Origin of the sequence: Paenarthrobacter sp. NPDC089322 (genome assembly GCF_040684895.1) — a bacterium.
Lineage (GTDB): Bacteria > Actinomycetota > Actinomycetes > Actinomycetales > Micrococcaceae > Arthrobacter.
Genome location: NZ_JBFBGW010000002.1, coordinates 1 through 57,671 on the forward strand (window position 1 = coordinate 1; position 57,671 = coordinate 57,671).

Genomic DNA, 57,671 nt, shown 5'->3' on the forward strand with positions numbered 1-57,671 from the left:
GCGCGCAGGAACTCTGCCGCGTTGCGGTACCCGTCATCCAGGACCGCGGCCGTGTCCGCCGTCAAAGGGACCGCCGTGGCCCCTGCACCCGCCCCACCCGCCAGCACCCCACCCGACGGGACCGCCCCCGAGGCCGGGACCCCACCCGCTGGACCCGCCGCACCCGGGATCGCACCCGCCGCCGCGAGGACTCCATTAGCTGTGTCTTCGGTGGTGGAAGGGGCTGCGGTGTGGGTTTCGGTCCGTCCTGTGCGCCAACTGGTGCCTGCCGTTGTTGCCCGTTGTGCGTGGCGGGCTTCGTTGCGGGTGCGTTCGACGGCGTGGGCGGCGATGATTTGCAGGTATTCCACGGTCCGGGAGATTTCCTCGACGGTTCCGGCGAAGTTAGCCGCTTCGAGGAAATCAAACCCCCGGGCCTGCCCGGCGGCGGACTCCCGTGCCTCATTCAACGCGGAAACGCCGTCCTGCAGCAGCTCAGCCAGCCCCTCCACAGCCAGTGGCGGCTCTACAAGCGCCGCGTCAGCAAGCTCCCGCCCAGCCAGCGCTTCCCCCTGCCTAGCCAGCGCCTCGGTAACCGTCGCCGGCGAGCCAACCGGTAACTCCTCTACAGACCAGACTTCCGGCCCTGCCGTCACCCCGGCGGCAGGGCCACTGCCCCGGGAGCCGGGTACCGGCGTCGTGCCCTTAACCCCAAAGCCCTGCGGAACCGCGGCAAACCGCCCAGGGACAGCACCGGATGAAGCCCTCCCTTGAGCCGGACTCTGCGCTACTACTCCCATGAATCAAGCCTGACACCGCGCCCACGCCAAGCAACCACGCCCATCCGCGTATGTGGAAAAGTCCACCAACTTTCCAGCGCCGTCCAGCACCGCCGCCCGGCACACCACTTTTCAGCGAGTCCGACCACGCACGGACGCCAATCCGGTACTTATTCTCGTCGGTCACTGGTTCACCCCTCGTGGCCTCCGAACCGTCCGGTCCGCCACGCCTCCCCACATGCCCAGATGGTATTTGAAGTCTTCCGGCGCCGCACCGTGCCAGTGCCATTCCACGGGCGGAGTGCGAATCGTGTCCCCGAGTCCGCTGCTGCCCAACCCGTCGGCCAAAACCGTCCGCCTTCCATTCACAAGGGTGGCCCTCCCAGTACCAGTTACAGCAGGAACTCCCAGTCCCTCAAGAAGGCACAGTTAGATGGAAGCATCCAACAACGTGCATCACGCAGGAGAAACATGCCTACCGCTTTCGCTTATGCTGCCCCTTCGGCTACGGGCGACCTTGCCCTGACCACCATCGAACGTCGTGAGCCCGGTGCCCACGACGTCCACATCGAGATCAAGTTCGCCGGTATCTGCCATTCAGACATTCACACCGTGCGCGGTGAGTGGGGCCCGCAGCAGTACCCGCTCGCCCCTGGCCACGAGATCGCGGGCATCGTCAGAGCGGTAGGCGCGGACGTAACCAAGCACAAGGTCGGCGACCGCGTTGGCGTCGGTTGCATGGTGAACTCGTGCAGGGAATGCTCCAACTGCCAGGCAGGCGAGGAGCAGTACTGCCTCAAGGGAAATGTAGGAACCTACGGTTCGGTTGACCGTGACGGGACCATTACGCAGGGCGGCTACTCCAGCGACGTCGTCGTGAACGAGGACTTTGTGGTGGGCATTCCCGAGGCCCTGGACCTCGACGTCGCTGCCCCGTTGCTGTGCGCCGGGATCACCACGTACTCGCCCTTGCGGCACTGGGGTGCCGGTCCGGGCAAGAAAGTCGCCGTGGTAGGTCTCGGTGGACTTGGCCACATGGCCGTAAAACTGGCACACGCCATGGGTGCCGAGGTCACGGTTCTTTCGCAGTCTCTGAAGAAGATGGAAGACGGCCTCAACCTCGGCGCTGACCACTACTTCGCCACGAGCGATCCTGCCACGTTCGAGCAATTGGCCGCCAGTTTCGACCTCATCGTCAACACCGTCAGCGCATCCATCGATATCAGCTCCTATATCCAGTTGCTGACTCTTGATGGCACGCTCGTCAATGTGGGAGCTCCGGCCGAACCCCTGCCGGTTAACGTCTTCTCGCTGATCATGGGGCGCCGTTCGTTTGCAGGATCCGCCATTGGCGGCATTCGCGAGACCCAGGAGATGCTCGACTTCTGCGCCGAGCACGGCTTGGGTGCCGAGATCGAGGTAATCCCGGCCCCGAAGATCAACGAAGCGTACGAGCGTGTCCTTGCCTCGGACGTCCGCTACCGCTTTGTCATTGACACCTCCACCATCGGCTAAACAGCGGATAAGGCCCACGCTTCAAGCCGCAGGCAAATGGCCGCAGGCAAGGGCGTGGCCTTTCGCGTCCGCCCGGCACGCCGGCAGCAGGGACAATAGTCTGGTGACTTTTGGACTGGACACCATCGGGGCGGGGCTGGTCTTTGCCGATTCCCTCGAGGCACTGCGGACCGCGCTGGAGAAACAGGGCGACGGCGGCACGGCAGTTGTGCAGGCACCGCCCGGCACGGGTAAGACCACTTTGGTGCCACCCTTGGTGGCCAATCTGGTTTCAGTTCGGCACCACGGTCAGTCACGTGTCGTCGTCACCCAGCCCCGCAGGGTGGCCGCAAGGTCGGCGGCGCGTCGGCTGTCGGTGCTGGACGGTAGCCGGTTGGGAGGCCGTGTCGGCTTTACCGTCCGCGGGGAGAGCCGGACCAGCAAGGACACTGTGGTGGAGTTCGTGACGCCAGGCATCCTCCTGCGGCGCCTGTTGTCTGATCCCGGGCTCGAAGGTGTCCATGGCGTGGTCCTGGACGAGGTCCACGAACGTGGCCTTGAGACGGATCTCCTGGTGGGCATGCTCGCCGAAGTCAGCGAACTCCGGGGCGATCTCACCCTTGTGGCCATGTCCGCGACGCTGGACGCCCAGCGCTTCGCGGCGTTGCTGGGCGCTAGCGCGTCCGACGGCGGCAGGCCTGCCCCCGTAGTCGACTGTCCTTCCGCTTTGCACCCCTTGGACGTCGAGTGGGTCCCGGCCCCGGCGCACCGGATGGATGAACGCGGCGTAGCCCGCAGCTTCCTGGATCACGTGGCCGCGACAGCGGCCACGGCTCATGCGGCCGCCCTCGCTGGTAACCCGGACGTCGACGCCCTGGTCTTCCTCCCGGGCGCCCGTGAAGTGTCCGACGTCGCTGCCCGGCTGCGCGGTAGGGTCAGGGGTGTTGAGGTTCTTGAGTTGCACGGGCAGATTGCGCCGGAGGCCCAGGACCGTGCTGTGTCAGGACGGAAACCGGGCGATCTTCCGCGCATCATCGTCTCCACTGCCTTGGCGGAATCGTCCCTCACCGTACCGGGCGTGCGGTTGGTCATCGATTCCGGTCTTTCCCGGGAACCGCGACGTGACGCGAGCCGTGGCATGTCCGGCCTCGTGACCGTGTCATGCTCCAAGGCTTCGGCAGAACAGCGGGCCGGCCGCGCCGCAAGGCAAGGGCCTGGCAAGGTTGTGCGCTGCTACGACCAGCAGGCCTTCGCCGCCGCCCCGGACCATCAGACAGCCGAAATATCCGTCGCCGACCTCACCGGCGCCGCCCTGCTTCTCGCATGTTGGGGTTCGCCGGCAGGCCAGGGGCTCAGCCTTCCATCCACACCGCCCCGTGCCGCCATGGATGACGCTGTGGAGGTGCTCCGTGAGCTGGGCGCCGTCTCCGCGGAGGGAACCATCACGGAATTGGGCAAGGCTTTGGCCCGTGTCCCCGCCGATCCCCGCCTTGCCCGCGCTTTGCTTGACGGCGCGGCTGTGGTGGGAACACGTGCCACCGCAGAAACAGTAGCTTTGGTCGCCGGTGACCTGCGCCCGGCGGGTGCCGATCTCAGCGCACTCCTGGCCAATCTGCGTCGGGGATCAGGCCCGGACGCCAGGCGGTTCGCCGAGGAAGCCGGACGCATGGAGGCCATCGCCCGACAGGTGGGTACCGCCGTCGTTCATCCATCGCCGGAATCCGCAGTTATGGCCGGGGAAGCGGCCGGCTTCGTCGTTGCCTTGGCGTTCCCTGACAGGATTGCGAGGCGCGTCCCCGAGGGCAACAGCTACCTCTTGACATCCGGAACCCGTGCCGGGCTGCCCGCGGGCAGTCCGCTGACGGGTCACGAATGGCTGGCCGTTGCCGAGGTCTCCCGCGCGCAGGGGCGTGACGCTGCAGGAACCGGCGCTGTGATCAGGTCCGCAGCTCCGCTGTCCGGGGACCTCGCAGTGGCGGCGGCTCCGGAGCTGCTGGTGGATGCGGTCCGGGCACAGTTTTCCGAGCGCCGAGTCACTGCGAAGCGGGAGAGAAAGTTGGGCGCAATAGTGTTGTCCTCCACTCCGGTCCGGCCAAGTGCGGGGGAAGGTCGCCACGCTGTCGCAGAGGCCTTGGCGAAGGCCGGGCTGGCGATGATTGGATGGACGGGGCCGGCGGATACACTGCGTCGGCGGCTCGCATTGTTGCATCGGGAGTTGGGACAGCCTTGGCCTGATGTTCGCGAAGCAGCGCTCCTCGCCGGCGTGGAAGAGTGGTTGGCTCCCGAGCTCGAGGCGCTGGCCGGCGTCACCGCCACGAACGGCATTGACCTGACTGACGCGCTTCGCAGGCTTTTGCCGTGGCCGGAGGCTGCACGTTTGGAGGCCTTGGCGCCGGAGCGGCTCGAGGTGCCGAGCGGCTCGCGAGTGCGCATCGATTACCCGGAAGTTCCGGATGGAGGAACGGATTCCGACGGCGGCAGGCCGGTTGTGGCGGTCAAGCTCCAGGAATGCTTTGGCTTGGACCGCACGCCCCGCCTTGTCGACGGCCGGGTGCCGGTCTTGTTTCACTTGTTGTCGCCGGCAGGCCGACCGCTGGCGGTGACGGATGATCTTGCCTCTTTCTGGTCCGGACCATACTCCCAGGTCCGGGCCGAGATGCGTGGGCGCTACCCCAAGCATCCCTGGCCCGAAGATCCCTGGACGGCCCCTGCCACAGCCAAGACAAAGAACCGGATGTAGGCCAGGATTAACCCAACCTGTCCAGGCTGAACTGGATCTCGCCATCCACGAACGTGCCTACTACGTTGCTTGAGGCGAGTTCGTCCGGAGCAGCGGCCAGCGGGTCGAGCTCAAACGCCGTGAAGTCTGCCCGTTTGCCCACCGTGATGGAACCGGACACCTCCCACAGCCCGGCAGCCTTGGCGGCGTGTGAGGTGTAACCCTCAAGGGCCTGAAGCGCAGTAAGGGCCTGGCTCGGCGCGATGGGCTGCTGCTCGGGGTGCCCTGAGCGCCGCCGCAACCGGGCATCGGCGATGATGGGAAGAGGTTCGTAGGGTGCAATCGGCCAATCGGAACCCATCGCAAGAGTGACGCCCGCGTCCCGGAGATCCCGGCAGCGCCACGCCCGGTCGGCGCGGTCCTTGCCGAGCCGGGTGGACCAGTTGTCACTGTGGTCTGCAAGTGAATAGTGGGTGCAATGCGTTGGCTGCATGCTGGCCACGACTCCGAGGGCCTTGAAACGCTCCACCAAATCGTCGGGGACGGTTTCGATGTGCTCGATTCTGTGGACGGCCCGGTGTCGTACCGCTTTTGGAAGGGACTCCAACGCGTCCAGCACATGGTCCACGCCGGCATCACCAATGGCGTGGGTTGCCGTGGGAATGCCCCGGGAAGCGAAGTACTCGATAGCGGCTGTGTACTCCTCCGGTCTGGGCCAGAACGGGGCGACTGACTGGCCGTAGACGTCAGGCTCGTAAAGCCACGCTGTGCCGTTGTCCACCGTTCCGTCAACAAACAACTTGATTGCCTCAATGGACCAGCGGCGCCCGCCCACGCCTACAGACCGGGCCAGTTCCGCCCAATCGTCGGCTCCGCTCCCGGGCATGCACCATGGCGCGGTCCGCAGTCGCAGGGGCAACCCGCCATCGTCCTCGAGCGCTTGGAAAAGTGCTGACGATTCGTCGCTGTGGTCCATGACGTGGCCACCTGTGAGGCCGGAGCGGGCGAAGTCCTGCAGCAGGGCGCCGAGCCGCACCTTCCGTTCGGCAAACGATTCCTTGGGAATATGCCGCTGCACGAGCTCCATGGCCGCGGCTTCGAGCAGCATGCCTGTCGTGACGCCTTCAGTATCGCAAACAACCTCGGCGGTCTGGTCGAACTTCCGGGGGCCATGGATCCCCGCGAGGTCCAGAGCGCGACTGTTGGCCAACGCCGAATGCCCGTCGAACAAACGGATCAGGGCAGGCTTGCCACCGGAAACTTCATCCAGCACATTCCGGTGCAGGGGCACGGAGCCAAAAGCGTTGGGGTTCAGGCCCCACCCACGCAACCAGCCGCCGTCGTTTGCCGCTTCGTCCGCCAGTAAGGCGCGTACTTCGTCAAGCGTCGCGGCCCTGGTCAGGTCACAGCCGACAGTCAGGTCCAGCCCGAAGACCGGATGGATGTGACCGTCCACAAGCCCCGGCGTGAGGGTGGCGCTGCCGAGGTCGACGACGTTGGTGTCGGCGCCTCGCCATTCCTGGGCGTCCTGCCGGCTGCCGACGGCGGCAATCACCCCGCCTCTGACGGCAACGGCTTCCACGGGACGGCTAACCCCGGTTCGGTGTTGGTCGAGGGTATGGACAGTATCGGCCAGGACGATCAGGTCAGGAGTCATGGGTTTCAAAGCTTCCAATCCGTGCGAAGACGTAGGGGCGGGCGGTGCGCAGGCTGCGTGCGATCAGCAGCCCTGCCAGGAAAACAACGGGTGCTACGAGCAGGAGGATGGTGTTGGTGAGGGCGTCGGCGAAGGTCAGGAGTTCGATGTTGATGGCAATCAGCGCCACGACTCCGAAGAGCAGGATGGCCGATGCCACACTCAGCGGGATGAGCAGACGGTTGGTCACGGCTGCCGGGTTTCGCCGCAGGTACATGAAGGCCGCCACGGAAACAAGCCCCTGCAGCGCGACAATGCCGAAGATCCCGGGAGTATTCACCCATATCAGCAACTGCTGGTAGGGGTCGGCCCCGGCGACCGCGCAGATGGTGATGACGATGGCGGCGAGCACGGTCTGGATTTGTCCTGCGCGGTGCGGGGACTTGTACTTGGGGTGCGTTTTGCCCAGGAATGAGGGAAGGACGCCGTCCTTGGCCAGCATGTACACGTAGCGGTTGATGGCGTTGTGGAAGGCCAATTGGGAGGCGTAGACGCTCGTGACGATGAGGATGTACATGACGACTTCGGCCCAGGGACCCACGTAGTGGTTGATCGTGGCGAAGAACATGCCGTCGGCGAGTTCGCCGGCGGCCGCCATGACGTCGCCCTCCCCGAAGGCCTGGATCACGGTCCACACTATGAAGGCGTAGAACACGGACATAAAGCCCACGGCGATGTACGTTGCCCGCGGGACGGACTTGTCCGGATTGCGGGCTTCCCGCCGGTAGAGAACCGTGGATTCGAAGCCCATGAACGCTGCGAAGCAGATGGCCAGGATAGCCAGGACGCCGGGGGTGAACGCATGTTGCGGCGCGAAGGAAGCAAAGCTGATGCTCGTGGCGCCGCCGCGGGCCAGGATACCGGCTCCCATGATGGCCAGGATGGCCGTCTCGGCAATCAGCAGCACGCCAAGGACTTTGGCACCGACGTCGATGCCGCGATATCCCAGGAGCCATACTGCGGCGATTGCGGACAGTGCGACGGCGGGCCAAGGCACGTCCCAGCCGAAAAGCGTCCTGAGCATCGCCTGGGTTTGGACTGCGAAGAGGCCGTAGACGCCGATTTGGAGGCAGTTGTAGGAGACGATCGCCAGGATGGCCGCTGCGAGTCCGACGGTTTTCCCCATGGCCAAAGTGATGTAGGTGTAGAAGCCGCCTGCTGCTTTGACGTGCTTGGTCATGGCCATGAACGAGACGGCGAAGATCAGCAGGACGATCCCGGCGGTGAGGTACCCCATGGGGGCGCCAATGCCCCCGATGCCGATGGCTACCGGGGCCACGCCGGCCATGACGGTCAGTGGAGCTGCCGCGGAAATCACCAGGAAGGCGATGCCGCCGGTGCCGATGGCATTTCGTTTGAGCCCATTGCCGGCGTCGGCGGCCGGTGGGCGGGTTTCGGTGTCAGACATAACGTCCTCAGGTCTTATGCAGGGAGTTTTCGGGGGGCCTCGAGTTAAGCGAAAGGCTTTCGTTTATAGTAGGGCTTTGTGATCGGAGGCACAATACCTTTCGGCCAAGTTCTGGTTAGAGTCGTATCTACACCATGATTGGAGACCCCCATGCCGCGCCCTCTGGTTCCCCTCATATCCATCGACGCCTTGGTAACTGCTGCTTTGGAGCTGGTGGATGAAGCCGGGGACTTCAGCCTTCCCAAACTGGCCAAGAGGATCGGCGTGAGCCAGTCGTCCATTTACAACCATGTGAGCGGGCGTGAAGAAATCCTTGAGCTCATGCGCGGGCGGATCATCGGCGAAAGCCCCTACACAATCGAAGAAGGACAGGATTGGGAGTCCGCGCTCAGGAGCATCGTCCGGAGTTACCGTGACGCCTTCGCCCGCCACCCCAGGCTCGCGCCGCTGATGGTGTTGCAAACAGTCCAGCACCCGCAAGTACTCGCCCTCTACGAAAACCTCGCGGTGGCATTGGAGAGTGCGGGTTTCCGGGGGCAGGACGTCGTCTCGGCGATATCAACCATCGATAGCTTCGCGCTGGGCTTTGCTTTGGACCTGGCCGCCCCGGATGTTGTGTGGGCTCCGCCCCCGCAGGGATATCCCGCCCTGACCCAGGCCCTCACCCATGCCGGCCCACCGGAGCGGCGAGGGTCAGCAGCCTTCGATTTCGGCTTGGAGATCCTCGTTGCGGGCATCCGTGCACGCCTGCAGCCGAGCGTGGTTTGACTCCCAGACTTCTTCCGTAGTATTCGACGGTGACAATCAGCGCAATCGATCCTGCCAAGCTGCCGGAAACCTGGTGGGGCTCCGTGGTCCGTGGCTTCACTGAAACGCACACCACCGCAGTGCCTCTCCCGGCGCTGTTGGGCATTGTGGCGTGCGCCGTGGTCCTGAGCGTCCCGCGTGTCACCTGGCGTTGGTTCGGGCTGTACGTCACGTTCGTCCATGAACTGGGCCACGCTTATGCCGCGTTGATGACGGGCCGCTTCGTTCATGGCCTCCGCATCGGGCTTGACCATTCCGGACGCCTTGTCAGCAGCGGCCGGAGTGCCTTCGGCGCCGCGTGGTCCGGCTTTTGGGGCTACCCGGCCCCGGCGGTCGTGGGATGTGCCCTCATTGCTGCCGTTTCCGCGGGGCGGTCCGGCGCCGCCATGTCCATCGGTGCCCTGACCCTCCTGTTGTCCTTGATTTTCCTGCGCAACCTCACAGGGATCCTGGTGGCCGTCATCAGTGCCGCGACCGCCCAGGCCATGCTGCTGTTTGCGACTCCCACGCTGGTCAACTACTTGGTCCTTGCGTTAGGGATTGCCCTCACAGTGGGTGCCGTGCGTGACCTTCTCAAGCTCGCCGGCGTCCATACCCGGCGCAGGGACCGGCTTGCTGCCTCTGACGCATACATCCTGGGCCGCACAACAGGCCTCCCGGCCTACGCATGGCTTGCCGGATTCACCGCAGTCATCACTGGTTGCACCGTCGCCTCCTTGTGGCTGCTGTGGGGAATGATTTCCACCTGAGCCGGCAGCATCCGGCCTATCGGCCACCCGCTTCTGCCGCGTACGACGGCGGTCGGTCGCCTTTTCAGCGCAACTGACCCTTGCCCTGTGGTCACTTGAGGGTGTCCAATCCTCTTACACGTTCGAACCTGTGGATCGGTCGAACTCCGAGCTTGGATAAGACACCCAGGAGGTGCCCATGTCCGTGAAGGGCGCACGCGAGGCTGCCAAGGCTGGACCCGGCACACCCGAAAGCCGCCGAAGCGACAACGGCACGTCGCTGGCTGCCAACGACCCCGCCAAGATACGCAACGTAGCGCTTGTGGGGCATTCCGGCGCCGGCAAATCGATGCTGGTTGAAGCATTGTTGGCTGCGACAGGAGCCATCACCAGGATGGGGTCGATCGCCGAAGGCACGACTGTCAGCGATTCGGACCCTTCCGCCATCCATCAACAACGGTCGGTCACACTCTCTGTGGCACCCATCATGGTGGGCGACGTCAAGGTCAACCTGATTGACACCCCCGGGTACACCGACTTCACGGGGGAGTTGCGTGCAGGACTAAGGGCCGCCGATGCGGCCCTTTTCGTCGTTTCCGCCGTCGACGGAATTGATGGCGCCACCATAGCCCTGTGGGCTGAATGCGAGAGAGTGCGCATGCCGCGGGCGGTGGTGGTCAGCCGCCTGGACCATCCGCGCGCGGACTTCAGTGCCGCCGTCGTACGCTGCCAGGAAGCCTTCGGTGAGTCCGTCCTTCCGCTGTACCTCCCGCACGGTGACCGGCTGATCGGGGTCCTCCATGATGCAGGCAACGAACCTGCCGGGGAGGAATCTGCGGTGGAGGAGGCCAGGGGTCCGCTGATCGAGGGCATCATCGCGGAGAGCGAAGACGAAACACTCATGGACCGCTACCTTGGTGGGGAAGAACTTCCCCTTAGCGACCTGGTGAAGGATCTCGAGACCGCAGTTGCCCGGGGGTCCTTCTTTCCCGTAATGCCAACCTCCGCCGAAACCGGCCTGGGGCTGCCCGAACTCATGTCGCTTCTCACGGACGCGCTGCCTTCACCGCTGGAACGGGTGGCACCCCCGGCCATGAAGCTCGATGGATCGTCCCTGAAGCCGCTTGAGTGCGACCCTGACGGACGCCTTGCCGCCGAAGTAGTGCGCACCACGGTGGATCCCTTTCTGGGCAGGGTGTGCCTGGTCAGGGTCTTTTCGGGGATGCTGCGTGAGGACTTGTCCATCCATGTTGGCGGGAGGGGACTGGCTGACAGGGGACATGAGGACCACGACAGCGATGAACGCGTCACCCATCTGTATTCGCCCGTCGGGTCCAGCCTCAAGTCCGTGCCCCAATGCATCGCCGGTGACATCTGCGCCATCAGCAAGCTGGCCACCGCCGAAACGGGAGACACTGTCTCCGACCGTGAGGCCCCGCTGCTCATCGAGACGTGGAACATGCCGGAACCGCTCATGCCTGTTGCCATCGAAGGAGCTTCCCGCAGCGATGAGGACGCCCTGGCAAAGAACATCGGAAAGATCGCGGCGGCGGATCCTACCCTCCGGGTGGAACGCAACCAGGACACGCACCAGCTCATTCTCTGGTGCATGGGCGAGGCGCACGCCGAGGTGGTGCTGGACCGGCTGCGCAGCCAGGGGGTAAAGCTGCAGACAGTTGACGTGATCACGCCGCTGCGCGAAACCTTCGCCGGCAAAGCTGCCGGACACGGCCGCCACGTCAAGCAATCCGGCGGACACGGGCAGTTCGCCATCTGCGACATCGAAGTGGAGCCCCTGCCGCGCGGTGAAGGGTTCGTCTTCGCCGACAAAATTGTGGGTGGCGTCATCCCCGGAACGTTCGTGGCGTCCGTGGAGAAAGGCGTCCGTTCGCAGATGCTCAAGGGCGTGTCCGCAGGGTTCCCGGTGGTGGACATCAAAGTGACGTTGGTTGGCGGAAAAACCCACAGCGTCGATTCCTCCGACGCCGCCTTCCAGGCCGCTGGTGCGCTGGCCCTGCGCGAAGCTGCGGCAACGGCCAAGATCCAGCTGCTGGAACCGGTCTCCGCCGTGGTCATCAGTGTCCCCGACGAATATGTAGGGGCGGTGATGAGCGATCTGTCGGGCAGGCGGGGCCGCGTCACCGGAACTGCGGCAGCAAACGGCGAAGGCACGGAGATCAGCGCGGAAGTGCCGGACCAGGAACTCCTGCGTTACGCCATTGAACTCCGGGCCCTGACAGCGGGGACAGGACGCTTCCGCCGTTCCTACCTGCGCCACGAACCCGTTCCCAGGTAGCCCCTAGCTGTTGGCACGCAGGAACTGCGCCACCGCCGGCGCCAACGACGCGCCCACTTCCGCAGCGCTGCGCTTGACTCCCTTGACCGCAAACGAATGGTCCGCATCCTCGCGCCACTGCAGTGTCGCCGTCGGGCCTATCTTCGCAATCACTGATTCCAACAGGTCCTTCGTGGCGAAAGTGTCACGGGTGCCTTGGAGGAACAACATGGGCACGGTTACACCGTAGAGGTGTTCGTCGCGCAGTTTTTCGGGCTTCCCCGGCGCGTGCAAGGGGTATCCGAGGTACACGAGGCCATGTGCGGGCATTCCCTCGGCGACTGCCATGGAGGCCATGCGCCCACCGAAGGACTTGCCCGCTGCCCACAATGGTTCGCCGGCGGAAAGCTCTGCGGCCCGTTCCATCACAGCGCGCCACGTGGCGATGGCTGCCGGCGGGCGGTCCGGGAAACGCCGCCCTGCCTCCCGGTAGGGGAAATTGAACCGTAGCGTGCTGACTCCTTCGTCAGCCATGGCAGCGGCGAAGCCCTGCAGGAAGGGGTGTTCCATTCCGGCGCCGGCTCCATGGGCCACCGCAAGCGTGGCAATTGGCTTCCCCGGACGGATCAGGAGCGCGGAGACCTCCGTATCTCCGACGGGAATGGTGAGCGCGGTTTCAGAGTTTGGCATGTATCCATCATGGTGCAGTGATGTCCAGGCCGCCGCCACGCCCTGCGCAAACACGCCCTGCAAAATCGGGCGGGGGTGCTGACGCGCAGGGCCTTCACAGGGTAGCTTGTGGCCATGGCGAGCGAATCAACCACAATCTCCGTGCCCGGACCGGACGGCCCCCGCGACGTTCGGATCTCGAGCCCCGGCCGCGTGGTCTGGCCCGATGCCGGTCTCACCAAACTGGACCTCGCCAACTATCTGGTGGACGTCGGAGAGGCTTTCGTTGCAGCCAACGGAAACCGGCCGGTGAGCCTCCAACGCTATTCAGGCACCATCGAGGGGGACATGTTCTTCTCGAAGAATCCGCCCAAAGGCGCACCCGAATACGTCCGCTCGGTCACGGTCACCTACCCGAGCGCGCGTTCACATCCGCAACTGGTGATCGACGAACCCGCGGCTGCTGTCTGGGCCGCGCAAATGAACACCATCGTGTTCCATCCATGGGCGTCCCGGGCGAACGATCCCGACAACCCCGACCAACTGCGCATCGACCTGGACCCCCAGCCCGGAACGGACTTCGACGACGCCATACCGGCCGCACTGGAGCTGCGCTCCGTGCTGGACGAGGCCGGGCTGACGGCCTTCATCAAAACGTCCGGCAACCGGGGCCTCCACGTCTACGCTCCCATCCACCCCAAGCATGAGTTCCTTCAAGTGCGGCACGCCGTCATTGCAGCGGGCCGGGAGCTGGAGCGCCGGATGCCGGAGAAGGTCACGACGGCCTGGTGGAAGGAGGAACGGGGTACCAGGATCTTCGTGGACTTCAACCAGGCCAACCGGGACCGGACCATTGCCGGTGCCTACAGCCCGCGGGCAGTTTCCCGGGCGCAGGTGTCCTGCCCGTTGACATGGGATGAGTTGGAGAACGCGGACCCCGCGAAGTACACCATCAAGACTGTCCCTGATCGCTTGAAGACGATCGGTGATCCCTGGGCAACCATGCACGACAAGCCGGGGGACATCGATGTCCTGCTGCAGTGGTGGGAGCGGGACGTCAAGAATGGCCAGGGCGAGATGCCGTTCCCTCCGGAGTTCCCCAAGATGCCGGGCGAGCCCATGCGGGTGCAGCCCAGCCGGGCCCGGAACCCCGAGGAGTAACCGGGGAGCCCGTGTGCAGCGAGGTTCGCCCGGAGGTTTGGTGGCCGCGGCTATCGCTTGCGGAGTGCTCTTCTGTGGCTCCACGGGGTTGACCGCTTGCACGGGGGAGCCATCGCCCGGCCCGTCATCGCCGACCACGGTGGCCCCACCACCAGCGACGAAACGTCCGACGGCGGATCCTCCGGCGGAGTCAACGCCCCCTGCGGCGCCCACGCCCTCTGCGACCGGGACGACGACGGCTGCCTTCCGTGAACTGCAGGCGAGCCTTGAGCTGTTCAGCCGGGAGATGATCCAACAGGGCGCGCCGTCGGTACTTATCGAAGCGAGGGCCGGCCGGCAGTCCTGGAGCCACGCGGCCGGAGCGCGGAGCCTGGACGGGCGGGTTCGGGTCCAGGCCGACGACGTTGTGCGCCTTGGTGGGCTTGCCCGGACCATGGTGGCTGTTTCCGTGTTGAAGCTCGTCGATGCGGGCAGGGTGCGCCTTGATGATCCCGTTGCCATCTACGTTCCGGAAGCCGGGGTCCCTGCGCAAGCCCCGCTCACCGTCCGGCAGGTGCTGGGCCGGGCACCTGGCACCTCGGGTGGCGGGCTGTCCGACGATGACATCCTCCGGATCCTGTTGGAGCGGACACGGGGGTTTCCGCTTGCAGATGTACTGCGGACGGACATCGTGGAACCCCTGAACCTGCGTTCCTTGGTGATGCCGGAAGGTGGCCCGGCTCCGGCGAACCTGGTCCACGGCTACGCCGTCGTGGACGGTAACACTGTGGATGTCACCGGTTCCTTGCCGTCCGGAGGCGTGGGCATCATCGCCAGCGCGGCGGATGTCTCTACCTTCTATGCCTCGCTGTTGGGAGGCAAATTGCTCTCGCAAGCGGGCCTGGTGGAGCTGAAAGGCCCGGTTTTTGCCGAGTACGGTCTGGGTCTGGACCACTGGCACGACAGGTGCACCAATGGCTCGTACTACGGCCATGCTGCGGACATGCCGGGTGGCGCCCTCATCTCGATGAGCAGCGCCGACGGCAATCGCCAACTGACCATCGCCGTCGCCTCTCCGCCGGCGCCGTTGTCGACGCGACCTTCAGCAATCGCCCTTGAGATCACGGGGCTCGCACAGGTTGCCTTGAACGGAAGTTGCCGTTTCCAGTTCCGCTGAGGTGCCGTCGGCGCGCCTACTCGAAGCGCGAAGGGTCACCTGTTCCCCGCCGGACGACTTCGGCGCTGCCGCTGGAGAAGTCGATCACGGTGGTTGGTTCAGAACCGGTGTCGCCGGAATCGATGACGGCATCAACCTCATGATCCAGCCGTTCCTTGATTTCCCATCCCTGTGTCAGCGGCTCATCCTGGTCCGGAAGCAACAGTGTGCTGGAAAGGAGTGGCTCGCCCAGTTCCGCCAGGAGCGCCTGGACCACTTTGTGGTCCGGAATACGCACGCCTACGGTCTTTTTCTTGGGGTGGAGCAGGCGTTTGGGTACGTCGCGGGTGGCGGGAAGGATGAAAGTGTAGCTCCCCGGAGTGACGGCCTTGATGCTCCTGAAGACGTCGTTGTCGATCATGACGAACTGTCCCATTTGGGCAAAGTCCTTGCAAACCAACGTGAAGTGGTGTTTGTCGTCCAGTTGCCGGATGGTCCTGATGCGATCCAGGGCCTCCCTGTTTCCAAGCTGGGCACCCAATGCGTAGCAGGAGTCTGTGGGGTAGGCGATCAATCCGCCGTCCTGCAGCATGTTTACCACTTGGCCGATGGCGCGCGGTTGGGGGTCTTCGGGGTGGACGTCAAAGAATCTGGCCATGTGACGAGCCTACGCCAAAGCTAGGACAGGACGTCCTTGTTGGAGAACTTGGCGTAGGCCAAGGCACCGCAGACTGCGATGTAGCCGGCCTGGAGGATGGCGTTGTCCCCGAACGACGTCCACGATACGGGTTGCCTCAGCAGGTCCGCGAAGCCAAGCCAGTGGTGGCTGAACAGCCACGGGTGCAGCCATTCAAGTTGGGGAAGGTTGTCCAGCACTTGCGATACCACCGAGAGGACGATGGTGGCCGCCATGGCGCCTACGGGCACGTCAGTAAAGGTGGAGATGAGCAGGCCGATCGCGGACAGGCCCAGGAGGGAAACCGTGATGTACGCAGCAATCAGGAGTGATCTCAGGATGGACTCTCCCACCCCTATCGTGTCACCGGACAGCAGCGTCACAGGACCGACGGGAAAGAAGACGACGCCGGCAAGGGCACCTGACGCTGCGACGGTTGCCGTCGCGGCGCAGCAGAAGGCCATGGCCCCTGCATACTTGACCATGAGCAGGCGGATCCGGCCGGCCGGGGCCAGCAGGAGGTACCTTAGGGTGCCGAGGTTCGCTTCACCGGCCAGGGTGTCCCCGGCGACCACCCCGATGGTCAGGGGAAGGAAGAGGGGAACACAAACCACCATCGCTGTCACCGCCACGAACAGGCCGTTCTGCGTGATGCGGTCCAAAAACAGCGGACCGCGGCCTGGCGTCACCGGCCGCGCTGAAAGTTTGACGGCAAGGGCAATCAACAGCGGTACAGCTGCCAGGGCCAGCAGCATTGCCCAGGTGCGCAGCCTCCGGAAGAGCACGGAGAGTTCCGATCCCAACAGGGCCCAGCCAACTCCGGGACGGGCGCGAACAGCTTCAGCCGACAACGTCGAACCCCTCTCCGGTCAAGGACACGAAGCGATCCTCCAGGCTTGCGTTCTCCACGGAGAACCCCCGCACACGCACGCCGTCGGCGACCAAGGCGGCCACAATGGCTTCCGGTTCCACGCCGTCGAGCCCGGTCCCCAGCAGTGCACCGGTTTCCTGACCTGGTGCGCGGCCGCGCCCCGCGGTGGCTCCCGGTGCTTCGCCGGGGACCAGACCAAGGCGGGTCAGGACCCTGGCCGCACGGTCGACGTCGGGCGTTCTGACCAGAACGTGCGCCTGTCCGGCAGACCGCAATTCGTCCAAGGGACCTTGGGCCACCAGCCGTCCGGCACTCATGACGCCCACATGCGTGCACATTTGTTCCACCTCGGCCAGCAGGTGGCTCGACACGAATACGGTGGTGCCGCCGGCAGCCAGGGAACGGACCAAAGCGCGGACTTCCCGGGTGCCCTGGGGGTCCAAACCGTTGGTGGGTTCGTCGAGTACCAACAGTTCGCGGGGCCTGAGCAGGGCGTTGGCCAGACCGAGCCTCTGCTTCATCCCCAACGAGTACGCCCGCACCTTCTTCCCGGCAGCATGAGTCAGGCCCACACGGTCCAAAGCTGCATCCACCCGCCGGCGCCGTGTCGACGAGGCTGCATGCCTGTCCGCGGAATCCAGCCGCATCAGGTTGGCCGCTCCGGAGAGGAACGGATAAAACCCCGGTCCTTCGACCAACGCCCCGACATCGGGCAAGACGGAGGCAAGTTGTCGCGGCATCTCCCTGCCCAGGACCTTGATCTCCCCGCTGTTCGCCGACGCCAGTCCCAACAACACGCGGATGGTTGTGGTCTTCCCGGATCCATTGGGACCCAGGAATCCGAAGACGGCGCCCCGCGGCACCGAGAGGTCAATGCTGTCCACGGCGGATCGGTGGCCGAACCGCTTCACCAGCCCGCGGGTCTCAATGGCAAGCGTATCCGTGGCACCGCCCTGCGCAGCTGCCCCGGACGGCCCCTCACCCGGCGGCAGCGGCTGACTCAAGTCGGTCCAAAGGAACCATGCCGGCGTAGACGCGGCCGTCGTCGAGAATCAGGATGCTGAGCAGCGACGTCGTCATCGCCCGGCCACCGTCCGCCGGTTGGAAGGCTTGGGCGAGTTGGGGATTGGACGTCAATTCAGGCGGAGCCGATCCAGCCGGCAACGCAATGATCGCGTCCCAGGCCTTGCCCGTAAAGGAAGGGCCGTGGGAAAACATTGGTGGGGCAGGGGCGTCCGCTTCCGGCATGGGCATGGCGGGCGGAAGTGGCTTCGCCGGGAGTGTCTTTTCGGTGACGCTGGCCCCCGGTGGGGGAGTGAACTCAAACAACTCAGCGTTAGGGGCGGAGAGATTCAGTTCCGTGTAAGCAAGAGCATAAGCGGGTTCCGCCTGCCCGTTCGCACGGATCTCCACGCCCAGCGGCAAACCGGTTTCCGAATCGACGTCGATGGACACCGAATCAACCAGGGTTTCCGTACTGCGCGGGTCAAGGTGCAACCGGTAGGCAGTGCGACCTGCCACCATGGAAGCCGCGCCCACCGTCACCTCGGTGGAGGAATCGATCGCCTCAAGGAAGCGGCCTGCCATGGCTTCCGGCGTCGGCAGCCCGGGACGTACCGGCTTGGACGGCGCAGCCTCCAGGTCCTCCATGGTGGGACGAGGCAAAGTGACGTGGGTGGCGCTGTTGTCTGCGGAATTGTAGAACCAGGCGTCGGAGCCGTTGATGATGAAGTCCCGCTCGGCCATACGGTCTAGAATCTGCAGCCTCGCCTTGGACGGGGCATCCACATACACGCGTGCCGTGTGCGATCCCGTCAGGAACTCAAGCGCGGTCCCGCTTCCGGGTGTAATTCCGGGACCGGGGCTGGGTGCTTCCGGAAGCCCCAACTCCGCAGTCTGCTGCACCGTGCCGGACAGTGCACGCACTTCGGTGCGGGCGATCATGGCAAGGATCTCTTCGGCTGACTTGGGCGGCAAGGAAACCGTAGCGCCGGCTTGGACAGTACCAACCAGTGCCGCAAGGGCGAGCGCAAGGGGGATCAAGAGAGCTGGCAGCCACCGCTGCCTGGCCCGCGACATTATGACCAACCACCGCACGTGCAAGGCATGAATCCAGACTACTCCGGTTGCCTGCGTGGATCATCCGTCGCGTGGTTGGATGCGGACGGATGATCCCGCGCACCCAACCCGCGACGGCGGGATTACCAGGTTTCGGTGACCTTCAGCAGTCCGCGTGGAGCGTCGGGATCGTTACCACGCTCCACGGCCAACTGCAGAGCCAGCCGTTGGAGGGGCAGGATCTGAAGAATGGGGGAGACCTCTTCAGCCACGCCGTTCGGCAATGGCAGAACCGGGCCACCAGGCAGGGCGGCCGCGGGGTCGCCCACCACGCACACATGGGCTCCCCGCTCCGCAAGCCGGTCCAAAACGGGGCGCATGGCTACGCCACCAACGCCTTCGGGAACAACCGCAATCACCGGATGCTGCGCATCGATCATCGCGAACGGCCCGTGCAGGAGGTCTGCCCCGGAAAACGCCTGGGCAGGCAAATATGACGTCTCCATGAGCTTAAGCGCGCCCTCGCGCGCCGTTGGGTACGAATACCCCCTGGCCGTGGTGATGATGCGGTCGGCGAAACGGTAACTTCCCGCAACATCCTCCACGGACCTGTCAGCAAGGACCCGGGCAGCCAGATCCGGCAACCCCGCGGCCGCCGCGCCCGAGCCACCACGCCACGCGTCAATCAACAGCCACAACGCAAGCAACTGCGCGGTGTAGCTCTTCGTGGCAGCGACAGCCTTTTCACTGCCGGCCAAAATATCCACGTGATGTTCTGCACTGATGGCCAGCGGCGAAGCGGGCGAATTCGTTACGGCAACAGTGAGGGCACCCAGCCGGCGGGCGGCCGCCGTCGACTCCACCAGATCCGGCGAGCCCCCGGACTGACTCACCGCCAACCACAGCACACCATCCAACCGGGGCGTTGCGCCGTAGGCGGTCAGGGTCGACGGCGATGCGAGCCCAACCGGGAGGCCAAGGCTGATTTCGATGAGGTACTTCGCGTACAGCGCTGCATGGTCACTAGTGCCCCGTGCTGCGAGGAGGACGAACCGGGGGGAAGCCTTCCTGATGACCTCTGCCATGGCCACGAACTGCCGGTGGCCGAAATCCAGCAGGCCCGCGAGCACCTCGGGCTGCTGGCCGATCTCGTCGGCCATCCTGAAACCGGAGACCGGTTGCGAAATCTCTGGGGAGGTGGGAGTGATGGTCATGGTTCCTGTCTGTCGTTGAATGGGGTGACATCCCCTGGGGTTAGGACTGGATCAGTTGGTGGGCGAGTTTCACGGCACCATGGACCGGGGGATGCCCAAGAATGCGGATGGACGACGGGTCTTCAAGCGCGACCTTCCGGGCAACGGCGTCGGCCAGTTGCGGCTGATTGACCAGAAGGCCACCTGCCATCACCAGCGGCAGTTCGAGGCCAAGTTCGCCCAGCACCTGCCGGGCCAAGGACGCCAGGGAATGGGCTGCCTCCGCCTGGATTCGCAACGCCGCCGGATCACCATCCACGGCAAACCGAAGCACCAGCGGGGCAAGCCCCGCCCAGTGGTCCGGTTCAGGCCTGCCATAGAACTGGTCCATGAGCTGCAGGGCGTCTGCGCTCGCCGTTGCCGCCATGACGGCTTGGACCAGGGGGCCAGGTTCGAGTCCGGCATAGTATTCGCGCAAAGCTTCACGGACGGCGTCGCGGACTACCGAGTAGCCCCCGCCTTCGTCGCCCAGCAGGTAGCCATAGCCGCCGCTGCGCGCTTCCTGCCCGTCACTGTTCCTGCCCCATGCCACGGAACCGGTCCCGGCAACAAGGACCGCTCCGGCGTCGAGATCCGCAGCGGCGAGGACGATCCGCGTGTCATGGACGACATCGATCAGGGCACCGGGAAAGTGCTCGCTCAGGAGCGCGGTCAGTACCGCCCTGCTGGCGGGAGTGTCAGCGCCTGCTGCTCCAGCGCACACGGCGTCAATGCCGCTGCCGACTTTAGTTGCGATACGCCGCAGCACGGCGTCGGCTCCCCGGTGTCCCACGGAGGACAGGTTGGCGCTGGCCTCGGTGATCCCGGCGTCGGCAGGCTGTCCGCTTTCCTCGGGTCCGCCGTCAGATCTGACTGCGTGGGTCTTGGAGCCGCCGATGTGCAGGCCGAGCACGGCCGGCTTCACGGCCGAACCTCTTGGATGGTGTCCCAATACGCTTGTGTATGTGCCATGGGCGATCCTTTCGTCTCGGCGAACACACCCAAGATTGGCATAGACCAATCCTGCTGTCTACAAGTAGGATGTCCAATATGTCCACAGATGCCCTGCCGTCGACCCCCAAGTACTACGTCCTCAAAACCGAGGTACTCAAGCTCATTGCCGGAATGCAGCCTGGCACGCTCATCCCCACGGAACGAGCCCTCGCGGAGGAATACAGCACGTCACGGACAACGGTTCGCCAAGCGATCAGCGAACTGGTGGCTGAAGGACGGCTGGGCAGGATCCAAGGCCACGGCACCTTTGTGGCGCCGCCCAAGATGACGCATGTCCGGCAGCTCACCTCATTTTCGGATGACGCAAGGAACCAGGGTCTGCGTCCCGATTCGAAGCTCCTCGCCCTTGTAGTGGTGAAAGCCGACGCCCAAGTCGCTGCTAACCTCGGGCTGGACCAGGGGGACCCCGCCACCCGGCTGGAGCGCATCCGGTTGATTGAGGGGGAGCCGCTGGCGCACGAGGTCGCCTACCTGCCCGGGAAGCTCCCGCGTTTCAAGGCGAACCTTGCCAAAGCGGGCTCGCTGTATGCCGTCCTGGCCGATGTCTACGGCATCCGCATTTCAGATGTCGAAGACACCGTGGAGACCGCGCTGGCGGGACCCGGGGATGTTCGGCTCCTCGGCATCGAGATGGGAGCTCCGCTGCTGGTGGTCCAGCGCTTGGCACGGGACGCGGCGGGTAAACCCGTGGAATGGACCCGCAGCACGTTCCGGGGAGACCGGTTCCGCTTCGTGTCCCGGGTGAAAAGCAACCAGGACCACCAGAGCCAATCAGTCAGGAAACCGTGACGCCAAGCATGGCGCGCACATACTCTGCGCTGGGTTCCGCATAGCGGTGGAGAACCTGGTTGAACAATGCGGCGCCCTCGGCACCCGGCCAGTCTTCGGGCAGGAAAGCGGCCGGCAAGCCGGGGTCAAGGTAGGGGATGATCCGCCAACGGTCGATGCACTGGACGTAGATGGAGAATGCTTCGGCAGTCGCTTCCACTGCGGCGGACCCGGGGGCCACCGCCGCGCCGTGCTCGCGAACGAAGTCCCTATGGAGGCCTGCGACGGCATCAAGGTCCCACCACTTTGCGGCAGCATCCTGCAGGTTCCCGCCCACCAAGGGCGTTTGCGTCACGAAGATCGTGGCCATATCCCGTAGCTCCAGGTCCGTCAGGATCTCTTCCACTTCGCCCCGAAGCGTATCAGGGCAAATCCATAGTCCGGCAGCAACGGTTCCGCAACCGATCCAATGGAGCCGCCGCCGCAGCTGATGCCGCTTCTCCCGCTCCGTCTCGGGGATCGAGAAGGACACGAGGCACCACGGATCCGATTCGGACATGGTGCGGGGGGTGAAGATCCGGCGGTCACCGCGGGCCAGCATGGCCGCTGCACCGTCAGTCAGCGTGAAACCAGGGATGCCGTCCGGCGCCTCCTGGCGCACGACGTCCTTCTTCCGCAGGCGGCCCAAGGCGGTGCGGGTCACCGTACCTGATGTGCCCAGTGCTTCCATGAGGCCCACAATGTCCTTGGTTGACATCCAGCCTCCCGCATCGCGCAAATACAGGCCGATGACTGTTCGCAACAATGACGTTGTACTCCCGGGCCGGGAGTCCATGTCATCGAGTACGGCGCTCACAGGAGTTCGGTGAGGGCATCGCGGATGGCCGTAAGTCCCAGCTCAACCTCGGCGAAGCTCGTGCTGAGCGGTGACAAACCGATGCGGAGCCCATGCGGAGGGCGGAAGTCCGGGATGACGCCTTTCTCCCACAGCTTGGCAGTAACGTCCTTGAAGAGCGGGTGGTCCACGGTGACATGCGAGCCGCGTTCGACGGCGTCACGGGGGCTAACGATAGTAACGCCAAGCGGCACCAGGAACTCATCGGACAGGGCGATGGCGTATTCGGTGAGCTTGATGGACTTTTCCCGGACGGCGTCCATGCCTACGGAGGCGATGAGTTCCACCATGTCCTTGATCGGTTGCATGGCCAGGACGGGTGGTGTCCCCGTGATGAAGCGGCGGATACCCTCGGCGGGCCGGTAGGAATCCGTCATGCCAAACGGGTTGTCCGCACCCATCCAGCCCCAGATAGGTTGCTGCAGGCTGTCCTGTTGAGAGGCGTTCACGTAGGCAAACGCAGGGGAACCCGGACCGCCGTTGAGGTATTTATACGTGCACCCGACCGCGAGATCCACACCCCACGCGTCCAGTTCAAGGGGTACGGAGCCCACGGAATGGCATAGATCCCACAGCATCAGGGCGCCGGCCTCGTGGACCTTATCCGTGATTGCCTTTGCGTCCGCCAGGAACCCCGAGCGGTACGCCACGTGGCTGAGAACTACGACGGCGGTCTGCTCGCCCAGCAGCCCGTCCAAATCGGCGGCGCGCACGCCGCTCGCGGGGTTGGCTGCAATCCATACGATGCTCGCCCCCCGTTCTTTGGCAATCCCCTCAATGATGAAGCGGTCCGTCGGGAAGTTGTCACGGTCGATGATGATTTCGTTCCGTCCGGGCCGGGCATCGACTGCGGCGCGGATTAGCTTGTAAAGCATCACGGACGTCGAATCACCCACGGTGACCTGCCCGGCGGCTGCCCCCAAGGTGACTTCACCAATACGATCGCCCACGCGGGTGGGTTCGTCCATCCACTGCTCGTCCCAACCTCGGATCAGCCGGCTTCCCCAGGCGTCATGGACGAAGGACTGGAGGTTCGCGGCCGTCGCCTTGAGGGGGCGTCCGAGCGAGTTGCCGTCGAGATAGGAGGTGAGTTGTCCGGCGTCGGGCGCAAAGAAAGCATCACGCTGGGCGGCGAGTGGATCTGCGGCGTCCAGCTCGGCCGCCGTTGGCCGCTGGGTTTGCTGGGCGGTGGTCATGGCGTCTCCTGGGAAGTAGTAGGCGAATGGGGGGGCTTAGTTGCCGATTTCGGTGCGGACAGCGTAGAGCTCGGGGAAGAACGTCAGATCCAGGGCACGCTTGAGGAAATCCACGCCCGAAGAGCCGCCGGTGCCGACCTTGAACCCGATGGTCCGTTGAACGGTGCGCAGGTGGCGGAAACGCCAGGCCTGGAAGTTGTCTTCGACGTCCACCAGGTCCTCGCAGGCCTCATACAGTCCCCACGGGGTCTCGTCCGATTCGTAGATCTGCTGGAACACGGGGACAAGGTCCTGCCGGAACGTCCACGGTTCACTGGTGTCGCGTTCGCGGATATCGACCGGAATGTCGTAACCGGCGCGGGTGAGCACCCCAAGGAAGGCGTCGTAAAGCGTGGGTTCGGTCAGGAGTGTGCTCAGCAACTCATGGGCCTGGGGATCGCTTTCGAAGACCCGCAGCATGCCGCGGTTCTTGTTGCCCAGGAGGAATTCGACCGCCCGGTATTGGTAGGACTGGAAGCCTGATGAGCTGCCCAGGAAGCCGCGGAACTGGGCATACTCGCGCGGAGTCAACGTGCCGAGGACGGACCATTGCTCGGTCATCGTGCGCTGGATCGCCTTGACCCGGGCGATGCACTTGAGTGCCTTGCCGAGGTTGTCGGCGTCGAAGAGCCTGCGCGCCTCCAGCAGCTCATGCAGCACCAGTTTGAGCCACAGCTCGCTGGTCTGGTGCTGGATGATGAAGAGGAGCTCGTCATGGTGCTCGGGTTCGCTTAAAGGATGCTGCGAGCTCAATAGCCTGTCGAGGTCCAAGTACCCGCCGTAGGACATGGCGTGGCGAAAATCAGTGCGGACGCCTTCCTCGATGTGGCGGACGCTTTGGGGTGAGTGGCTCTGGGGCGCTTCGTTGCGGGGCGGCTGGATGCGGGGCTTCTCCATACAACCGAGATTATCACTTCCATGACGCACGTCAAGAGAATGATTCAATCCGCGATGAATGCAGCCAACAACCGGGCCGGGCATTCCAGCCGGTGTGTGCTCGCTGTGCCGTAGGCTGAACGTGAACCTCAGGGGAAAGGGGAAGCGGTGATGCCATCCATCGTGCCGGTGTCCGTTTACTTGGATGTCGACGGCGTGGTGAACCCGTTCGGCCCGCAAGGCGCCACGGATTGGGGCGGCGAGTGGAAGATCGCCGATGCCGGAATCGTTGACGTCGCTTTTGCGCCGGAGGCTGTGGCGGAACTCAACGAGCTCGCAGGGCATCCGGCGGCCCGCTTCGTATGGCTCACCACGTGGGAGCGATTGGCTCCCGAATACCTTTGCCCGGCGATAGGCCTCCGCGGACAGGACTGGCCCGTCCTTTCCAGCCAAGGGTGGGATGAAGGACCTGAATGGTGGAAGCTCGGTGCCCTGCAGAAGGACCTTGCCGCCACAGGCGGGGAGCGCTTTGTTTGGGTGGACGACCAACTCGGGTGGGAATCGGACGCCCGGTCCTGGGCGGAGTACCAGCAGGATCGTGTGCTTTGCATCTCACCCGATCCGCGCAAGGGGTTGTCCCGCAGCGATCTCGCAGCTGTCAGGGCCTTCCTGGGGTGACAAAGCGCCCCGGTACGTTTGTCCGCTCGGTGCTTGGCACGTAGGATTCTTAAGGTTTCAAGCCCGCCAGAATGAATTCGGCAAGCGCAGTCAGCTGAACTGTAAATGAACAGTCGCTGAACTATGCTGTGCATGGCAGGCATGGGGAAGTGGAACTGCTGAACGTCGACTCTGCAGATTGGGCAACAGGTGGATATCACCTTCATGGTCGCGCTTGTCATAGCGTTGGCCCTCTTCTTTGACTTCACCAACGGGTTTCACGACACAGCCAACGCAATGGCCACGCCTATTGCCACGGGGGCGATCAAGCCCAAGACGGCAGTCGCCTTGGCCGCTGTCCTCAATCTCGTGGGCGCCTTCCTCTCCACGGAAGTGGCCAAGACCATTTCCGGAGGGCTCATCAGGGAAGGATCCGAGGGCATCCACATCACGCCGGACATCATCTTCGCCGGCCTGATGGGCGCAGTCCTTTGGAACATGATCACCTGGCTCAAGGGCCTTCCATCCAGTTCCTCGCATGCACTGTTCGGCGGCCTCATCGGCGCTGCTGTGGTGGGCATCGGCCTCCACTCGATCAATTTCGAGACGGTGCTGCAGAAAGTCATCCTGCCGGCAATCTTCGCCCCGCTGATCGCAGGCTTGGTGGCCTATCTGTGTACCCGCCTTGCCTATGCCCTGACTTCCCGGCACGACCCCGAAACCGGCGACAAACTGACGCAGAAACGCGGCGGCTTCCGCACGGGCCAGATCTTCACCTCCAGTTTGGTGGCCCTCGCGCACGGCACCAATGACGCGCAGAAGACCATGGGCATTATCACCCTGGTACTCATTGCCGGGGGCACCCAGGCTCCTGGCTCCGGTCCGCAGTTCTGGGTGGTCGCCGCCTGCGCGTTCGCCATCGCAATCGGCACGTATGCCGGTGGTTGGCGCATCATCCGGACCATGGGCTCCGGCCTGACGGAAGTCAAGCCTGCCCAGGGCTTCTCCGCCGAGACCAGCACAGCCACGGCTATCCTGGCGTCGTCACACCTTGGCTTCGCCCTCTCCACCACGCAGGTCGCATCGGGATCGGTCATCGGCTCGGGCCTGGGCCGTAAAGGCACATCCGTCCGCTGGGGTACAGCGGGCAAGATCGCCCTTGGCTGGCTCTTCACCCTTCCGGCATCCGCCGTTGTGGGCGCCTTGACCGCCTTGCTCGTCAACACCGGAGTAGTTGGCGTAGTCATCGCGGCAGTAGTCGGCACCGCCGCCATCCTCGCGATGTTCTTCGCTTCCCGAAAATCCCACGTGGGCCACCACAATGCCGTGGAAGTCGAAGAGGCAGGCCATGCCGTGCGCTTCCGCAAGAAAAAGAAGTCAAGCAAGTCCGCCAGGAACGAGGATGTACAGCGATGAAGTGGTTGGAATTGCTGCAGGTTGGCGGAGTCACTCTCGTAGCTGCTGTGACCCTTGTTGTTCTCTACTCCCTGGGCGTGCGGCTTACGGCCATCGCCGGCGACGCGGGCCAGAAGTCGCCCTCGCTCATTCGTTCCCTTGCCTACATCTGCTTTGGCTTCTGTGGCCTGGCGGTTTTATTCGGCATCTACCTGATCGTGCCGTACTTCGGAAAGTAGCACCCTCTCTGGCAGCAAAGTCCATTCGGGAGAATAATCAGCAGTGTAGTTACACCACTGCGTGATCGATCCGGCAGATGTGGGGCTGTCATGCCATGCCAATCCCGAAGCCACCGCATCGGACTGGTACTGGCCCCGGTCCTGATGCTGGGACTCTCTGCCTGCCTTCCGCCGGCTTCCCCGCCGGACAGTCCTTCGCCCGACCCTGCGCCAGCGGCCACTGCCGCACCAACGCAAGGGCAGCCGACCGCCGTCGAGCCGACAGCTGTGCAGCCTCCTGGCCCCGCGGGACCGGCGGCACCGCAGGCGGAGGCTCCGGTGGTCAGATGGGTGCCCATCGGACCGGTTGGCCCCAACGACCCCACGTCCGGGCAGCGCTACCTCCTGCTCCAGCAGTTCCAATGCGACGCCCTGGCCGAAAGCCTGGAAGGCGCTGAGGATGCAGCCGTCTGGGTAGCCGGGGCCGCCGTCTGCAAAGCACTGCAAACCGGCACCCAGCAGGATTGGCAACGGGCCGCCAATGCCGTGGCCGCGACTCCGCGGGTTCCGCAGACCCAGTGCCTGGAGTTCACCGTCGCTGCCACCTCCGCTTCCTTGATTGCCCAGCACCGGAGTACTCCCGGCGTGCCGCTCAAGGCGGTCACCGGTCCAGGCGAAGCCTGCCCGCGCCACTTGAGCGGACTCACTGTCGTCGACGAAAACCTCAGGCCCGTCCCGGGCACGGCCCGTGCTTCCGGCCCGTCCGCCGGAGGAACCATCGTCCGCCTGGACGGCTACTACGTTCGGGTGGAGAACATCCTGTTCGACGGTGTTCCGGCGTTTCCCGAGATCGTGTCCGGCGGGGGCGACTACGAGACGATGTACCTGCGGATGCCACCATCGGATGGACGCAAGGAAGTGCGGATTTCCATCACGGACACGGTGGACATCAGCGGCACCGTAACCTTCTTCTACGACGACACCCCAGGCCCGGGAAGTTCGCCGAGTCCCACCTTGACCGTGCCGGGCGCTGAACCAACTGCAGGCAGTCCCACCCCCAGCCAATCGTCGGCCGCCCCTTCACCCACTGTTGCCCCGTGAGCACTCCACAAGAAGCCGACGAACGGAATCTGCGCTGGAAGCGGACCTTGGAAGTCCTCTCGGTCATCGGGCCGCCCCTGACCGTGGCTACCGCCTTGTTGGTCTATTTTGGCTGGGCCAGAACGGACGCGCAGGCGAAGGCGATGGGCCTGGACGTGAGCCTGTTCGGGTACACAGTGCAGGACTTCATCCTGCGGAGCATCCAGTCGCTTTTCCAGCCCCTGGCGTGGCTCGTGGTGATCGGGCTGCTCTGGCTGATGCTGGACCGGGCCGTTTCGCGGCTGCTGGCCGCCGCCCGGTACCGGAAGGTCCTGCGGCGGAGTGCCATCGCAGTTGCCGTCCTTGGGTTCACCTACGCCGCAGCGATGTGGGTTGTCGTGGCGACCCAACCCGAGCGGGTCCTGCTTTACGTTCCTTTTCTTATCGCCGCGGGACTCGTGGTGGGGGCGTGGGGCCTGAGCGTCCGGCGGCGGGCGTTGGCTTCGGAAAACTCCTCGCCCGAAACAGGCCCGCGGGCCCTCGAAAGGGGGCTCGTTTTCGTGCTCGTTACGCTGCTGCTGTTCTGGGGCACGTCAGACTACGCTCAGGCTTTGGGCCGGGGCGCGGCCCTCGACTACCAGGAACGCTCCAACCTGTTGCCGTCGGCAGTGGTCTACAGCAAGGAACGTTTGGCCGTGACCGTCCCCAACGTCCGCGAGGATTCGGCAGGCACGGAGGCCGAGCCGCTCTACCGTTATTCGGGCCTGAGGCTGTTGGTGGTCAGCGGCGGCAGGATCTTCCTGCTGAATGATGGGTGGACCCTGTCCCAAGGGCGCGTGGTTGTCCTCCGGGACGACGGCAGCGTCCGGGTAGAGTACGGGAACCCGGCTGCCGACTGAATGCGGGCCGCGATTGGCTGGGGTGAGGCGATTGGCTAGGGTGGGGCCATGTCGATCTTCCAGTACTACGTTGCGTCCACCGTGGACGGGTTCATCGCTTCGCCGGACGACGATCTCGGTTGGCTCCTTCAGTTCGACCGTGTGGAAGGCGTCAGCGGCAGCTACGAGTCCTTCTTCGAAGGAGTCGGGTGCATCGCCATGGGTGGTGAAACGTACCGCTGGCTCATGGAACACGAGCCCGGGAAGTGGCCTTATCCTGACACGCCCTGCTGGGTCTTCACCCATCATGAGTATTCAGCGCCGGCAGGCTCCAACATCACGTTTGTCCGCGGCGATGTCCGCGAGTTCGCACCGGACCTCCTGGCGGACGCCGGAGACAAGAACGTGTGGCTGGTGGGCGGAGGCGACCTCGTGGCCCAATTCGCCAACGCCGGACTTCTGGACGAAATGATCGTCACCATCATCCCCGTCGTGCTCGGCGCCGGAAAGCGGCTGCTGCCGCTGAAGGGCCCGACGGCGCCACTTGAGTTGGTCTCGTCACGCATCCTTGGCGGTGCGGCAGCCGAGTTGCATTACCGCCTGCCGGCAAAGTCTTCCTAGCTTCCTCGCCGGGGGCGCGTCTGCCCGTTCAGTGCCGGTTGTCGCGGATCATGTTGGTGATCCGGGCCGTTGAGAGCCTGCGGCCCTTCTCGTCGGTGATAACGATCTCGTGCGTTGCCAGTGTTCCGCCCAGGTGGATCGCCGTGCAGGTGCCCGTGACGGTCCCGCCTGCGATGGACCGGTGATGGGTTGCGCCGACTTCGATGCCCACGGCGTGGCGTCCCTTGCCGGCGTGGAGGGATGCCGCGAATGATCCCAGCGTTTCGGCGAGGACCACATGTGCCCCGCCGTGCAGGATCCCCGCCACCTGGGTGTTTCCTTCCACAGGCATGGTTGCCACGGTGCGCTCGGCACTGAGCTCCGTGAACCGGATGCCCATTTTGACCACCAGCGCGCCTACGCCATGTCCGGAAAGCCACTCATGGAACTCTTCGGGCACACCCGCCTCGTTGAGCTCGTCGAGAAACCGGTTCGGCGTGAAATTGTCCATCATGCCAACTAGGCTGGCACCTGTGAGTGAAACAACCAAACCGGACCAGGTTCCAACGGCCCAAGCTGCTGCCATCGCAACAGCTCCCACCCCTTCTGCCACCGCCTTGCCCAACGCAACGGGTTCACCCAGCGCGACGGTTTCGGGCAACCCGGCAGGGGAGGGCCGGCCGAGGTTGCTGGTCCTGGACGGCCACTCCATGGCTTTCCGGGCTTTCTACGCCCTTCCTGCGGAGAATTTCTCCACAGCCAGGGGCCAGCACACCAACGCTGTCCACGGTTTCACCTCCATGCTGATCAACCTGATCAAGGACCAGAAACCAACGCACGTTGCCGTGGCCTTCGATGTCTCGGATGACACCACTTTCCGCAAGGCCGAGTACAGCGAGTACAAAGGCGGCCGCAACGCCACACCTCCAGAGTTCCAAGGCCAGATCGGCCTCATTGCCCGGGTCATGGAAGCATGGGGTATCCGGACCATCGCCATGCCCGGCTACGAAGCCGATGACGTTCTGGCCACCCTCGCCTCGCAGGCTGATGCCCAAGGCTTTGAAGTCCTCCTGGTTTCCGGCGACAGGGACTCTTTCCAGCTCATCAACGACAACGTGTTTGTGCTCTACCCCAAACAGGGCGTGAGCAACATTCCCAAGCTGGATGCCGCTGCCATCGAAGAGAAGTACTTCGTCAAGCCGGCCTTCTATTCGGACCTTGCGGCGCTCGTGGGCGAATCCGCGGACAACCTTCCCGGCGTCCCCGGGGTCGGGCCCAAAACCGCTGCTAAGTGGATCAACCTCTACGGTGGCTTGCAGGGCATCCTGGACAACCTCGATGCCATCGGCGGCAAGGTGGGGGGCGCTCTCAAGGAAAACGTGGAGAACGTCAAGCGGAACCGCAGGCTGAACCAGTTGTTGACGGACCTTGAACTGCCGGTCAGCCTTGCCGACCTCCACGAGCCCAGGCCGGATCGCCAGGCCATCGAGGAACTGTTCGAGGAACTTGAGTTCCGCACCCTGCGCACCAGGCTCTTCGACCTCTATGGCGACGATACTGCGGGGGCCGCTCCTGACACGATCGATGCTCCTGAGTTTGCCACGCTGAAGGAAGCAGCCGGTCTTCAGGCTTTCTTCGCCGCAGGCGCCGGTGTGCGTTCGGCACTTGCCGTGCAGCCCGTCCCCGGACGGATCGGCGAGGATGCCAGCGCCCTGGCCATCGTCCGGAGCAACGGCGCCGCGTACATCGAGCTTGCGGGCCTGGATGCCGAAGCCGAGTCCGAGCTCGCCCGCTGGCTGCAGGACCCGGAGGAAGCCAAAGTCCTCCATGAGTTCAAAGCCGCCCTCAAGGCACTGCATAACCGGGGCCTGGGGCTGGAAGGCGTTGTGGATGACACTTCCATTTCCGGATACCTCATCCAGCCGGACCGCCGCAGCTATGACCTCGCAGAACTCGCGCAGGTCCACCTGAAGATTTCGTTTGCAACGGCCGCGGCATCTTCCGGGCAACTGGAACTGGACCTTTCGGGGGAGACCGACCAAGCCGCAGCTGCTGCGCTCGTGCAGCAGGCCGCCGTCGTACATTCTCTGAGCAAGCATTTTGAAAAGGAACTGGCCGAGCGTAAGGCAGATGCCCTCCTGACCACGCTGGAACTGCCCGTGGCGCGCGTGCTGGCACAGATGGAACTCACGGGGATCTACGTCTCCATGGACCGGATGAACGAGCAACTCGCTGACCTCACCAAGGTGATCGACAACGCACAGGAGCAGGCGTTTGCCGCGATCGGCCACGAGGTGAATCTGGGTTCGCCCAAACAACTGCAGACGGTGCTCTTTGAGGAGCTCGGCCTTCCCAAGACCAAGAAGATCAAGTCCGGCTACACCACGGACGCCGCTTCGCTCAAGGCACTGCTGGAAAAAACCGGCCACGAATTCCTGGTGCAGCTCATGGCCCACCGGGAGTCATCCAAGCTTGCCCAGATGGTGGAGACGCTCAAGAAATCCGTGGCGGACGACGCCCGCATCCACACCACGTACGCGCAGAACATCGCGGCTACGGGACGCATTTCCTCCAACAATCCGAACCTCCAGAACATCCCTGTCCGCAGCGAGGAAGGCCGCCGGGTCCGTGGCATCTTTGTGGTCAGCGAGGGCTACGAATGCCTGCTGTCCGCTGACTACTCCCAGATTGAGATGCGGATCATGGCACACCTCTCAGGAGACGAGGCACTGATCCAGGCGTACCGCGATGGCGAGGACCTGCACCGGTTCGTTGGTTCGCGTATCTTCAACGTCGCTCCGGACGAGGTCACCAGCGCCATGCGTTCAAAGGTCAAGGCAATGTCCTATGGCCTGGCATACGGCCTGACGTCGTTCGGGCTGTCCAAGCAGCTCGAAATCTCCGTCGACGAAGCCCGGACGCTCATGAAGGACTACTTTGACCGCTTCGGTGGAGTGCGCGACTACCTGCGTGGTGTTGTGGATCAAGCACGTGTGGACGGTTACACGGCCACCATCGAAGGCCGCCGCCGCTACCTGCCGGATCTCACCAGCACCAACCGCCAAGCACGCGAAGCCGCCGAACGCATCGCCCTTAACTCGCCCATCCAGGGCTCTGCGGCAGACATCATCAAGCGGGCGATGCTGGGCGTCTCCGCCGAACTCGCAACGCAGGGCTTGAAGTCGCGCATGCTGCTCCAGGTGCACGACGAACTTGTCCTCGAGGTTGCCCCGGGTGAACGTGAGGCGGTGGAGAAGCTGGTGGCTGAGCAGATGGGTGCTGCTGCGGAACTCTCAGTGCCGCTGGACGTCCAGATCGGCGTCGGTTCCAGTTGGCACGAGGCAGGCCACTGAGTCAAACCCCGCAGGCCGGGTTTCGAGGGAACACGCAAGGGCGCGCCGCCGGGATGGTGGCGCGCCCTCCTGCGTCTGGCTAGGCTCGGTGAGTGGCTGATCCCAAGGTAGAAACCCCCGAAAAAATCGGTGTCCAGAATTACGGTGTCCAAAAATACACCGTCCAGCGTTTTCCCGCGGTGGAACACAACCACCCCGACTATCACCGCAGTGCGGCCTGGGTCCAAGCCGTCTCCCACGGTTTCCACCAGCACCGCCGCGACGACGATTACGTGGCCAAGACGCTCACCGCCTACCAGGCCGACAAGCGGGAATTGACCGGCGTCTACGTCAACGGCCCTGTTCCCCGGCACGCCATGGGCCCGGAGGTTCCGGTGGCCACCTACGCCACCATGCGGAAACCGCTGAACATCGGCTTCGGACGTCAGTTGGAATCAAACCTCGTGACGTCGGTTACCGTCCGCGGCACCCATCGGCGCAACGGCATCCTGCGGGGAATGATCACCGCCGACCTGGAAGGTGCCAAGGACGATGGCCTTGCGATGGCAGCGCTCACTGCCTCGGAGGGCACCATTTACGGACGCTTCGGATTTGGCGTTGCCACGTTCGAACGGAGCATCAAGGTTGACACGGGCCCACGCTTCCGGCTCAAGGGGTACATGGCAGGGACAGTTGAGGTGGCTGATCCCGCAGTTTTGCTGGAGGTTGCACCCACGGTGTTCGATCAGGTTCAGCGCGTCACCCCGGGTTCCATCGGACGCCAGGAGTACTACCGCCTGCTCGCATCGGGTTCAATCGGCCACGACGGTAAGCCGGACACGGCCGTCCGCTGCGCCCTCCACTACAGCGAGTCCGGCGTCCCCGACGGCTACGTTTCCTACCGCTTCAAGGGCTGGGACAGCAAGCCCTACACCATGGAGATCGTCGACCTCGTGGCCGGCAGCAACGCGGCGTACCTCGATCTTTGGCGGTTCCTGGGCAGTATCGACCTCGTTGACCAGGTGACCTGGGCTGAGGCTCCCGTGGATGACCCCTTGGGGTGGGCACTCGAGGACCCCCGGTGCATAGACGCTTCGGAGGTGCGGGACATGTTGTGGCTCCGGATTCTTGATGTCGAGGAAGCCCTGTCCGCCCGCAAGTACGCGACGCCCGGTCGGCTGGTCCTGGAGGTCTCGGATCCGCTCGGCTTGGCGGGCGGTACTTGGGCGCTGGAGTCCGACGGCGGCACTGCCGCGCTTGTGGAGGACGCTTCCGGGCTTACTCCCGACCTGAGCCTCGATATAGCAGATCTCGCTTCCATCTACCTCGGGGCCGTGTCGCCGGTAACGTTGGCGGCAGCGGGGCGAGTTCTTGAACGCTCCTCCGGTGCAGCATTCGCGGCCCAGCGGCTCTTCGCCGTCGAACGACCAGCGCACTGCCTCACGCACTTCTAAAACCGACTTTCTCATCAGATAAGGAAATCCATGGGGGATTCCGAGCGGCGGCTTATGGCCGGCCGGCGTTCAGTGCTGCTTGGAATGGCGGGGCTCGCCACCGCCGCGCTGGCAGCTTGCGCCACGAACAGAGCACCAGTGCACCTGTCTTCGGAAGGCGCCCTGACGGGCGGAACTCCGTCTCCTCCGGCAGGAACTTCAGGGAGTATCACCGAAGCACCGGGTGGCGGGCCGGCAACGGCACCTCCATCGGTAGCTACACGTACCAGCGAACAAGCGGCGGCGTCCCTGGCTGACCGGAACGGTGACAGCGACGGCGGGCTGGAGACGGGAGACCGCGAACCGGCGTCGGGCACTTCCGCCACTCCGCTGCCCGTACCGGATAGGCAGCAGATCATTGCCGAATTCGGCGGGCTGTACCCGAAGGAATGGGGCTTGCACGTGACCGGCGTCGTGAACCGTTCGACATCCCGGCATGCCGTTCTCACCTTCGACGCCTGTGGCGGCTCTGGCGGCGAAGGCTGCGACACCAAGCTGCTGACGACGCTGCGGCGCCTGAACGTTCCGGCCACGTTGTTCATCAACAGCCGCTGGATCGTCGCCAACCCGTCCCTCGCCGCGGAACTCGCCGACGACCCGTTGTTCGAACTCGCCAATCACGGCACCCGCCACCTTCCCCTGTCCGTCAACGGCAAGGCGGCGTACGGGATTCCGGGCACGGGCAGTGTCGCCGCGGCCTACGATGAAGTGATGGGCAACCAGGCCTTGATGGCGGAGTTGACCGGCGTGGTACCGCGCTTCTTCCGGCCAGGCACAGCGTTCTACGACGACGTCGCGGCCGCCATGACCCGCAGGTGCGGCGTGTTGCCGGTGAACTTTACGGTCAATGGCGACGGCGGTGCGACCTTCCCGCCGGGCGTGGTCGCTGCGGAAGTGGGTCGGGTAGGTGCCGGGGACATCGTGATCTCGCACTTCAACCGCCCGGCCTCCGGTACCGCAGAGGGATACGCGAGGTCCTTGCCGCATGCGCTGGACCGCGGAGTTACCTTCGCACGCCTGGGCGACGTACTGCCGCTGCATGGAAGCTGAGCAGTGCACTACCGACGCTTTTGACCCTGCTTTGATGATGCGACTAGAATAAACGGGCGTGTACTACGTGCATGTATCCATTTTGTAATAATCCACAAATCAGGATGACCCGGCCTTGTGCCGTGCTCTGCCGTCCGGTCCCGGGCGGCAGTGGTTTGCCTGACCGACACTCTATCCACAACGGAGCCCCTACTACATGACCATCACCTCCACCGAGAAGCCCGGTACCCCCGTAGTCGCAATCAACGACATCGGTACCGCTGAGGACTTCCTCGCAGCTGTCGACGCCACCATCAAGTACTTCAACGACGGAGACCTCGTCGAAGGTACCGTCGTCAAGGTCGACCGCGACGAAGTTCTGCTCGACATCGGTTACAAGACCGAAGGTGTCATCCCTTCCCGTGAGCTTTCCATCAAGCACGACGTCGATCCCGGCGAAGTTGTCGCCGTTGGCGACCAGGTCGAAGCTTTGGTCCTCACCAAGGAAGACAAAGAAGGCCGTCTGATCCTCTCCAAGAAGCGTGCTCAGTACGAGCGTGCCTGGGGCGACATCGAGAAGGTCAAGGAAGAAGACGGCGTCGTTACCGGTACCGTCATCGAGGTTGTCAAGGGTGGCCTCATCCTGGACATCGGCCTGCGCGGCTTCCTGCCCGCATCCCTCGTCGAGATGCGTCGCGTCCGCGACCTCGCTCCGTACATCGGTCAGCAGATCGAAGCCAAGATCATCGAGCTGGACAAGAACCGCAACAACGTTGTGCTGTCCCGCCGTGCATGGCTTGAGCAGACCCAGTCCGAGGTTCGCTCCACGTTCCTCAACAAGCTGGAAAAGGGCCAGGTTCGTCCGGGCGTCGTTTCCTCCATCGTCAACTTCGGTGCCTTCGTGGACCTTGGCGGCGTAGACGGCCTCGTCCACGTTTCCGAACTGTCCTGGAAGCACATCGACCACCCGTCCGAGGTTGTCGAGGTTGGCCAGGAAGTCACCGTCGAGGTCCTCGAAGTGGATCTGGACCGCGAGCGTGTCTCCCTGTCGCTCAAGGCTACGCAGGAAGACCCGTGGCAGACCTTCGCCCGCACCCACGCCCTCGGCCAGGTTGTTCCGGGTAAGGTCACCAAGCTCGTTCCGTTCGGTGCCTTCGTTCGCGTCGAAGACGGCATCGAAGGCCTCGTGCACATCTCCGAGCTGGCTGTCCGCCACGTGGAGCTCGCCGAGCAGGTTGTCTCCGTTGGCGACGAACTGTTCGTCAAGGTCATCGACATCGACCTCGAGCGTCGCCGCATCTCCCTCTCCCTCAAGCAGGCCAACGAGGGCGTTGACGCTGACAGCACCGAGTTCGATCCCGCTCTGTACGGCATGGCCGCTGAGTACGACGAAGAGGGCAACTACAAGTACCCCGAGGGCTTCGACCCCGAGTCGAACGAATGGCTCGAGGGCTACGAAGCACAGCGCGCCGCTTGGGAGCAGCAGTACGCTGACGCCCAGACCCGCTGGGAAGCCCACAAGAAGCAGGTTGCCCAGCACGCTGCTGACGACGCTGCTGCCGCAACGTCCGGTGAGAGCGATTCCGGCGCTACCAGCTACTCCTCGGAGCCTGCTGCCGCTGAGTCCAACGCCGGTACCCTTGCGTCCGACGAGGCTCTTGCAGCACTGCGCGAGAAGCTGACCGGCAACTAATTCCGCCGTCCTTCACAGGACGAGCTGAATAGCCAAAGAAGGACCCCTGCCTCGCGGCAGGGGTCCTTCTGTCTTGCAGGGGTCCTTCTTTGCTAACGGTGAGCCAGCTGGCGGTGCCACCGTCCGTGGGGGAGCGGGCAGAAATGACCTACCGCAGGGAGAGGTGGCCCGTGACCGCATCCCCGTCATCGACCAGTTCGGCACCCAGGGAAGCAAGCACGAGACGGGCGGGTGCGTTGCCGGGAGTAGTCGCGAAACCAAGCCATCCGACTGAGGTTCCATCCCGGCGTCGAACCTAAAGCTGGTGTTACCTCGTCGGCTGCTGCGTCGGCAACTGCCAATCGCAGCAGCCGTTGCATCATCTCTTCGTCGACGCCGGCGAGGGTCACAATCCCTCCGGTTTCCGCGTCAGTAGGGCACATCAATCCATTCCGTTCCCTGCCGCGCAAGGGCCGCTGTGCCTGCGGTCAGGGCAGCCACCCGGGCGTCAGCATCGGCGAAAACTTCCGGTTCGTCCTCCAGCGCCACCCGGAGTACAGCCTGTGATGCCTCATATGCCGTTTCTGCCATCACGAAGCCCGCGCTGCGAAGTTCGTTCTCAAGGCGCCCTGCGTCGGCATGGGGAACGCCGACGTCACAAAGCCGAAGCCGCTTTCGTTGGATCAAAGGTGCGAGGTCCAGCGCTGCGGAGACGGATTCGGAATAGGCCCTGACGAGCCCACCCGCACCCAGGAGAACACCGCCGAAATAGCGCACGACGACGGCACTGACGTCGCTCAGGTCTGTCGCCCCTGCGGGGGACACGCGTTTGATCAATGCTTCGAGCATGGGAATGCCCGCTGTTCCTGAAGGTTCGCCGTCGTCGCTGGAGCGCTGGACCATGCGGTCCGGACCGATCAGGAAGGCGGAGCAGTGGTGGCGGGCGTCGTGAAATTCGCGCCTGAGGTCGGCCACCAGGGAGCGGGCCGCTCCTTCATCCGGTGACCTGCGCAACACCGTGATAAAGCGCGAACGGCGGATCTCCAATTCGTGGCGGAAGTCCGGACCGGCGGCGAGCGTCGTGTAGGTCGTCGCCCGGCTGTCATCCTCAAATTCCACCGCTTCAGTCTAGTGTGGAGGGGTGCTGAAGATCGGGTTGACGGGCGGCATCGCCTCGGGAAAATCACTGGTGGCTGCTCGATTGCGGGAGTTGGGGGCCCTCCTGATCGACGCGGACCTTATTGCACGGCAAGTGGTGGAACCCGGGACGGTGGGACTCAACCGGGTAGTTGAAGCATTTGGCCCCGGTGTCCTGGACGCGGAAGGCAGGCTCAACCGGCCTGCCCTGGGTGCCATCGTGTTCCAGGATCCGGCCCGGCGCGAGGAACTGAACGGCATCATTCATCCTTTGGTCCGCGCTTCGGCGGCAGACCTGATGGCGAAGGCCGGCGCCGGCGACATCGTGGTCCAGGACATTCCGCTGTTGGTCGAGACCGGGCAGGGGAGCGGTTTCCATTTGGTGGTTGTGGTGGATTCCCCTGACGAGGTGCGGACCCGGCGCATGGTGGAACTGCGCGGGATGACCGAGGACGATGCGCGAGCCCGCATGGCCGCCCAAGCGGACAGGGAGACGAGGAACGCAGCCGCTGACGTCGTCATTGACAATTCAGGAAGCCGCGATGACCTGCTGACGAAAGTTGACGCCCTGTGGACGGAGAGGCTTGCGCCTTTCGCGGACAACCTCCTACGTGGCGTCCGGGCCCGGCGGGCTGAAGGGCCCGTCCTGCACGCGTCGAGCCCGCTATGGGCGGATCAAGCTGCACGGATCGGGGGCAGGCTCCTCGCCGCCGCGCCGGACCACATCCTGGGGGTGGACCACATCGGTTCAACATCGGTTCCAGGACTTGCCGCCAAGGACGTCCTGGATCTGCAAATCGCAGTACCGGATCTTGAGACGGCTGACAGGATCGGGCCGCTGCTCGGGGCAGCCGGGTTCCCACCGGTCCCGCACGCCAACCGGGATACGCCCAAACCGACGCACCCCGACCCGGACCAATGGCAGAAGCGCTTCCACGCCAACGCCGACCCCGGCCGTGCGGTAAACCTCCACGTCCGGGTTGCAGGCTCACCTGGATGGCACTATGCACTGCTTTTCCGGGACTGGCTCAGAAGCGACCACGATGCACTGCGGCTTTATGAAGCCCACAAAAGGCAGCTTTCGCAGGAGTACGGGGCCAACGCCGGCACGGCGGCTTACGCGGACGCCAAAGAACCCTGGTTCACTGATGTTGCCTGGCCGCTCATGGAAGAGTGGGCCGCCCGAACCGGTTGGCGGCCGCCGTCGTATGCTTCTGATCACGCAGCCACCAAACCCGGACAGTAACTGTCCGGGGGCGGGGGTAGATTGGTCTCATGAGCCTTGCCCAGGAGATCAACCGCGTCGTCGCGCCCTTTGAAGTCGTCAGCGAATACAAGCCCGCCGGTGATCAACCCACAGCCATCGCCGAACTGACGGAGAGGATCAGGAACGGCGAAAAAGACGTTGTCCTGCTCGGTGCCACCGGTACGGGCAAGAGTGCCACAACCGCCTGGCTCATTGAGCAGGTCCAGCGTCCAACCTTGGTCATGGTCCAGAACAAGACGTTGGCGGCGCAGCTGGCCAACGAGTTCCGGGAGTTGCTCCCCAACAACGCAGTGGAGTACTTCGTCTCCTACTACGACTACTACCAGCCCGAGGCCTATGTGGCCCAGACCGATACCTTCATTGAGAAGGACTCGTCCATCAATGAAGAAGTCGAACGGCTGAGGCACTCCGCTACCAACGCGTTGCTCACCCGTCGCGACGTCATTGTGGTTGCCACGGTCTCCTGCATCTACGGCCTGGGTACCCCGGAAGAATACATCGCGGGCATGGTGACACTGCGCAAGGGAGCGGAGCTGAACCGCGACCATCTCCTGCGGAAGTTCGTTTCGATGCAGTACACACGCAACGACATGGACTTCCACCGTGGCACGTTCCGGGTTCGTGGTGACACCGTGGAAATCATCCCGATGTACGAGGAACTCGCCATCCGGATCGAATTCTTTGGCGATGAAATCGAAAACATCCAAACTCTCCACCCGCTCACCGGCGAGGTGATTCGGGACGAGGAAGAAATGTACGTGTTCCCGGCATCGCACTACGTTGCGGGCCCCGAACGGATGTCGCGTGCCATCAAGCGGATTGAGGACGAACTTGCCGACCGGCTCAAGGTGCTGGAAAGCCAGAACAAGCTCGTCGAAGCGCAACGCCTCAGGATGCGCACCACGTACGATCTCGAAATGATGCAGCAGATGGGCTTCTGCAACGGCATCGAGAACTATTCGGCGCACATCGATGGCCGCGCTGCGGGAACCGCTCCGCATTGCTTGCTCGACTACTTCCCGGATGACTTCCTGTTGGTGGTGGATGAATCGCATGTGACCATCCCACAGATCGGCGCCATGTATGAAGGCGACATGTCCCGGAAGCGGAACCTGGTGGACTTTGGTTTCCGTTTGCCCTCGGCCATGGACAACCGGCCCCTGAAATGGGACGAATTCCTTGAGCGCATCGGGCAAACTGTCTATTTGTCCGCGACCCCCGGCAAGTACGAGCTCGGCAAGGCTGACGGCTACGTCCAGCAGATCATCAGGCCTACCGGGCTGATCGACCCCGAAGTCGTAGTGAAACCAACCAAGGGCCAAATCGATGACTTGCTGGAAGAGATCCGAACCCGCACGGCCAAGGACGAACGCGTCCTGGTAACCACCCTCACCAAGAGGATGGCCGAGGACCTCACGGACTACCTCGTGGGCCACGGCGTCAAGGTCGAATACCTGCACTCGGACGTTGACACGCTTCGACGCGTTGAACTCCTGCGTGAACTCAGAATGGGTGTTTTTGATGTCCTGGTGGGCATCAACCTCCTGCGTGAAGGCCTCGACCTTCCGGAGGTTTCCCTGGTGAGCATTCTGGACGCGGACAAAGAAGGCTTCCTCCGATCCTCGACATCCCTCATCCAGACCATTGGACGCGCTGCACGTAACGTTTCCGGCCAGGTCCACATGTATGCGGACAAGATCACCGATTCCATGGCGCACGCCATCGACGAAACCAACCGCCGTCGCGCCATCCAGGTGCAGTACAACCAGGACAACGGCATTGATCCCCAACCGCTGAGGAAACGGATCGCCGACATCACCGATCAGCTGGCCAAGGAAGACGCCGATACCCAGGAACTGCTGAACAACAACCGGCTTGCGAAGGGCGGAAAGCGAGCCAAATCCACGGCGAAGGCCGCGGCGACCGTACGCCAGGATGGATTGGCGGCTGCTCCCGCGGAGGACCTGGTGGGGTTGATCGAGCAACTGACGGAACAAATGCATGGCGCAGCTGCAGAACTGCAGTTCGAAGTGGCTGCCCGTATCCGCGATGAAGTCAAGGAACTGAAGCGCGAATTACGTCAAATGCAGTCCGCAGGGCACGCCTAAGGTAAGGTTGAGGTCACGTAGGGGAGTATCCCAAGCGCTACGTTCGTCAGCACGCAAGGCACAGATGCCTCGCCGGACGTAGCGGGCCGCCACATCAGCATTCACCGCACCTGGCAGGCCGGAGAGACTTACACCGCTTTCCCGTACCCTGCGAAAGGCACTATTGATGCAGCTTCCCGTCTGGTTCGAAGTCGGCTCTTTTGTCGTCCTCGGAATCATCCTGCTGATCGACCTCCTGTTGGTCGTCAAGCGTCCCCACGAACCTTCCATGAAGGAAGCCGGCCTCTGGGTCGCTTTCTACGTCACGCTGGCCCTGCTCTTCGCAGTCGCCATGTTCTTCTTTGCCGGCCACGAATACGGTGGCCAGTTCATTGCCGGCTGGGTCACCGAATACAGCCTGAGCATTGACAACCTGTTCGTCTTCATCATCATCATGGCCCGCTTCTCGGTACCCCGGAAGTACCAGCAGGAAGTGCTGATGGTGGGCATCATCATCGCCCTGATCCTCCGTGGCATCTTCATTGCACTGGGCGCCGTGGTCATCGAACAGTTCAGCTGGGTCTTCTACATCTTCGGCGCATTCCTTCTGTGGACCGCCTGGAAGCAGGCCAAGGATTCCGGCGAGGATGAAGAGGAAGGCGCTGAGAACCCGCTGGTTGCCCGCCTCCGCAAGGTCCTCCCGATGTCCGAAAAGTTCGACGGCGGCAAGCTCCGCACCACCGTTAACGGTAAGAAGGTCTTCACCCCCATGCTCATCGTCTTCGTGACGATCGGCATGACGGACCTCCTGTTCGCAGTGGACTCCATCCCCGCGATCTTCGGCCTGACCCAGAGCGCGTTCATTGTGTTCACGGCCAACATCTTTGCCCTCATGGGCCTGCGCCAGCTGTACTTCCTGTTGGGCGGCCTGATGAACCGCCTCGTGTACTTGAAGCACGCACTGTCCGTCATCCTGGCGTTCATCGGCGTCAAGCTTGTGCTGCACGCCATGCACGTCAACGAACTGCCGTTCATCAACAACGGCCAGCACATCGAGTGGGCACCGGAAATCCCCACCTTCGTCTCGCTGGCAGTCATCGTTGGCACCATCGTGGTCGCGGTTGTCGCCAGCCTGCTGAGCCCTGCAGCCCGTCAGTCGAAGCTGGACGCACGTCTTGAAGAAGACGCGCGGAAGAGCATGAGCGAAGCGGAGTAACCTGCTGATCAAGGTTGTAGTCTCTTGAAGTGACTACCACTTCAACTACGGCGCTGGACCCGGTCAGGGTTCAGCGCCGTACTGTTTTCCTGCTCAGTTCCGCGCAACTCCTGAGCGGTATCGGCAACGGCGCCACCTTGTCAATCGGCTCCCTCCTGGCTGTGGACCTGTCCGGGTCCGAAGCATGGGCCGGTTCCCTCACCACCGTGCTCACCTTGGCGGCTGCTGCATCTGCCTTGCCCTTGGCGCGACTGGCAGAGTCCCGGGGGCGCCGCATGGGCCTTGTCACAGGGCTTGTAGCTGCCTTGGCAGGTGCCCTTTTGATGATTGCCTCGGTGGTGGCAGGATCTTTCGAGATTCTCCTGCTGGGTGCCGCGTTCCTTGGCCTCGGAACAGCCGCCAACCTCCAAGCGAGGTTCGCCGCCGTCGACCTCGCAGAGGCCGGGCATCGGGGCAGGTCGCTGTCCACCGTGGTCTAGGCGATCACCATCGGCGCTGTCGCCGGTCCAAACCTCATACAGCCGGGTGCAGTGGTGGGTGCAGCCCTCGGCCTGCCACCCATCGCCGGGCCGTTCGTCTTCTCGGCAGCGGGCCTTTTCCTTGCTGCGCTCCTGCTGTTTGTCGGATTGCGGCCGGACCCGTTGCTGCTGGCCCGCCGCCTGGCGTCGGACGCTGAGGGGACCGGAGCGGTTCCGACCAGGGGAACCATTCGCTCCGGGCTGTCCGCGATCCGTTCATCGCCGCGCGCGGTGCTGGCTGTTGCCGCAGTTGTGGCAGCCCACGGCGTCATGGTGGCAGTCATGTCCATGACCCCGCTGCACTTGCAACAGCTCATCGGAGGAGCGCATCCGGGCCATCACTCCACCGTGACCGGGAGCGCGGATGCCCTGGTGGTCATTGGAGTGACAATCTCGCTTCACATCGCCGGCATGTTCGCCTTGTCTCCCGTGTGGGGCTGGCTGACTGATAAAGCCGGTCGGCTGCCGACCATCGCCATGGGCCACGGACTCCTGCTGGCGGCCGTCATGGTTGCCGGTATGGGCCAGAGCCGGTCCTTGTGACCGCCGGTTTGGTCGTGCTGGGGCTCGGCTGGTCAGCGGCCACTATCGCCGGATCCACTTTGCTGGCAGAGAGCGTTGCCGAAGATCAGCGGGTCACCGTGCAGGGTGTCTCGGATACCCTGATGGGCGGGGCCGGCGCAGCGGGCGGCGCACTGTCCGGCCTCGTCCTTGCCTGGATAGGTTACCAAGGACTCAACGTGGCCTCGGGAGCCGTGGCTGCGGTGGTGCTGGTCGTGGCCATCACGGCGGCTGCACATGCCCGGAAATCACACCCAGGCAAGGATTTCGGTGCCTAGCGGCTTCCCCTCACCAGCCCGAACAGCCGCGCAAAAATACCTTCCCCGTCCTCACCTATGCCATCGTGGTGGAACTCGTCAGTGACCCACGTTTGCAGTCCGCGCACACTGGACGCGGTTTCCATCGAGAGGGCGTGGTCCACGTAGATGTCGTTCTGATAAACGGCGGCCGCCACAGGCACAGTGTTGGCGCGGAGCCGTTCAAGGTCGTAAAGCGGACCCCAGTCCTGTTTTGAAGCCAGTATTTCGGCGACGTCCCTGAGCGGCACGAGCGCCGGATCCTGCTCGAAGTACCAGGGATAGACCATTTCGCCGGTCAGGAGCGGGTCCTCTGCCTCGGGCTTGAAGTCCGGGAATTCCTGCAGCACTCTCCAGGCCGCCCAGTCGGTTGCCTGGCCTTGTCCGTAGATGGATTCATGCAACACGGCATACAAGGGGTTGGCTGCCCGGCTTACTTGCCCGCGGACCTGTTCAAGGAAGGCCTCGGACAGCCGTTCCCCGGAGGGAGTTTGAATGAACGCGTCCTCCAGCAGGTAGTGGAGGGCGTCCACTCGGGTGTTGCCGCCAAGATATGACCCCACCATCTGGAAGCGCTCAGGGGTGAGCCTCTCGCCACTGGCCAGGAATTCCGGCTGGCGTTCCAGATGCCGGGCAATCCGGGTCACCATTGCACGGTCTTCGGGGTACCAAGCGAAGTATTCGGCGTTGCGGGCGGCGACCCGTTGGAACGTCGCTTGATAGACGCGATCAGCCGGACCGTGCAATGGTGCCAGGCCACCCGTGATGAGCACTTCCCGCAGCCCTTCCGGTGCAAACGAGAGGTAAGTCAGCGCACAAAAGCCGCCGAAGCTTTGCCCCAGCACGGACCAAGGCTCCGAGCCGAGGGTGCGTCGGATGTATTCGGCATCCGCCACGATTGAATCGGCGCGGAAGTGCGTCAGGTATTCGGCCTGGGCGGCGGCGTCTCCCCGCAGTTCCAAGGACCGGCGTTCTACCGGTGTCGATAGCCCTGTGCCGCGTTGATCCAACATCAGGATGCGGAAGTCCTTGGCGGCGGCCTTCATCCAGCCGGACAGTGAAGTGACACGGTTTCCCCGACCGCCGGGACCGCCCTGCAGGAACAGCAACCAGGGAAGCTTGCCCGCTTCCTCTTCCGTGTGGTCTGTGGAGGAGTACTCCCTGGCAAAGACCGTGATCGTCTCGCCGGTATCGCTTGCATGTACCATTCCGCGTGAATGAATCAGGGGCACCGTGAAGTAGTGCTCTACGGTACGTATCCCACGAAATTCGTGGCGGGCCCTGATGCTGTGCACCTCAGCCATGCGTCAGGGCCTTCTCACCCGCGGCAGCGCCGAACGACTCGAGCGCTACACCGGTCAGCCTGAAGGTGGACCACTCCTCCATGGGATAGGCGCCGAGATTCTTGTAGAACCTGATGGAGGGTTCGTTCCAGTCCAAAACGCTCCACTCCACCCGCGCGTAGCCGCGTTCGACGGCGGTCGCGGCCAGATACTGAAGGAGGGCCTTGCCATGGCCCTCGCCGCGCGCTTCCGGGATGACGTAAAGGTCCTCGAGGTAGATACCGTGGACGCCTTCCCACGTTGAGTAGTTCAGGAACCAGAGGGCAAAGCCCTGGACGGTGCCGGCTGAGTTCTCGGCGATGGTCGCGTACACGCGGGGATTCTCCCCAAAAAGCACTTCGGTGAGCAGTTCAGGGGTGTTCTTGACGGCATCGGGCTCCTTTTCGTAGATCGCAAGGTCGTGGATCATACGGAGGATTGCCGGGACGTCGTCGACGATGGCTGGGCGGATTACACTCATGTGTTCGAGCTTACTAGGGGGCTGGCTGCCTCCTGTGCCCGGTGGTGCCGTGCAGGCCACTTACTCCCACCCAAGTTTCGACGACCCGTATTGGACAGGAGGTCGCCTGTAGTCGAGCGGGACCCCGTCCACCAGGATCGGTGGCCCTACGAAACGGAGCCGGCCATGGAAACTGTCAAGCTCGCGGTAGTCCGGCTGCGGTGTCCAACGGCTACGGCTCCCGCGGTCGGCACCATGCGGCGAGCCCTCCTCGAGTTCGCTGAGCCGAAACAACTCCTCCGCGGTGCCGGCCAGGGACAACGCTGCCGACCCGCCGGCTCCACTGCGCAACCGCTCTGCCAACAAACCCAGCACAGCTGCCGCCAGGCCGTATCCCGTGGCATGGTCCAGGGCCTGGACGGGAAGAGCGCCCGGCGTCCAGCCGCCGTCGAAGTCCGTGCCGCTGCCGTACCTATGGGCGATTCCGCAGGCAGCCTGCACGAGGCTGTCGAAGCCCCGACGGTGACGCCAAGGTCCGGCAACGCCCCAAGCGCTCAAGGTGACCACGATAAGGCCCGGGTTGTCACGCAACAGCTCTTCCGGACTAAGCCCGAAGCGATCGAGCCCGCCGCCCCGGTACCCCGTGACCACTACATCTGCGGCCTCGATCAGCCGGCGAACCGTGGTGAGCTCGTCCCGGCTGCCCAGGTCAGCCACGGCGCTGCGTTTGTCGAAGCCTGAGTCGATGAAAGCTTCCGGCAGTTCCGGAAGGCGCGGCGGATCAATCCGTAGTACGTCGGCGCCCAGCGCACCCAGAAGCCGGGTGGCGGTCGGCCCGGCGATGACGCGCGTCAGGTCCAGCACGCGGAGGGAAGCCAGGGGAAGGCCGGTAGTCACAGAGGGACTCCACGACGACGGGCGGCTGACCGCAGCGGTCTCCGGCGCGGTAAAGCTGATCCAGGGACCGGCACCCGCTGCCGCCCTCATTGGCGTCGCCAGCCATTCGTCCCGGGTGCGTACCGCAGCCGCAACGCCGTTGTTCGCGGTGATGGTGTCTTCGGCTTCCGAGGACGTCAGGAGCCGCAGTGCGTCGTCTACCTCCGTGGGCGTCCGGACCTCCAACGCATTCATCAACCGGGCGGCATGGTGGGGATAGTTGGCGTGTAGTCGAATCCAACCGTCCGCTGTTCGACGAAAGCCGGACAGCGGGGCGAAGCCCTCCGGCTTCCTGCCCGCGATGCGCAGATGGCCAAGGGAATCGAAGGACTCCGCTGTCCGCGTTGCCGCCACAGAATACCTGGCGGCAACACCCGTGAGGGCGTTGAGGGCCGTTGCCGCAGCACGCACCGAAGCCAGCGCCAGCCCCTCCACGTCAAGGCCACGAACGCCGGCGGGATGCTCCCACCAATGCCGCGGACCCGTCCAAGGTGCCGCTGGTTGGGAGCTTATCGCGTGCAAAGCACGAAGGCTGCCGGTCAGGTCAGGGACGGGTTCCACGGCGTGCAGCCTACAAGCGGTTGACGTTCGTCACCCGGACAACTGCCGTACCGGTTTCGTCCGATTCCGCCAAGTCGATTTCTGCCGAGATACCCCAGTCGTGGTTACCTGCAGGGTCGTCAAAGATCTGCCGGACGCGCCATGTCCCGGGTTCTTCCGTGATGATCAGCAATCCAGGACCACGGGCATCCGGTCCTGTGCCGATGTCGTCGTGTTCGTCGAAGTAGTCGTCCAGGACGTCTTCCCAGCGATCGGCATCCCAGCCGGCGTCAGCATCGAGTTCACCCAAGGCAGCGGAGTCCTCCTCTGCGAACAGTTCAACGCGACGGAACATTTCGTTTCTGACCATCACGCGGAAGGCGCGGATGTTGGAGGTCAGCAAAGGAGGCGGCGGCGGGGGAGCATCATGCGGGGTCGGAGCGAGTCCAGCGGTAAGTTCTTCCCACTCATCCAGCAAGCTCGAATCCACCTGCCGGACCAATTCACCCAACCAGGCGATGAGGTCCTCGAGATCGTCGCGGAGCAGGTCCTGGGGAACGGTCTGCCGAAGAGCCCTGAACCCATCGGCAAGGTACCGCAGCACAATACCTTCTGACCGGGCGAGGCCGTAGAACTGCACGAATTCGCCGAAATTCATGGCTCGCTCGTACATGTCCCTGATGATCGATTTCGGGGCCAGTTCGAAGTCACCAACCCACGGTGCCGCTTTGCGGTAGACCTCGAAGGCCTCACCAAGAATCTCCGCCAATGGCATCGGATAGGTCACTTCATCGAGCATCGCCATACGCTGCTCATACTCCAAGCCATCGGCCTTCATCGCTGCGACGGCCTCGCCCCGGGCCTTCTTCTGCTGTGCGGAGAGAATCTGCCGCGGTTTCTCCAGCGTGGCTTCGATGACGGATACGACGTCCAAGGCGTACGAGGGGGACTCGGGATCGAGCAGTTCCAAGGCAGCCAGGGCAAAGGGGGAGAGCGGCTGGTTCAGCGCGAAGTTGGGCTGGAGGTGGACGGTCAGCCGGACTGAGCGGCCTTCTGCTGCCTGCTCAGCTTCGGGGATCCGCTCCACCACGCCGGCAGCCAGCAGTTCCCGATAGATACCCAGCGCCTTCTTCATGAGCTTCAGTTGGGAAGCCCGGGTCTCGTGGTTCTCGCCCAGGAGGCGGCGCGTTGCCTGGAAGGGATCGCCTGGGCGCTCCATCAGGTTCAGCAACATCGCGTGGGTCACGGTGAAGCTGGACGACAAAGGCTCCGGAACCGACTCCACCAAACGGTTGAAAGTGGATTCCCCCCAGGAAACAAACCCCTCCGGCGGCTTCTTCTTGACCACTTGGCGCAGCTTCTTCTGGTCGTTGCCGAACTTGGCAGTGGCCTTTGCCATGGCCTTGGCGTTCTCCACCACATGCTCGGGCGCCTGGACCACCACGGTGCCGGCAGTGTCGTACCCGGCACGGCCGGCGCGGCCGGCAATCTGGTGGAACTCACGCGGGTTGAGCACCCGGGTGCGTACGCCGTCGTATTTGCTCAAAGCCGTCAAAAGCACAGTCCGGATCGGCACGTTGATGCCAACGCCCAGCGTGTCCGTGCCGCAAATGACCTTCAGGAGTCCCGCTTGGGCGAGTTGCTCCACCAGGCGGCGGTACTTCGGCAGCATCCCCGCGTGGTGGACGCCGATGCCGTGCCTCACCAGCCTGTTGAGCGTCTTGCCGAAGCCCGCGGCGAAACGGAAGCCCGCAATGAGCTCGGCGATGCGGTCCTTTTCCTCGCGGCTGCACATGTTGATGCTCATGAGGTTCTGGGCCCGCTCGATCGCCTCGGCCTGGCTGAAGTGCACCACATAGACGGGAACCTGCTTGGTGGACAGCAGTTCCTCAAGGGTCTCGTGGACCGGCGTCTGGTGATAGTAGTAATGCAGCGGAATCGGCCGTTCTGCGGAACTGACCGTGGTGGTGGGTCGTCCTGTCAGCCCGGTCAGACCGGTTTCGAAACGGGTGACGTCGCCAAGCGTGGCCGACATCAGCAGGAACTGTGCCTGGGGTAGTTCAAGCAGGGGGACCTGCCATGCCCAACCGCGTTGGGGATCGGAATAGAAGTGGAATTCATCCATGATCACCGCGCCCAGTTCAGCAGCAGCACCCTCACGGAGTGCCGTGTTGGCCAGGATCTCAGCCGTGCAGCAAATGATGGGGGCGTCCTGGTTTACACCGGAATCGCCGGTGATCATGCCCACATTTTCTGCACCGAAGGTCTCGCACAGGGCAAAGAACTTCTCCGACACCAAAGCCTTGATGGGTGCGGTGTAGTAGCTCCGCTGACCGCGTGCCATGGCCTCGAAGTGGGCGGCAATGGCGACCAGCGACTTTCCCGAGCCTGTCGGGGTTGCGAGGATGACGTTGGATCCGGAGGCGAGCTCCATGATGGCCTCATCCTGCGCGGGATACAGCTGCAAGCCACGGCTTTCCGTCCACTCTACGAACCGTGCATAGATCTCGTCCGGGTCCAGGGGACCGGTGGCGTTGGAACCGGGAAGCTGCTCAAGAAGTTTCATTGGTTTCCAGCTTAGTGCCCGCACGGTTTAGGCTCGGCCCAGCAGGTGTACTGCCCCGAGGAGGCTGAGATGAAGTGGGATCCGTCCAAGTATGTGGAGTTCGGCAACCATCGTGACAGGCCGTTCCATGACCTCGTGGCGAGGGTCCGGGCCGAACACCCCCACAAGGTGGTGGACCTCGGGTGCGGGCCAGGCAACCTGACGGCAACGCTCTGCGACCGGTGGCCCAACGCATCGGTCCTCGGCCTCGATTCGTCCGGGGAGATGCTCGCCAAGGCAGCGACCCTGGCCGCGCGCTATGTCAACCTCAGCTTTGAATTGGGGGACATCGCGGACTGGCAGCCCGAGGAGGACACCGACGTCGTGGTCACCAACGCTGCCCTGCAATGGGTTCCCGGGCACCAGAACATGCTTGGAGATTGGTTGTCGGCCCTCAAGCCAGGTGCGTGGTTCGCCCTGCAGGTACCGGGCAACTTCACCTCGCCGTCACACACGCTCATGAGGGAACTGGCCGAGTCTTCGCAGTGGCGGTCGCGCCTCGGCGGCGTATTGCGGCATGACGGCGCCGTTGGCAGTCCCGCGGACTACCTGGGCATAATGCTCGACGCCGGTTGCGCGGCTGACGCTTGGGAGACCACCTACCAGCAGGTACTGCCGGGGGCCGACCCGGTCCTCGAATGGGTGCGCGGCACCGGATTGCGGCCGGTGCTTGACGCGTTGTCACCTGAGGACGCGGCCGATTTCGAGGGGCAATATTCCGCCCTGCTGCGGGATGCCTATCCGGGCACACGGCATGGAACGGTTTTTCCCTTCCGCCGTATCTTCGCGGTGGCTCAAAAGAAGTGATGACCTGCCTGGATGTGGCGCTCATGCCCCTGGTGAAGAAGCTCGCGGGCGGGGTGGCTTGTACCCGTCCGGCGTCGCTGGTCTAATTTTCGGCATGGACCATGGAAGCTTCAGTGAGCAAGAGACCCTTCGATCGGTGCCGGCCATTGGCCGGTGTTTCCGATGACTCCCGCGGACGGCTTTCCTGGCTCCTGGCGCCCCAATACCAATAGCGGAGTAGCTCTTTTCGAGCAGTTGCGACTCCGCATCATAGAGCTGGCAGACTCGGGAGTCCTCGCTGTTGGAGCGAAACTCCCGCCGGTCAGGAACCTGGCGGGCGTCCTGGATGTGGCTCCGCACACGGTGGCGCGTGCGTACAAGGAACTGGAAGCAGCGGGCGTAGTGGCCACGAGGGGCCGCAACGGCACCGTGGTTTGCGCGAGGGACGACCGGTGGGGTGCCCTCGCGGCAGTCGCGGCCCAGTACGCCGCCGCTGCCAAGGCGCAAGGGGCCTCGTTCGCGGAGGCCGTACAGCTCCTCGCAGCCGCCTACGATGCCGACTGATCCTATGGTGCGTGCCAATACTGTGCAGTAGGGGTGTGAGGAACGACATGGAAATTCGAAGAAGTTTTCGATTAGCATTGGTTCGTGCCCAAAGCCTTAGCTGAAGATGCAGCCGTCCATTCCTTGAAGAGCGTTTCCGTCGTTCCCGATGCCCAGCCAACGCGGCCCGATCTTTCGCGGTTGGTAGTCAAGGGTGCCCGTGAGCATAACCTTCGCAACGTGGACCTCGACCTCCCGAGGGACGCGATGATCGTCTTCACCGGCCTCTCCGGTTCGGGCAAGTCGTCTCTCGCGTTCGACACCATCTTCGCCGAAGGCCAGCGGCGCTACGTGGAATCCCTTTCCGCGTACGCACGACAATTCCTCGGCCAAGTGGATAAGCCGGACGTCGACTTCATTGAGGGCCTCTCGCCCGCGGTGTCGATCGACCAGAAATCCACCAGTAAGAATCCGCGGTCCACCGTGGGCACCATCACGGAAATCTACGACTATATGCGTTTGCTGTGGGCTCGTGTGGGTCGTCCGCACTGCCCGGTATGCGGGGAACCGATCACGCGCCAAACGCCCCAGCAGATCGTCGACCAATTGCTGGAACTGGAAACGGGCACGCGCTTCCAGGTTCTTGCGCCCGTGGTCCGCGGCCGTAAGGGTGAGTTCGTGGACCTCTTCAAAGAGCTCACTGCCAAGGGCTATTCCCGTGCCCGCGTAGACGGGGAATTAGTACAACTTAGCGACGCACCCAAACTCGGCAAGCAGTTCAAGCACACCATCGAAGTCGTCGTGGACCGCCTTGTGGTCAAGGAGGACATCAGCCAGCGGCTTACCGACTCCGTGGAAACGGCGCTTGGGCTTGCTGAAGGTCGGGTACTGATCGAATTCGTCGACCTCGACGCCGAGGACCCGGCCCGGATCCGCGCCTTCTCGGAGAATCTCGCTTGCCCCAACGAGCATCCGCTGGCCATCGATGAGATCGAACCGCGCTCCTTTTCATTTAACAACCCGTTCGGCGCCTGCTCGGCCTGCAGCGGCATTGGGACCAAGCTTGAAGTCGATGAGGAACTCATCGTTCCCAACCCCGAACTTTCACTGGCAGAGGGCGCCATTGCCCCGTGGTCGTTGGGTACAGCCACTACCGAGTACTGGAACCGGCTCCTGGAGGGCTTGGCCCATGAGCTCGGATTCTCGATGAACACCTCTTGGGAGAAGTTGCCCAAGGATGTCCGAAACACGGTACTGCACGGCAAGGACCACAAGGTGGTTGTCCAGTACCGCAACCGGTTCGGGCGGGAACGCAAGTACAGCACCGGTTTTGAAGGTGCCATCCAATACGTCCACCGTAAGCACGGCGAAACGGACTCGGACTGGGCCCGCGACAGGTACGAAGAGTACATGCGCCAGATTCCCTGCCCTGAGTGCAATGGGGCGCGCCTGAACCCTGCCTCGTTGTCGGTCCTCATCAACGGGAAGTCCATCGCAGAAGTAGCGGCGCTCCCCATGCGGGAATGTGCCGCGTTCCTCGGTGGCCTTACCCTGACGGACCGTGAAGCGCAGATCGCCCACCAGGTCCTGAAGGAAATCCAGGCGCGCCTGACGTTCCTTCTGGATGTTGGGCTCGAATACCTGAACCTTGAACGTGCATCCGGCACGCTGTCAGGTGGTGAAGCGCAGCGCATCCGCCTGGCCACGCAGATCGGGTCCGGCCTCGTGGGCGTGCTCTACGTTTTGGATGAACCCTCTATTGGGCTCCACCAGCGCGATAACCGGCGCCTGATCGAAACGCTGACACGCTTGCGTGACCTCGGCAACACCCTGATCGTGGTTGAGCACGACGAAGACACCATCCACGAGGCCGACTGGATTGTCGACATCGGACCCGGCGCCGGAGAACACGGTGGCCAGGTGGTGCATTCGGGTACATACAAGGCACTGCTTGAGAACAAGGATTCGCTGACAGGTGACTACCTTTCTGGGCGCCGCAGCATCGCGGTGCCCGCCAAGCGCCGAAAATACGACAAAAAGCGTGAGCTGAAAGTCATCGGTGCGCGGGAAAACAACCTGAACAACGTCGACGCAACGTTCCCGCTGGGCCTGTTCACCGCGGTGACCGGCGTCAGTGGCTCCGGCAAGTCGACCCTCGTCAACGAGATTCTCTACAAGGTTCTGGCCAACAAGCTCAATGGTGCCAAGCAAGTCGCCGGCCGACACCGCAGCGTCAATGGCCTGGAACACCTGGACAAGGTGGTCCACGTAGATCAAAGCCCCATTGGACGGACCCCCCGTTCCAATCCGGCCACTTACACAGGTGTCTTCGACAACATCCGTAAACTCTTTGCGGAGACGACCGAAGCGAAGGTCCGCGGGTACCAGCCCGGGCGGTTCTCCTTCAACGTCAAGGGCGGACGCTGCGAAGCATGCTCCGGTGACGGCACGCTGAAGATCGAGATGAACTTCCTGCCGGACGTCTACGTTCCGTGTGAAGTCTGCCACGGCGCCCGCTACAACCGTGAAACCCTCGAGGTGCATTACAAGGGCAAGACCATCGCGGATGTCCTCAACATGCCCATCGAGGAAGCCGCGGAGTTCTTTGCGGCGTTCACTCCCATTGCCCGGCACTTGAAGACCTTGGTGGATGTGGGCCTTGGCTACGTCCGACTGGGCCAACCGGCAACAACGCTTTCCGGAGGCGAAGCCCAGCGCGTCAAGTTGGCTGCCGAGCTCCAGAAGCGGTCCAACGGCCGCAGCATCTACGTCCTGGATGAGCCGACCACGGGCCTGCACTTTGAAGACATCCGAAAGCTGCTCATGGTCCTTCAAGGACTGGTGGACAAAGGCAACACTGTCATCACCATTGAACACAACCTGGACGTCATCAAGTCCGCGGACTGGATTGTGGATCTGGGACCGAACGGCGGCTCGGGCGGCGGCAAGATCGTGGCCACCGGTACGCCGGAACAGGTTGCCAAGTCCAGCGACAGCCACACGGCGACGTTCCTGGCGGAAATTCTGGGCTAGGCGCAGGCAGCTGGCTTCCAAGGGCTACGGAGAATATCTTCGTAGCCCTTGAAGTATTCCGTGTGCGGCATGCGAGTTTCAGGCATGCCTGTACTCGTGAGAAACTAACCCGGTGACTCAAACAACGGTGCCCGTAATTTTCGATCTGGACGGCACCCTTGTCGATCCAGCCGGTGGTATCACAGGAGGCATTTCCGCAGCTCTTCGCGAAATGGGTCTGCCGGTACCGGAGCAAGCAGTGTTAAATGCCATGGTCGGCCCCAAACTCAGCGACGCCTTACTCCATTTGGCGAATGTCCCCGCGGAATTGGTGGATGAAACGATCGAGCGCTATAGGCGGCATTACCGGGACACCGGAATCGCCCAAAGCAAGCTGTATCCCGGTATTTTCGAACTCCTTGAATATTTTGCGGAAACGGGTCGGCCCGTTGCGGTCGCCACGCAGAAACCGCAGGGTATTGCGCGGGTGGTCCTGGAACACCACGGAATTGCCGACTTTTTTGTGTCCATCCGTGGATCTGCGGACGATGAATCACTGGCGGCCAATGCCGCATCCGGAAAAGTCGCGATCGTGGGGTCGGCCTTGGCTGATCTGCACTCGCAGCCGGCAGTGATGGTGGGGGACCGGCACCAGGATGTCGCCGGAGCCATGGCAAACGGGCTCGATTGCATCGGGGTTCGCTGGGGGTTCGCCCCGGAGGGCGAGTTGGAAGAGGCGGGCGCAGTAGCCGTCGTGGAGTCCGCCGTGGAGTTGCGAAGCAAAATTGAAGAACTTGATGCTGTCCGTGCGGCGGCCCTGAGCGAGGTACAAAACGATGGCAGTCTTTGATGCGATCCGCTGGACCACCCGTGGACTGATCTCCACCACGTGCCGGCCAACAGTCATAGGGCTGGAGAATGTCCCCAAAGAGGGTCCCTTCATCGTGGCCCCGAACCACCTGTCTTTCCTGGACAGCGTCATTGTCCAGGCTCTGATGCCCCGGCCCGTGGCGTTCTTCGCCAAAGCCGAATACTTCACCACCAAAGGCGTTAAGGGCGCCGTCATGAAGTCCTTTTTCGAGGCCGTTGGCTCCATCCCCGTTGAACGCGGCGAGCAAGCTGCCAGCGTGCAGGCGCTCAAAACACTCCTCGACATCCTTGAAGCCGGCAAGGGCATTGGAATCTACCCGGAGGGGACGCGTTCCCGCGACGGCATCCTTTACCGGGGTCGCACAGGCGTGGGCTGGTTGGCGCTGACCACGGGTGCGCCCGTGGTTCCCGTGGGCCTGATCGGTACGGAGAAACTCCAGCCGGCAGACAAGAACGCGGTTCGTCCCCAACACTTCACCATGAAGGTTGGCGAGCCACTCTACTTCGACAAGACAGGTCCTGATCATTCCCTCCCGGCGCGTCGCGAGGTAACGGACAGGATCATGGACGCGATCGCAGCACTGAGTGGTCAGGAACGGTCCACTTCCTACAACCAGAGCAAGTCTGTCGACTGAGCATCCTTGCAGCTTTAAGGCCGTGGGACCGGCCCCCGCAGCCTCGACTGGCGTTCGCTGTCGTTCCTGTTCACTAGACTGGAAACGTGGCAAATCCAGCAAGTTACCGACCCCAAACGGGTGAAATTCCCACCACCCCGGGCGTCTACCGTTTCCGCGACCCCCATGGCCGGGTCATCTATGTGGGCAAGGCCAAGAACCTCCGGTCCCGGCTGAATTCCTATTTCGCCAACCCGGCGGGGCTCCTCCCCAAGACGCACGCCATGGTTCATGCCGCGAGCAGCGTCGAGTGGACAGTGGTGGGCAGCGAGCTGGAATCGTTGCAGCTGGAATACACGTGGATCAAGGAATTCAAGCCGCGCTTCAACGTGGTGTTCCGTGACGACAAGACGTATCCGTACCTGGCTGTCACCATGGGGGAGAAGATTCCACGGGTGCAGGTCTTGCGTGGCGAACGGAAGAAGGGCACGCGGTATTTCGGTCCCTACACGGCCGGGGCGATCCGCGAAACGATGGACACGCTCCTTCGTGTCTTTCCGGTCCGCAGCTGTAGCGCCGGAGTCTTCAAGCGCGCACAAGCCAGTGGCCGGCCTTGTCTTCTGGGCTACATCGATAAATGCTCGGCGCCCTGCGTGGGACGGGTAACTCCGGATGAACACCGCCAGCTCGCGGAGGACTTCTGCTCCTTCATGGGTGGCGAGGCTAAGCGCTTCATCAACAGGCTCGAGAAGGACATGGCAGCGGCTGTCGCAGAGCTCGATTACGAGCGCGCGGCCGGACTCAGGGACGACATCATCGCGTTGCGCAAGGTCTTTGAACGCAACGCCGTGGTCCTTGCCGAGGACACGGACGCCGATGTCTTCGCATTGCATGACGATGAACTTGAGGCTTCGGTACAGGTGTTCCACGTACGCGGTGGCCGGGTGAGGGGTCAGCGCGGCTGGGTGGTGGAGAAGGTGGAGGACGCTACGACGCCGGAACTCATCGAGCACCTTTTGCAACAGGTTTACGGGGAAGACAACGAGGTCCAGGGGCGGATTCCGCGCGAAGTGCTGGTACCCGAGAACCCCACCAACCATGCTGAACTGTCGGAATGGCTCGGTGGTTTGCGCGGTGCCAAGGTGGACATCCGCGTCCCGCAACGCGGCGACAAGGCCGCCCTGATGTCCACGGTCAGGGAAAACGCCGAACAAGCCTTGAAGCTGCACAAGACCCGGCGGGCGGGCGACATCACGGTGCGCTCCCTGGCACTGCAGGAACTGCAAGAGGCCCTGGAACTCCCTGTGCCCCTGCTCCGGATCGAGTGCTTCGACATCTCGCACGTCCAAGGAACCAACGTGGTGGCGTCCATGGTGGTGGTGGAAGACGGCCTGCCCAAGAAATCCGATTACCGGAAGTTTTCCATCACGGGGGCAGCCGCAGCGGATGACACCGCTGCCATGCACGATGTCCTGACTCGTCGCTTCAGGCATTACCTGACGGACAAGGCCGCCCAGGTACCCGTTTCCGGTGAGATCGCCAACCCGGCGAGTACCGCCGCTGCGGACGGCACCGGAGTGCCGCCGTCGGACCCCACCATGCCCGCCCCGAAGGCAAAGTTCGCGTACCCGCCCAACCTGGTGGTGGTGGACGGCGGACAGCCGCAGGTCAATGCCGCAGCGCGTGCCCTCGCGGAGTTGGGCATCGACGACGTTTACGTTGTGGGCCTCGCGAAGCGGCTTGAAGAGGTGTGGCTGCCTGACAGCGACTTCCCGGTCATCCTGCCGCGAACCTCACAAGGGCTGTACCTGCTCCAACGCATCCGCGACGAAGCCCACCGCTTTGCCATCACTTTCCACCGCCAGAAGCGAGGCAAGGCCATGACCGTGTCGGCCTTGGACGGTGTCCCTGGACTCGGAGAAGCGAAGCGCAAGGCATTGGTTGCACATTTCGGTTCGCTGAAGAAAATCCGTTCTGCAAGCGTGGAGGAGCTCACCTCCGCCAAGGGGATCGGACCCGCGCTTGCTGCGGCCGTCGTGCAGCACTTGGGTTCCACTGCGGACACTGGCGAC

The 57,671-nt window shown here is 63.6% G+C and carries 46 protein-coding genes and 2 pseudogenes (1 of these 48 running past the window's edge); 29 read left to right on the top strand and 19 right to left on the bottom strand.

Annotated features, from left to right (window positions below):
- Nucleotides 1-779: pseudogene (locus AB0N65_RS02075) on the bottom strand (hypothetical protein); the annotation flags it as partial.
- A gap of 450 nt (nucleotides 780-1,229) precedes the next feature.
- Between AB0N65_RS02075 and AB0N65_RS02080 the strand changes: the two are divergent.
- Both AB0N65_RS02080 and hrpB read left to right on the top strand, forming a co-directional pair.
- The gene (locus tag AB0N65_RS02080) at nucleotides 1,230-2,273 is read left to right on the top strand and encodes an NAD(P)-dependent alcohol dehydrogenase (RefSeq protein WP_364157028.1); all 1,044 of its coding nucleotides are present in this window, start codon (nucleotides 1,230-1,232) and stop codon (nucleotides 2,271-2,273) included.
- Between the two features lie 103 nt (nucleotides 2,274-2,376).
- Nucleotides 2,377-4,992 carry an ATP-dependent helicase HrpB gene (gene hrpB / locus AB0N65_RS02085; RefSeq protein ID WP_364157031.1) on the top strand — a complete coding sequence of 872 codons (2,616 nt, stop codon included), beginning with the start codon at nucleotides 2,377-2,379 and terminating at the stop codon, nucleotides 4,990-4,992.
- A gap of 7 nt (nucleotides 4,993-4,999) precedes the next feature.
- Here the strand turns inward: hrpB and AB0N65_RS02090 are convergent, their stop codons facing one another.
- Nucleotides 5,000-6,628 (bottom strand): amidohydrolase family protein, encoded by a 1,629-nt coding sequence (locus AB0N65_RS02090; protein ID WP_364157034.1) that lies wholly within the window; start codon nucleotides 6,626-6,628, stop codon nucleotides 5,000-5,002.
- Nucleotides 6,618-8,075, bottom strand: coding sequence for an APC family permease (locus AB0N65_RS02095; RefSeq protein WP_364157037.1), 1,458 nt, complete (start codon nucleotides 8,073-8,075; stop codon nucleotides 6,618-6,620). The genes AB0N65_RS02090 and AB0N65_RS02095 overlap by 11 nt, the downstream gene beginning before the upstream one ends.
- 150 nt (nucleotides 8,076-8,225) lie before the next feature.
- Here AB0N65_RS02095 and AB0N65_RS02100 point away from each other — a divergent pair, with 150 nt between their 5' ends.
- The 3 genes from AB0N65_RS02100 (at nucleotide 8,226) to AB0N65_RS02110 (ending at nucleotide 11,906) form a co-directional block, all read left to right on the top strand.
- On the top strand, nucleotides 8,226-8,843 hold the full coding sequence (locus AB0N65_RS02100) for a TetR/AcrR family transcriptional regulator C-terminal domain-containing protein (RefSeq protein WP_364157040.1): 618 nt from the start codon (nucleotides 8,226-8,228) through the stop codon (nucleotides 8,841-8,843).
- Nucleotides 8,844-8,872: 29 nt separating this feature from the next.
- Nucleotides 8,873-9,631 carry a M50 family metallopeptidase gene (locus AB0N65_RS02105; RefSeq protein ID WP_364157042.1) on the top strand — a complete coding sequence of 253 codons (759 nt, stop codon included), beginning with the start codon at nucleotides 8,873-8,875 and terminating at the stop codon, nucleotides 9,629-9,631.
- Between the two features lie 178 nt (nucleotides 9,632-9,809).
- Nucleotides 9,810-11,906, top strand: coding sequence for an elongation factor G-like protein EF-G2 (locus AB0N65_RS02110; protein ID WP_364157045.1), 2,097 nt, complete (start codon nucleotides 9,810-9,812; stop codon nucleotides 11,904-11,906).
- A gap of 3 nt (nucleotides 11,907-11,909) precedes the next feature.
- On the opposite strand, the gene AB0N65_RS02115 is transcribed toward AB0N65_RS02110, so the two are convergent.
- Nucleotides 11,910-12,575: an alpha/beta family hydrolase gene (locus AB0N65_RS02115; protein WP_364157048.1), complete on the bottom strand. Its 666-nt coding sequence runs from the start codon at nucleotides 12,573-12,575 to the stop codon at nucleotides 11,910-11,912.
- 114 nt (nucleotides 12,576-12,689) lie between these two features.
- Here AB0N65_RS02115 and ligD point away from each other — a divergent pair, with 114 nt between their 5' ends.
- The 3 genes from ligD to AB0N65_RS02130 all read left to right on the top strand — a co-directional run bounded on the left by ligD (nucleotide 12,690) and on the right by AB0N65_RS02130 (nucleotide 14,871).
- The gene (ligD, locus tag AB0N65_RS02120; protein ID WP_364157050.1) at nucleotides 12,690-13,715 is read left to right on the top strand and encodes a non-homologous end-joining DNA ligase; all 1,026 of its coding nucleotides are present in this window, start codon (nucleotides 12,690-12,692) and stop codon (nucleotides 13,713-13,715) included.
- Between the two features lie 96 nt (nucleotides 13,716-13,811).
- Entirely contained in the window at nucleotides 13,812-13,967 is a 156-nt protein-coding gene (locus tag AB0N65_RS02125) for a hypothetical protein (protein WP_364158019.1), read from the top strand.
- Between the two features lie 19 nt (nucleotides 13,968-13,986).
- Nucleotides 13,987-14,871, top strand: coding sequence for a serine hydrolase domain-containing protein (locus AB0N65_RS02130; protein WP_364157973.1), 885 nt, complete (start codon nucleotides 13,987-13,989; stop codon nucleotides 14,869-14,871).
- Between the two features lie 16 nt (nucleotides 14,872-14,887).
- On the opposite strand, the gene AB0N65_RS02135 is transcribed toward AB0N65_RS02130, so the two are convergent.
- The 6 genes from AB0N65_RS02135 to AB0N65_RS02160 all read right to left on the bottom strand — a co-directional run bounded on the left by AB0N65_RS02135 (nucleotide 14,888) and on the right by AB0N65_RS02160 (nucleotide 20,612).
- Entirely contained in the window at nucleotides 14,888-15,508 is a 621-nt protein-coding gene (locus AB0N65_RS02135) for an L-threonylcarbamoyladenylate synthase (RefSeq protein WP_364157053.1), read from the bottom strand.
- 20 nt (nucleotides 15,509-15,528) lie between these two features.
- Nucleotides 15,529-16,377 (bottom strand): ABC transporter permease, encoded by an 849-nt coding sequence (locus AB0N65_RS02140; protein WP_364157056.1) that lies wholly within the window; start codon nucleotides 16,375-16,377, stop codon nucleotides 15,529-15,531.
- Complete coding sequence (locus AB0N65_RS02145; RefSeq protein ID WP_364157976.1) at nucleotides 16,367-17,389, bottom strand: ABC transporter ATP-binding protein; 1,023 nt, start codon at nucleotides 17,387-17,389, stop codon at nucleotides 16,367-16,369. The genes AB0N65_RS02140 and AB0N65_RS02145 overlap by 11 nt, the downstream gene beginning before the upstream one ends.
- Nucleotides 17,376-18,440 (bottom strand): DUF2092 domain-containing protein, encoded by a 1,065-nt coding sequence (locus AB0N65_RS02150; protein ID WP_364157059.1) that lies wholly within the window; start codon nucleotides 18,438-18,440, stop codon nucleotides 17,376-17,378. Before AB0N65_RS02150 ends, AB0N65_RS02145 begins: the two co-directional genes overlap by 14 nt.
- A gap of 158 nt (nucleotides 18,441-18,598) precedes the next feature.
- Complete coding sequence (locus tag AB0N65_RS02155; RefSeq protein ID WP_364157062.1) at nucleotides 18,599-19,669, bottom strand: SIS domain-containing protein; 1,071 nt, start codon at nucleotides 19,667-19,669, stop codon at nucleotides 18,599-18,601.
- A gap of 40 nt (nucleotides 19,670-19,709) precedes the next feature.
- Nucleotides 19,710-20,612: a BadF/BadG/BcrA/BcrD ATPase family protein gene (locus AB0N65_RS02160; RefSeq protein WP_364157065.1), complete on the bottom strand. Its 903-nt coding sequence runs from the start codon at nucleotides 20,610-20,612 to the stop codon at nucleotides 19,710-19,712.
- Between the two features lie 116 nt (nucleotides 20,613-20,728).
- Here AB0N65_RS02160 and AB0N65_RS02165 point away from each other — a divergent pair, with 116 nt between their 5' ends.
- Nucleotides 20,729-21,490, top strand: coding sequence for a GntR family transcriptional regulator (locus AB0N65_RS02165; protein ID WP_364157068.1), 762 nt, complete (start codon nucleotides 20,729-20,731; stop codon nucleotides 21,488-21,490).
- Here the strand turns inward: AB0N65_RS02165 and AB0N65_RS02170 are convergent.
- The 3 genes from AB0N65_RS02170 to kynA are packed head-to-tail and all read right to left on the bottom strand — an operon-like array spanning nucleotide 21,477 to nucleotide 24,496.
- Nucleotides 21,477-22,325: a PaaX family transcriptional regulator C-terminal domain-containing protein gene (locus tag AB0N65_RS02170; protein WP_364157070.1), complete on the bottom strand. Its 849-nt coding sequence runs from the start codon at nucleotides 22,323-22,325 to the stop codon at nucleotides 21,477-21,479. The two genes, AB0N65_RS02165 and AB0N65_RS02170, sit on opposite strands and share 14 nt — an antisense overlap.
- Nucleotides 22,322-23,560 (bottom strand): kynureninase, encoded by a 1,239-nt coding sequence (kynU, locus tag AB0N65_RS02175; protein WP_364157073.1) that lies wholly within the window; start codon nucleotides 23,558-23,560, stop codon nucleotides 22,322-22,324. Before kynU ends, AB0N65_RS02170 begins: the two co-directional genes overlap by 4 nt.
- Nucleotides 23,561-23,596: 36 nt before the next feature.
- A complete protein-coding gene (kynA, locus tag AB0N65_RS02180) occupies nucleotides 23,597-24,496 on the bottom strand; it encodes a tryptophan 2,3-dioxygenase (protein WP_364157076.1) in 900 nt (299 codons plus the stop codon).
- Between the two features lie 150 nt (nucleotides 24,497-24,646).
- Between kynA and AB0N65_RS02185 the strand changes: the two genes are divergently transcribed.
- The 6 genes from AB0N65_RS02185 (at nucleotide 24,647) to AB0N65_RS02210 (ending at nucleotide 29,324) form a co-directional block, all read left to right on the top strand.
- A complete protein-coding gene (locus AB0N65_RS02185) occupies nucleotides 24,647-25,153 on the top strand; it encodes an HAD domain-containing protein (protein ID WP_364157079.1) in 507 nt (168 codons plus the stop codon).
- A gap of 189 nt (nucleotides 25,154-25,342) precedes the next feature.
- On the top strand, nucleotides 25,343-26,548 hold the full coding sequence (locus AB0N65_RS02190; protein WP_364157082.1) for an inorganic phosphate transporter: 1,206 nt from the start codon (nucleotides 25,343-25,345) through the stop codon (nucleotides 26,546-26,548).
- Entirely contained in the window at nucleotides 26,545-26,766 is a 222-nt protein-coding gene (locus tag AB0N65_RS02195) for a hypothetical protein (protein ID WP_364157085.1), read from the top strand. Before AB0N65_RS02190 ends, AB0N65_RS02195 begins: the two co-directional genes overlap by 4 nt.
- Nucleotides 26,767-26,856: 90 nt before the next feature.
- Nucleotides 26,857-27,846 (top strand): hypothetical protein, encoded by a 990-nt coding sequence (locus AB0N65_RS02200; RefSeq protein ID WP_364157088.1) that lies wholly within the window; start codon nucleotides 26,857-26,859, stop codon nucleotides 27,844-27,846.
- On the top strand, nucleotides 27,843-28,724 hold the full coding sequence (locus tag AB0N65_RS02205; RefSeq protein WP_364157091.1) for a hypothetical protein: 882 nt from the start codon (nucleotides 27,843-27,845) through the stop codon (nucleotides 28,722-28,724). Before AB0N65_RS02200 ends, AB0N65_RS02205 begins: the two co-directional genes overlap by 4 nt.
- 48 nt (nucleotides 28,725-28,772) lie before the next feature.
- The gene (locus AB0N65_RS02210) at nucleotides 28,773-29,324 is read left to right on the top strand and encodes a dihydrofolate reductase family protein (protein WP_364157093.1); all 552 of its coding nucleotides are present in this window, start codon (nucleotides 28,773-28,775) and stop codon (nucleotides 29,322-29,324) included.
- A gap of 28 nt (nucleotides 29,325-29,352) precedes the next feature.
- Here AB0N65_RS02210 and AB0N65_RS02215 read toward each other — a convergent pair whose 3' ends face one another.
- Nucleotides 29,353-29,817, bottom strand: a complete 465-nt coding sequence (locus AB0N65_RS02215) for a hotdog fold thioesterase (RefSeq protein ID WP_364157096.1) — start codon at nucleotides 29,815-29,817, stop codon at nucleotides 29,353-29,355.
- A 196-nt stretch (nucleotides 29,818-30,013) separates the two neighbouring features.
- On the opposite strand from AB0N65_RS02215, the gene polA reads away from it, so the two are divergent.
- The 4 genes from polA (at nucleotide 30,014) to rpsA (ending at nucleotide 36,850) form a co-directional block, all read left to right on the top strand.
- The gene (polA, locus tag AB0N65_RS02220; RefSeq protein ID WP_364157979.1) at nucleotides 30,014-32,656 is read left to right on the top strand and encodes a DNA polymerase I; all 2,643 of its coding nucleotides are present in this window, start codon (nucleotides 30,014-30,016) and stop codon (nucleotides 32,654-32,656) included.
- A gap of 92 nt (nucleotides 32,657-32,748) precedes the next feature.
- Complete coding sequence (locus AB0N65_RS02225; RefSeq protein WP_364157099.1) at nucleotides 32,749-34,089, top strand: GNAT family N-acetyltransferase; 1,341 nt, start codon at nucleotides 32,749-32,751, stop codon at nucleotides 34,087-34,089.
- 30 nt (nucleotides 34,090-34,119) lie between these two features.
- The gene (locus AB0N65_RS02230) at nucleotides 34,120-35,178 is read left to right on the top strand and encodes a polysaccharide deacetylase family protein (protein WP_364157102.1); all 1,059 of its coding nucleotides are present in this window, start codon (nucleotides 34,120-34,122) and stop codon (nucleotides 35,176-35,178) included.
- Between the two features lie 196 nt (nucleotides 35,179-35,374).
- Nucleotides 35,375-36,850 (top strand): 30S ribosomal protein S1, encoded by a 1,476-nt coding sequence (gene rpsA / locus AB0N65_RS02235; RefSeq protein WP_144658748.1) that lies wholly within the window; start codon nucleotides 35,375-35,377, stop codon nucleotides 36,848-36,850.
- 408 nt (nucleotides 36,851-37,258) lie between these two features.
- Here the strand turns inward: rpsA and AB0N65_RS02240 are convergent, their stop codons facing one another.
- Nucleotides 37,259-37,948 carry a YigZ family protein gene (locus tag AB0N65_RS02240; RefSeq protein WP_364157106.1) on the bottom strand — a complete coding sequence of 230 codons (690 nt, stop codon included), beginning with the start codon at nucleotides 37,946-37,948 and terminating at the stop codon, nucleotides 37,259-37,261.
- Nucleotides 37,949-37,970: 22 nt separating this feature from the next.
- Between AB0N65_RS02240 and coaE the strand changes: the two genes are divergently transcribed.
- From coaE to AB0N65_RS02260, 4 genes and pseudogenes are all read left to right on the top strand, one after another.
- On the top strand, nucleotides 37,971-39,212 hold the full coding sequence (gene coaE, locus AB0N65_RS02245) for a dephospho-CoA kinase (RefSeq protein ID WP_364157109.1): 1,242 nt from the start codon (nucleotides 37,971-37,973) through the stop codon (nucleotides 39,210-39,212).
- Nucleotides 39,213-39,241: 29 nt separating this feature from the next.
- Nucleotides 39,242-41,341 (top strand): excinuclease ABC subunit UvrB, encoded by a 2,100-nt coding sequence (gene uvrB / locus AB0N65_RS02250; protein ID WP_364157112.1) that lies wholly within the window; start codon nucleotides 39,242-39,244, stop codon nucleotides 41,339-41,341.
- Nucleotides 41,342-41,507: 166 nt separating this feature from the next.
- A complete protein-coding gene (locus AB0N65_RS02255; RefSeq protein ID WP_364157115.1) occupies nucleotides 41,508-42,536 on the top strand; it encodes a TerC family protein in 1,029 nt (342 codons plus the stop codon).
- A gap of 29 nt (nucleotides 42,537-42,565) precedes the next feature.
- Nucleotides 42,566-43,893, top strand: a pseudogene (locus tag AB0N65_RS02260) (MFS transporter).
- Here AB0N65_RS02260 and AB0N65_RS02265 read toward each other — a convergent pair.
- Genes AB0N65_RS02265 through AB0N65_RS02280 form a run of 4 tightly spaced genes read right to left on the bottom strand, consistent with a single transcriptional unit; the run spans nucleotide 43,890 to nucleotide 49,735 of the window.
- Complete coding sequence (locus tag AB0N65_RS02265; protein WP_364157118.1) at nucleotides 43,890-45,215, bottom strand: alpha/beta fold hydrolase; 1,326 nt, start codon at nucleotides 45,213-45,215, stop codon at nucleotides 43,890-43,892. The pseudogene AB0N65_RS02260 and the gene AB0N65_RS02265 overlap by 4 nt on opposite strands.
- Nucleotides 45,208-45,714, bottom strand: a complete 507-nt coding sequence (locus tag AB0N65_RS02270; protein WP_364157121.1) for a GNAT family N-acetyltransferase — start codon at nucleotides 45,712-45,714, stop codon at nucleotides 45,208-45,210. The genes AB0N65_RS02265 and AB0N65_RS02270 overlap by 8 nt, the downstream gene beginning before the upstream one ends.
- Nucleotides 45,715-45,774: 60 nt before the next feature.
- On the bottom strand, nucleotides 45,775-47,190 hold the full coding sequence (locus AB0N65_RS02275; RefSeq protein ID WP_364157123.1) for a CoA transferase: 1,416 nt from the start codon (nucleotides 47,188-47,190) through the stop codon (nucleotides 45,775-45,777).
- Between the two features lie 10 nt (nucleotides 47,191-47,200).
- On the bottom strand, nucleotides 47,201-49,735 hold the full coding sequence (locus AB0N65_RS02280) for a DUF3516 domain-containing protein (RefSeq protein ID WP_364157126.1): 2,535 nt from the start codon (nucleotides 49,733-49,735) through the stop codon (nucleotides 47,201-47,203).
- A 69-nt stretch (nucleotides 49,736-49,804) separates the two neighbouring features.
- Between AB0N65_RS02280 and AB0N65_RS02285 the strand changes: the two genes are divergently transcribed.
- The 6 genes from AB0N65_RS02285 to uvrC all read left to right on the top strand — a co-directional run.
- Nucleotides 49,805-50,581 (top strand): trans-aconitate 2-methyltransferase, encoded by a 777-nt coding sequence (locus tag AB0N65_RS02285; protein WP_364157129.1) that lies wholly within the window; start codon nucleotides 49,805-49,807, stop codon nucleotides 50,579-50,581.
- Between the two features lie 162 nt (nucleotides 50,582-50,743).
- Nucleotides 50,744-51,124, top strand: coding sequence for a GntR family transcriptional regulator (locus tag AB0N65_RS02290; RefSeq protein ID WP_364157132.1), 381 nt, complete (start codon nucleotides 50,744-50,746; stop codon nucleotides 51,122-51,124).
- An 84-nt stretch (nucleotides 51,125-51,208) separates the two neighbouring features.
- The gene (gene uvrA / locus AB0N65_RS02295) at nucleotides 51,209-54,136 is read left to right on the top strand and encodes an excinuclease ABC subunit UvrA (protein ID WP_364157135.1); all 2,928 of its coding nucleotides are present in this window, start codon (nucleotides 51,209-51,211) and stop codon (nucleotides 54,134-54,136) included.
- Nucleotides 54,137-54,248: 112 nt separating this feature from the next.
- A complete protein-coding gene (locus tag AB0N65_RS02300) occupies nucleotides 54,249-54,965 on the top strand; it encodes an HAD hydrolase-like protein (protein WP_364157137.1) in 717 nt (238 codons plus the stop codon).
- Nucleotides 54,952-55,620 (top strand): lysophospholipid acyltransferase family protein, encoded by a 669-nt coding sequence (locus AB0N65_RS02305; protein WP_364157140.1) that lies wholly within the window; start codon nucleotides 54,952-54,954, stop codon nucleotides 55,618-55,620. The genes AB0N65_RS02300 and AB0N65_RS02305 overlap by 14 nt, the downstream gene beginning before the upstream one ends.
- A gap of 86 nt (nucleotides 55,621-55,706) precedes the next feature.
- Nucleotides 55,707-57,671: the 5' portion of an excinuclease ABC subunit UvrC gene (gene uvrC, locus AB0N65_RS02310; protein WP_364157143.1), read on the top strand. The gene runs 48 nt beyond the window's last position; the window shows 1,965 of its 2,013 coding nt (coding positions 1-1,965); the start codon lies at nucleotides 55,707-55,709; the stop codon falls past the right edge of the window.

Coding starts and splice junctions, on each gene's coding strand:
- AB0N65_RS02080 (WP_364157028.1), top strand. CDS start 1,230: ATGCCTACCGCTTTCGCTTATGCTGCCCCTTCGGCTACGGGCGACCTT.
- AB0N65_RS02090 (WP_364157034.1), bottom strand. CDS start 6,628: ATGACTCCTGACCTGATCGTCCTGGCCGATACTGTCCATACCCTCGAC.
- AB0N65_RS02095 (WP_364157037.1), bottom strand. CDS start 8,075: ATGTCTGACACCGAAACCCGCCCACCGGCCGCCGACGCCGGCAATGGG.
- AB0N65_RS02100 (WP_364157040.1), top strand. CDS start 8,226: ATGCCGCGCCCTCTGGTTCCCCTCATATCCATCGACGCCTTGGTAACT.
- AB0N65_RS02110 (WP_364157045.1), top strand. CDS start 9,810: ATGTCCGTGAAGGGCGCACGCGAGGCTGCCAAGGCTGGACCCGGCACA.
- AB0N65_RS02115 (WP_364157048.1), bottom strand. CDS start 12,575: ATGCCAAACTCTGAAACCGCGCTCACCATTCCCGTCGGAGATACGGAG.
- ligD (WP_364157050.1), top strand. CDS start 12,690: ATGGCGAGCGAATCAACCACAATCTCCGTGCCCGGACCGGACGGCCCC.
- AB0N65_RS02135 (WP_364157053.1), bottom strand. CDS start 15,508: ATGGCCAGATTCTTTGACGTCCACCCCGAAGACCCCCAACCGCGCGCC.
- AB0N65_RS02155 (WP_364157062.1), bottom strand. CDS start 19,669: ATGACCATCACTCCCACCTCCCCAGAGATTTCGCAACCGGTCTCCGGT.
- AB0N65_RS02165 (WP_364157068.1), top strand. CDS start 20,729: ATGTCCAATATGTCCACAGATGCCCTGCCGTCGACCCCCAAGTACTAC.
- kynU (WP_364157073.1), bottom strand. CDS start 23,560: ATGACCACCGCCCAGCAAACCCAGCGGCCAACGGCGGCCGAGCTGGAC.
- kynA (WP_364157076.1), bottom strand. CDS start 24,496: ATGGAGAAGCCCCGCATCCAGCCGCCCCGCAACGAAGCGCCCCAGAGC.
- AB0N65_RS02185 (WP_364157079.1), top strand. CDS start 24,647: ATGCCATCCATCGTGCCGGTGTCCGTTTACTTGGATGTCGACGGCGTG.
- AB0N65_RS02195 (WP_364157085.1), top strand. CDS start 26,545: ATGAAGTGGTTGGAATTGCTGCAGGTTGGCGGAGTCACTCTCGTAGCT.
- AB0N65_RS02200 (WP_364157088.1), top strand. CDS start 26,857: ATGCCATGCCAATCCCGAAGCCACCGCATCGGACTGGTACTGGCCCCG.
- AB0N65_RS02210 (WP_364157093.1), top strand. CDS start 28,773: ATGTCGATCTTCCAGTACTACGTTGCGTCCACCGTGGACGGGTTCATC.
- AB0N65_RS02215 (WP_364157096.1), bottom strand. CDS start 29,817: ATGATGGACAATTTCACGCCGAACCGGTTTCTCGACGAGCTCAACGAG.
- polA (WP_364157979.1), top strand. CDS start 30,014: ATGGCTTTCCGGGCTTTCTACGCCCTTCCTGCGGAGAATTTCTCCACA.
- AB0N65_RS02230 (WP_364157102.1), top strand. CDS start 34,120: ATGGGGGATTCCGAGCGGCGGCTTATGGCCGGCCGGCGTTCAGTGCTG.
- rpsA (WP_144658748.1), top strand. CDS start 35,375: ATGACCATCACCTCCACCGAGAAGCCCGGTACCCCCGTAGTCGCAATC.
- uvrB (WP_364157112.1), top strand. CDS start 39,242: ATGAGCCTTGCCCAGGAGATCAACCGCGTCGTCGCGCCCTTTGAAGTC.
- AB0N65_RS02255 (WP_364157115.1), top strand. CDS start 41,508: ATGCAGCTTCCCGTCTGGTTCGAAGTCGGCTCTTTTGTCGTCCTCGGA.
- AB0N65_RS02265 (WP_364157118.1), bottom strand. CDS start 45,215: ATGGCTGAGGTGCACAGCATCAGGGCCCGCCACGAATTTCGTGGGATA.
- AB0N65_RS02270 (WP_364157121.1), bottom strand. CDS start 45,714: ATGAGTGTAATCCGCCCAGCCATCGTCGACGACGTCCCGGCAATCCTC.
- AB0N65_RS02280 (WP_364157126.1), bottom strand. CDS start 49,735: ATGAAACTTCTTGAGCAGCTTCCCGGTTCCAACGCCACCGGTCCCCTG.
- AB0N65_RS02285 (WP_364157129.1), top strand. CDS start 49,805: ATGAAGTGGGATCCGTCCAAGTATGTGGAGTTCGGCAACCATCGTGAC.
- AB0N65_RS02290 (WP_364157132.1), top strand. CDS start 50,744: ATGACTCCCGCGGACGGCTTTCCTGGCTCCTGGCGCCCCAATACCAAT.
- AB0N65_RS02305 (WP_364157140.1), top strand. CDS start 54,952: ATGGCAGTCTTTGATGCGATCCGCTGGACCACCCGTGGACTGATCTCC.